The 40,944-nt window shown below is 65.2% G+C and carries 38 protein-coding genes and 1 riboswitch; of the genes, 13 read left to right on the forward strand and 25 right to left on the reverse strand.

The genetic code is table 11. The features are described 5' to 3' along the window. Nucleotides 1-89: 89 nt before the first annotated feature. The 4 genes from AC0Z2B_RS21895 to metH form a co-directional block, all read right to left on the reverse strand. Nucleotides 90-584: a DUF934 domain-containing protein gene (locus tag AC0Z2B_RS21895; protein WP_473003333.1), complete on the reverse strand. Its 495-nt coding sequence runs from the start codon at nt 582-584 to the stop codon at nt 90-92. Next, nucleotides 568-2,226, reverse strand: coding sequence for a nitrite/sulfite reductase (locus AC0Z2B_RS21900; RefSeq protein ID WP_476299368.1), 1,659 nt, complete (start codon nt 2,224-2,226; stop codon nt 568-570). Before AC0Z2B_RS21900 ends, AC0Z2B_RS21895 begins: the two co-directional genes overlap by 17 nt. A 412-nt stretch (nt 2,227-2,638) precedes the next feature. Further along, a complete protein-coding gene (locus AC0Z2B_RS21905; RefSeq protein ID WP_476299370.1) occupies nt 2,639-2,845 on the reverse strand; it encodes a DUF2970 domain-containing protein in 207 nt (68 codons plus the stop codon). A 126-nt stretch (nt 2,846-2,971) separates the two neighbouring features. Continuing rightward, the gene (metH, locus tag AC0Z2B_RS21910) at nt 2,972-6,664 is read right to left on the reverse strand and encodes a methionine synthase (RefSeq protein ID WP_476299371.1); all 3,693 of its coding nucleotides are present in this window, start codon (nt 6,662-6,664) and stop codon (nt 2,972-2,974) included. Between the two features lie 173 nt (nt 6,665-6,837). Here metH and AC0Z2B_RS21915 point away from each other — a divergent pair, with 173 nt between their 5' ends. The 3 genes from AC0Z2B_RS21915 to nfuA all read left to right on the forward strand — a co-directional run bounded on the left by AC0Z2B_RS21915 (nt 6,838) and on the right by nfuA (nt 11,009). Next, nucleotides 6,838-9,132 (forward strand): fatty acid cis/trans isomerase, encoded by a 2,295-nt coding sequence (locus tag AC0Z2B_RS21915; RefSeq protein ID WP_476299373.1) that lies wholly within the window; start codon nt 6,838-6,840, stop codon nt 9,130-9,132. A gap of 200 nt (nt 9,133-9,332) precedes the next feature. Further along, on the forward strand, nt 9,333-10,355 hold the full coding sequence (locus tag AC0Z2B_RS21920) for an acyltransferase family protein (protein WP_416425413.1): 1,023 nt from the start codon (nt 9,333-9,335) through the stop codon (nt 10,353-10,355). Nucleotides 10,356-10,424: 69 nt separating this feature from the next. Next, entirely contained in the window at nt 10,425-11,009 is a 585-nt protein-coding gene (gene nfuA / locus AC0Z2B_RS21925) for a Fe-S biogenesis protein NfuA (protein ID WP_416425412.1), read from the forward strand. Nucleotides 11,010-11,057: 48 nt separating this feature from the next. On the opposite strand, the gene AC0Z2B_RS21930 is transcribed toward nfuA, so the two are convergent. The 3 genes from AC0Z2B_RS21930 to AC0Z2B_RS21940 all read right to left on the reverse strand — a co-directional run bounded on the left by AC0Z2B_RS21930 (nt 11,058) and on the right by AC0Z2B_RS21940 (nt 13,344). Next, nucleotides 11,058-12,038: a GlxA family transcriptional regulator gene (locus AC0Z2B_RS21930; RefSeq protein ID WP_476299375.1), complete on the reverse strand. Its 981-nt coding sequence runs from the start codon at nt 12,036-12,038 to the stop codon at nt 11,058-11,060. 90 nt (nt 12,039-12,128) lie between these two features. Beyond that, a complete protein-coding gene (cobM, locus tag AC0Z2B_RS21935; protein ID WP_476299377.1) occupies nt 12,129-12,881 on the reverse strand; it encodes a precorrin-4 C(11)-methyltransferase in 753 nt (250 codons plus the stop codon). A gap of 58 nt (nt 12,882-12,939) precedes the next feature. Then, the gene (locus AC0Z2B_RS21940) at nt 12,940-13,344 is read right to left on the reverse strand and encodes a cobalamin biosynthesis protein (RefSeq protein ID WP_476299379.1); all 405 of its coding nucleotides are present in this window, start codon (nt 13,342-13,344) and stop codon (nt 12,940-12,942) included. Nucleotides 13,345-13,429: 85 nt separating this feature from the next. After that, a riboswitch (cobalamin riboswitch) is annotated at nt 13,430-13,621 on the forward strand. A 94-nt stretch (nt 13,622-13,715) separates the two neighbouring features. Here AC0Z2B_RS21940 and cobW point away from each other — a divergent pair. The 4 genes from cobW to AC0Z2B_RS21960 are packed head-to-tail and all read left to right on the forward strand — an operon-like array spanning nt 13,716 to nt 20,207. Then, a complete protein-coding gene (gene cobW, locus AC0Z2B_RS21945) occupies nt 13,716-14,783 on the forward strand; it encodes a cobalamin biosynthesis protein CobW (protein ID WP_416425408.1) in 1,068 nt (355 codons plus the stop codon). A 3-nt stretch (nt 14,784-14,786) separates the two neighbouring features. Then, complete coding sequence (gene cobN / locus AC0Z2B_RS21950; protein ID WP_476299381.1) at nt 14,787-18,545, forward strand: cobaltochelatase subunit CobN; 3,759 nt, start codon at nt 14,787-14,789, stop codon at nt 18,543-18,545. Between the two features lies 1 nt (nt 18,546). After that, entirely contained in the window at nt 18,547-19,548 is a 1,002-nt protein-coding gene (locus tag AC0Z2B_RS21955; RefSeq protein ID WP_476299383.1) for a magnesium chelatase ATPase subunit I, read from the forward strand. Further along, on the forward strand, nt 19,530-20,207 hold the full coding sequence (locus tag AC0Z2B_RS21960) for a vWA domain-containing protein (protein WP_476299415.1): 678 nt from the start codon (nt 19,530-19,532) through the stop codon (nt 20,205-20,207). The genes AC0Z2B_RS21955 and AC0Z2B_RS21960 overlap by 19 nt, the downstream gene beginning before the upstream one ends. 96 nt (nt 20,208-20,303) lie before the next feature. On the opposite strand, the gene AC0Z2B_RS21965 is transcribed toward AC0Z2B_RS21960, so the two are convergent. Continuing rightward, complete coding sequence (locus AC0Z2B_RS21965; RefSeq protein WP_416425405.1) at nt 20,304-20,573, reverse strand: hypothetical protein; 270 nt, start codon at nt 20,571-20,573, stop codon at nt 20,304-20,306. 326 nt (nt 20,574-20,899) lie between these two features. Between AC0Z2B_RS21965 and AC0Z2B_RS21970 the strand changes: the two genes are divergently transcribed. After that, nucleotides 20,900-22,225: a sigma-54 dependent transcriptional regulator gene (locus tag AC0Z2B_RS21970; RefSeq protein ID WP_476299385.1), complete on the forward strand. Its 1,326-nt coding sequence runs from the start codon at nt 20,900-20,902 to the stop codon at nt 22,223-22,225. A gap of 73 nt (nt 22,226-22,298) precedes the next feature. Here AC0Z2B_RS21970 and AC0Z2B_RS21975 read toward each other — a convergent pair whose 3' ends face one another. The 7 genes from AC0Z2B_RS21975 to AC0Z2B_RS22005 form a co-directional block, all read right to left on the reverse strand. Further along, the gene (locus AC0Z2B_RS21975) at nt 22,299-23,594 is read right to left on the reverse strand and encodes a coiled-coil domain-containing protein (protein ID WP_476299387.1); all 1,296 of its coding nucleotides are present in this window, start codon (nt 23,592-23,594) and stop codon (nt 22,299-22,301) included. 68 nt (nt 23,595-23,662) lie between these two features. Next, nucleotides 23,663-24,418, reverse strand: a complete 756-nt coding sequence (locus AC0Z2B_RS21980) for a hypothetical protein (protein ID WP_476299389.1) — start codon at nt 24,416-24,418, stop codon at nt 23,663-23,665. 33 nt (nt 24,419-24,451) lie between these two features. Then, entirely contained in the window at nt 24,452-25,132 is a 681-nt protein-coding gene (locus AC0Z2B_RS21985) for a C39 family peptidase (RefSeq protein WP_476299391.1), read from the reverse strand. 68 nt (nt 25,133-25,200) lie between these two features. Continuing rightward, nucleotides 25,201-26,223, reverse strand: coding sequence for a heme utilization protein (locus AC0Z2B_RS21990; RefSeq protein ID WP_476299393.1), 1,023 nt, complete (start codon nt 26,221-26,223; stop codon nt 25,201-25,203). A 55-nt stretch (nt 26,224-26,278) separates the two neighbouring features. Beyond that, complete coding sequence (locus AC0Z2B_RS21995; RefSeq protein WP_416425399.1) at nt 26,279-26,854, reverse strand: adhesin; 576 nt, start codon at nt 26,852-26,854, stop codon at nt 26,279-26,281. A 1-nt stretch (nt 26,855) separates the two neighbouring features. Beyond that, nucleotides 26,856-27,290 (reverse strand): hypothetical protein, encoded by a 435-nt coding sequence (locus AC0Z2B_RS22000; protein WP_416425398.1) that lies wholly within the window; start codon nt 27,288-27,290, stop codon nt 26,856-26,858. 309 nt (nt 27,291-27,599) lie between these two features. Then, entirely contained in the window at nt 27,600-28,124 is a 525-nt protein-coding gene (locus AC0Z2B_RS22005; protein WP_476299395.1) for an AAA family ATPase, read from the reverse strand. Between the two features lie 270 nt (nt 28,125-28,394). Between AC0Z2B_RS22005 and AC0Z2B_RS22010 the strand changes: the two genes are divergently transcribed. Both AC0Z2B_RS22010 and AC0Z2B_RS22015 read left to right on the forward strand, forming a co-directional pair. Beyond that, complete coding sequence (locus AC0Z2B_RS22010) at nt 28,395-29,225, forward strand: undecaprenyl-diphosphate phosphatase (protein ID WP_476299397.1); 831 nt, start codon at nt 28,395-28,397, stop codon at nt 29,223-29,225. Continuing rightward, nucleotides 29,212-29,631: a DUF1294 domain-containing protein gene (locus tag AC0Z2B_RS22015; RefSeq protein ID WP_476299399.1), complete on the forward strand. Its 420-nt coding sequence runs from the start codon at nt 29,212-29,214 to the stop codon at nt 29,629-29,631. Before AC0Z2B_RS22010 ends, AC0Z2B_RS22015 begins: the two co-directional genes overlap by 14 nt. A gap of 47 nt (nt 29,632-29,678) precedes the next feature. Here AC0Z2B_RS22015 and AC0Z2B_RS22020 read toward each other — a convergent pair whose 3' ends face one another. Next, entirely contained in the window at nt 29,679-30,029 is a 351-nt protein-coding gene (locus AC0Z2B_RS22020; protein ID WP_416427426.1) for an MmcQ/YjbR family DNA-binding protein, read from the reverse strand. Beyond that, nucleotides 30,029-30,937, reverse strand: coding sequence for a LysR substrate-binding domain-containing protein (locus AC0Z2B_RS22025; RefSeq protein WP_416425394.1), 909 nt, complete (start codon nt 30,935-30,937; stop codon nt 30,029-30,031). Before AC0Z2B_RS22025 ends, AC0Z2B_RS22020 begins: the two co-directional genes overlap by 1 nt. Before the next feature lie 131 nt (nt 30,938-31,068). On the opposite strand from AC0Z2B_RS22025, the gene AC0Z2B_RS22030 reads away from it, so the two are divergent. Next, entirely contained in the window at nt 31,069-31,632 is a 564-nt protein-coding gene (locus AC0Z2B_RS22030) for an FMN-dependent NADH-azoreductase (RefSeq protein WP_416425393.1), read from the forward strand. 216 nt (nt 31,633-31,848) lie between these two features. Continuing rightward, nucleotides 31,849-32,886 (forward strand): alpha/beta hydrolase family protein, encoded by a 1,038-nt coding sequence (locus AC0Z2B_RS22035; protein ID WP_416425392.1) that lies wholly within the window; start codon nt 31,849-31,851, stop codon nt 32,884-32,886. On the opposite strand, the gene AC0Z2B_RS22040 is transcribed toward AC0Z2B_RS22035, so the two are convergent. The 8 genes from AC0Z2B_RS22040 to dacB all read right to left on the reverse strand — a co-directional run bounded on the left by AC0Z2B_RS22040 (nt 32,880) and on the right by dacB (nt 40,193). Then, complete coding sequence (locus AC0Z2B_RS22040) at nt 32,880-34,073, reverse strand: MFS transporter (protein WP_476299401.1); 1,194 nt, start codon at nt 34,071-34,073, stop codon at nt 32,880-32,882. The genes AC0Z2B_RS22035 and AC0Z2B_RS22040 overlap by 7 nt on opposite strands. A gap of 146 nt (nt 34,074-34,219) precedes the next feature. Beyond that, entirely contained in the window at nt 34,220-35,806 is a 1,587-nt protein-coding gene (locus tag AC0Z2B_RS22045) for an ABC-F family ATPase (RefSeq protein ID WP_416425390.1), read from the reverse strand. 228 nt (nt 35,807-36,034) lie between these two features. Continuing rightward, the gene (locus tag AC0Z2B_RS22050; RefSeq protein ID WP_476299403.1) at nt 36,035-36,178 is read right to left on the reverse strand and encodes a hypothetical protein; all 144 of its coding nucleotides are present in this window, start codon (nt 36,176-36,178) and stop codon (nt 36,035-36,037) included. A 10-nt stretch (nt 36,179-36,188) separates the two neighbouring features. After that, nucleotides 36,189-36,629 carry a type II toxin-antitoxin system YafO family toxin gene (locus tag AC0Z2B_RS22055; RefSeq protein WP_476299405.1) on the reverse strand — a complete coding sequence of 147 codons (441 nt, stop codon included), beginning with the start codon at nt 36,627-36,629 and terminating at the stop codon, nt 36,189-36,191. Nucleotides 36,630-36,637: 8 nt separating this feature from the next. Further along, the gene (locus tag AC0Z2B_RS22060; RefSeq protein WP_476299407.1) at nt 36,638-37,153 is read right to left on the reverse strand and encodes a hypothetical protein; all 516 of its coding nucleotides are present in this window, start codon (nt 37,151-37,153) and stop codon (nt 36,638-36,640) included. A gap of 453 nt (nt 37,154-37,606) precedes the next feature. Then, on the reverse strand, nt 37,607-37,933 hold the full coding sequence (locus AC0Z2B_RS22065; protein ID WP_476299409.1) for a hypothetical protein: 327 nt from the start codon (nt 37,931-37,933) through the stop codon (nt 37,607-37,609). Nucleotides 37,934-37,973: 40 nt separating this feature from the next. Further along, nucleotides 37,974-38,675, reverse strand: coding sequence for an SOS response-associated peptidase (locus tag AC0Z2B_RS22070; RefSeq protein WP_476299411.1), 702 nt, complete (start codon nt 38,673-38,675; stop codon nt 37,974-37,976). Between the two features lie 54 nt (nt 38,676-38,729). After that, a complete protein-coding gene (gene dacB, locus AC0Z2B_RS22075; RefSeq protein WP_416425373.1) occupies nt 38,730-40,193 on the reverse strand; it encodes a D-alanyl-D-alanine carboxypeptidase/D-alanyl-D-alanine endopeptidase in 1,464 nt (487 codons plus the stop codon). A gap of 230 nt (nt 40,194-40,423) precedes the next feature. On the opposite strand from dacB, the gene AC0Z2B_RS22080 reads away from it, so the two are divergent. Continuing rightward, the gene (locus AC0Z2B_RS22080) at nt 40,424-40,768 is read left to right on the forward strand and encodes a 50S ribosome-binding protein YggL (protein ID WP_473003295.1); all 345 of its coding nucleotides are present in this window, start codon (nt 40,424-40,426) and stop codon (nt 40,766-40,768) included. Nucleotides 40,769-40,944: the final 176 nt, after the last annotated feature.

Raw genomic sequence — 40,944 nt, forward strand, 5'->3', positions numbered from 1 at the left:
TGGGGTGGGGGCGGGGCGGGGCGTGCGGGTCTGCGGCGGGCGGGGGCCGTCCCCGCCCCCCCCCCCGGCTCCTACCGGGGGTGTTGCGGTCAGCGGCGACGGAACAGCGGCAGCGGTTCGTCAGTGGCGGCCTGGTAGGTCACCGAGAAGTCTTTCAGGCTTTCCAGCGCCTCGTACGGGTCTTTGTCCGCGCGCAGGGCGAAGGCATCGAAGCCGCAACGGGCCAGGTAGAACAACTGGTCGCGCAGCACGTCGCCAATGGCGCGCAACTCGCCCTTGAACTGGTAGCGGTCACGCAGCAGGCGCGCGTTGGAGTAGTTGCGCCCGTCGGTGAAGGCCGGGAAGTTCAGGGCGATGACCTGGAACTGGTCGACGTCCTCGCCGATTTCCTCGGCTTCTTCATCGCTGTCCAGCCACACGCCCAGGCCGCCGTCGCGGGCCTTGAGGGCGTGAGCGTGCTCGCGCCACAGGGCCAGCGGCACGATCAGGTCGTCGCAGTTGCTGATGCCGTCCAGCGTCGCGTCCTTGGGCAGCAGGTGCCAGGTTTCGTCGACGACGGCGTTGTTCTTAATGATTCGCTGCATAGACGCGTTCCTTGAACAGATCGATACCGATGCGCTGGTAGGTGTCGATGAAGCGTTCATCTTCAGTGCGTTGTTCGATGTAGACGTCGATCAGCTTGCTGATCACGTCGGGCATGGCGTCCTGGGCGAACGAAGGGCCGAGGATCTTGCCCAGGCTGGCGTCGCGGCTGGCGCTGCCACCCAGGGACACCTGGTAGAACTCTTCGCCTTTCTTGTCCACGCCCAGGATGCCGATGTGGCCCACGTGGTGGTGGCCACAGGCGTTCATGCAGCCGGAGATGTTCAGGTCCAGCTCGCCGATGTCGAACAGGTAGTCCAGGTCGTCGAAGCGACGCTGGATGGATTCGGCGATCGGGATCGACTTGGCGTTGGCCAGCGAGCAGAAGTCGCCGCCCGGGCAGCAGATGATGTCGGTCAGCAGGCCGATGTTCGGCGTGGCGAAACCACCTTCGCGCAGTTCCAGCCACAGCGCGTGCAGACGGCTCTGCTCGACGTCGGCGAGGATGATGTTCTGCTCGTGGGAGGTGCGCAGCTGGCCGAAGCTGTAGCGGTCGGCCAGGTCGGCGACGGCGTCCAGCTGCTTGTCGGTCAGGTCGCCAGGGGCAACGCCGGTCGGCTTCAGCGACAGGGTCACGGCCACGTAGCCGGGCTTCTTGTGCGCCAGGGTGTTGCGTACGCGCCAGCGGGCAAAGCCTGGGTGCTCGGCGTCGAGGGCGCTCAGTTCGGCGGCGAAGTCAGGCAGGGCCTTGTATTCGGGGTCGACGAAGTGCTTGGCCACGCGTTGCAGCTCGGCTTCGGTCAGCGTGGTGCTGCCGCCGCGCAGGTGTTCCATTTCGGCGTCGACCTTCTGGGCAAACACCTCGGGGGTGAGGGCCTTGACCAGGATCTTGATGCGCGCCTTGTACTTGTTGTCCCGGCGGCCATAGCGGTTGTACACGCGCAGGATGGCGTCCAGGTAGCTGAGCAGGTCTTGCCACGGCAGGAATTCGTTGATGAACGAACCCACCACCGGGGTACGGCCCAGGCCGCCACCTACCAACACACGGAAGCCCAGTTCGCCGGCTTCGTTGTGCACCGGCTCAAGGCCGATGTCGTGCACTTCGATGGCGGCGCGGTCGCTGCTGGCGCCGTTGACGGCGATCTTGAACTTGCGCGGCAAGTAGGCGAATTCAGGGTGGAAGGTGGTCCACTGGCGGACGATTTCACACCATGGGCGCGGGTCGATCACCTCGTCCGCGGCGACGCCGGCGAACTGGTCGGTGGTGACGTTGCGCAGGCAGTTGCCGCTGGTCTGGATGGCGTGCATCTGCACGGTGGCCAGCTCGGCCAGGATGTCGGGGATGTCTTCCACCGCCGGCCAGTTGAACTGCACGTTCTGGCGAGTACTGATATGGGCGTAGCCCTTGTCGTAGTCGCGGGCGATCTTGGCCATCATGCGCGTCTGGCGCGAGGTCAGCTGGCCGTAAGGCACGGCCACCCGCAGCATGGGCGCGAAGCGTTGGATGTAGAGGCCATTTTGCAGGCGCAGCGGGCGGAACTCTTCTTCGCTGAGCTCCCCGGCCAGGTAGCGTCGGGTCTGGTCACGGAACTGCTTGACGCGGTCCTCGATGATCCGTTGATCGTACTCGTCGTAAACGTACATAGGTGTCCTGTTCTCAGGCTGCTTACAGCAAATCTGCGCGCACGGCCGCGCACTCCCAGCGGAGCCGACGAAAGATACCAGTTTCGGGTTATGCGCAAAAGTGATGTTTGAATATAAGGAAAGAACCAAAAGTACTAACCTTAGTACTTTAGTCTCAAGTCCTTACTTGCCGTGGGGGCAAGGCTGAACTTTACTGCACAGGCGTCCTGATAAAAATCATAAAGAGGCGAACGCACCATGAGCAACCCCGTGAAAAGCCGCAAACCCGATAGCAGCGTCGATGCTTGGGCGATTCTGTTTTTGATTATTCTCGTTGTTTCCGCCGCCGTGTTCTGGGTAAGCCACCAGTAACTTCCCCGTAGCAGCTGCCGCCAGGCGGCGTCAGGCCCCGGACGCGGCCTGGCGGCCGCTGCTACGTGGCCAGGTGGATTATCAGCTTTACCAGGCCGAACAACGCCAATGCGAACACCGCCGTGCAGACGATGCCCAGCGCAATGAAGTGCGCAGGCTTGCCGTGGGTAAAGTCGCGTTCGCGGTTCTTGTGGCTCTGCACGCCGAAGGCGGCAGCGATGATGCTGTGCAGCATCTGCCAGAGGGTAGGGGGCTTGGAGTCGGCCATGACGGGCATTCCCGGACGGATAAGCCCAAGCGTAGCAGCTGCCGCAGGCTGCGTCGGGCGCGCGCGGTGGGTCAGGTGTTCCACCGCGCGGTGGGACGCGGCCTGCGGCCGCTGCTACAGGGGGAGTTAGGCGTCGTAGCCCAGGTTCGGCGACAGCCAGCGTTCGCTGATGGTCAGGTCCTGGCGCTTGCGCGCGCTGTACGCCTGCACCTGGTCCTTGTCGACCTTGCCCACGGCGAAGTACTGCGCCTGCGGGTGGGCGAAGTACCAGCCGCTGACGGCCGCCGCCGGGAACATGGCGAAGTGCTCGGTGAGGGTCACGCCGCTCTGGCCGTTGTGGTCCAGCAGTTCGAACAGGGTGCCTTTCTCGGTGTGGTCAGGGCAGGCCGGGTAGCCCGGGGCCGGGCGGATACCCTTGTACTGCTCCTTGATCAACGCCTCGTTGTCCAGCGCCTCGTCCTTGTCGTAGCCCCAGTGCTCCTTGCGCACCTGCTGGTGCAGCCACTCGGCGCAGGCTTCGGCCAGGCGGTCGGCCAGGGCCTTGACCATGATCGAGTTGTAGTCGTCGCCCTTGTCCTGGTAGGCCTTGGCCACTTCCTCGGCGCCGATGCCGGCGGTGGTGATGAAGCCACCCACGTAGTCGGTCACGCCGCTGTCCTTGGGCGCGACGAAGTCAGCCAGGCTGAAGTTCGGCTTGCCGTCGGGCTTGATGGTCTGCTGGCGCAGGTGGTGCAGGCGCGCCAGCGGGCGGCCGTCGTCGGCATACACTTCGATGTCGTCGTGGTCCACCTGGCTGGCTGGCCAGAAGCCGAACACCGCGCGGGCGCTGATCAGTTTCTCGTCGATCAGCTTGCGCAGCATCACCTTGGCGTCCTCGTACAGGGCCGTGGCCGCTTCGCCCACCACCTCGTCGGTGAGGATGCGCGGGAACTTGCCGGCCAGGTCCCAGGAGATGAAGAACGGCGTCCAGTCGATGTACTCGGCCAGCACGTTCAGGTCGATGTCATCCAGCACCTTGGCACCGGTGAAGGTTGGCTTGACCGGCTGGTAGCTGGCCCAGTCGAAGGTGGCCTTGGCGGCGATGGCCTGTTCGTAGCTCAGGCGCTCGGTGCGGGCGCTGCGGTTGGCGGTGCGCTCGCGCACGTCCACGTAGTCCAGGCGGGTGCGCTCGACGAAGCCGGGCTTGAGTTCCTTGGACAGCAGCTGGGTGGCCACGCCCACGGCGCGCGAGGCGTCGGTGACGTAGACCACGGCGTCGTTGCTGTACTTGGGCTCGATCTTCACCGCCGTGTGCGCCTTGGAGGTGGTGGCGCCACCGATCATCAGCGGCAGGTGGAAGCCCTGGCGCTGCATCTCGCGGGCCACGTGGACCATCTCGTCCAGCGACGGCGTGATCAGCCCGGACAGGCCGATGATGTCGCACTTCTCTTCCTTGGCCACCTGCAGAATGCGCTCGGCCGGCACCATCACGCCCAGGTCGACGATGTCATAGCCGTTGCAACCCAGCACCACGCCGACGATGTTCTTGCCGATGTCGTGCACGTCGCCCTTCACCGTGGCCATCAGGATCTTGCCCTTGGCTTCGGGCTTGTCGCCCTTTTCCGCTTCGATGAACGGGATCAGGTGCGCCACCGCCTGTTTCATCACGCGGGCGGACTTGACCACTTGCGGCAGGAACATCTTGCCCGAGCCGAACAGGTCGCCAACGATGTTCATGCCCGACATCAGCGGGCCCTCGATCACCTCGATCGGGCGCTTGAACGACTGGCGCGACAGCTCGGTGTCTTCGACGATGTGGGTGGTGATGCCCTTGACCAGCGCGTGTTCCAGGCGCTTGTTGACGTCCCAGGTGCGCCACTCTTCGGTCTCGGCTTCCTTGACGCTGCCGTCGCCCTTGTACTTGTCGGCGATGGCCAGCAGGGCGTCGGTGCCTTCCGGGGTGCGGTTGAGCACCACGTCTTCCACGGCGTCGCGCAGTTCCTGGGGGATCTGGTCGTAGATTTCCAGCTGGCCGGCGTTGACGATACCCATGGTCAGGCCGTTGCGGATCGCGTACAGCAGGAACACCGAGTGAATCGCCTCACGCACCGGGTTGTTGCCGCGGAACGAGAACGACACGTTGGACACGCCGCCGCTGCTCAGGGCATAGGGCAGCTCGTCACGAATGAAGGCGCAGGCGTTGATGAAGTCGACGGCGTAGTTGTTGTGCTCCTCGATGCCGGTGGCCACCGCGAAGATGTTCGGGTCGAAGATGATGTCTTCCGGCGGGAAGCCCACCACGTCCACCAGGATGTCGTAGCTGCGCTTGCAGATCTCTTTCTTGCGCGCCTCGGTGTCGGCCTGGCCGGCTTCGTCGAAGGCCATCACCACCACGGCGGCGCCGTAGCGCTTGCACAGCTTGGCGTGATGAATGAAGGCCTCTTCGCCTTCCTTCATGCTGATGGAGTTGACGATGCCCTTGCCCTGGATGCACTTGAGGCCGGCTTCGATCACTTCCCACTTGGAGGAGTCGATCATGATCGGCACGCGGGAGATATCCGGCTCGCCGGCGATCATGTTGAGGAAGGTCACCATGGCCTTCTTCGAGTCCAGCATGCCCTCGTCCATGTTGATGTCGATCACCTGGGCGCCGGCCTCGACCTGTTGCAGGGCCACTTCCAGTGCCTCGGTGTAGTTCTCCTCGCGGATCAGGCGGGCGAACTTGGCGGAGCCGGTGATGTTGGTGCGCTCGCCGACGTTGACGAACAGCGAGTTGCGATCGATGGTGAACGGCTCCAGGCCCGACAGGCGGCAGGCCCGCGGAATCTCCGGAATGGCGCGTGGCTTGTGCTTGGCCACGGCCTCGGCGATGGCCTGGATGTGCCCCGGGGTGGTGCCGCAGCAACCGCCGATGATGTTCAGGAAGCCGCTGGCAGCGAACTCCTCGACCACCACGGCCATCTCGGCCGGGGTCTCGTCGTACTCGCCGAAGGCGTTCGGCAGGCCGGCGTTGGGGTGCGCGGAGACGTGGGTGCCGGCTTTGGTCGACAGCTCTTCCAGGTACGGACGCAGGTCCTTGGCGCCCAGGGCGCAGTTGAGGCCCACCGAAATCGGGTTGGCGTGGCGCACCGAGTTCCAGAAGGCTTCGGTGGTCTGGCCCGACAGGGTGCGGCCCGAGGCGTCGGTGATGGTGCCGGAGATCATGATCGGCAGTTCAAAGCCGATTTTCTCGAACACGCCCTGCACGGCGAAGATCGCCGCCTTGGCGTTGAGGGTGTCGAAGATGGTCTCGATCAGGATCAGGTCGGCGCCGCCCTCGATCAGGCCTTCGGTGGCCTCGGTGTAGTTTTCCACCAGCTCGTCGAAGGTGACGTTGCGGTAGCCGGGGTCATTCACGTCCGGGGAAATCGAGCAGGTGCGGCTGGTAGGGCCGAGCACGCCGGCGACGAAGCGCGGCTTGTGCGGGGTTTCCAGGGTCTTGGCGTCGGCCACTTCACGGGCGATGCGCGCGCCTTCCACGTTCAGCTCGTACACCAGCGACTCCATGCCGTAGTCGGCCTGGGACACCTGGGTGGCGTTGAAGGTGTTGGTCTCGAGGATGTCGGCGCCGGCGTCCAGGTAGGCCTTCTCAATGGCGGCGATCACGTCCGGGCGGCTCAGCAGCAGCAGGTCGTTGTTGCCCTTGACGTCGCTGGGCCAGTCGGCGAAGCGCGTACCACGATAGTCGGCTTCCTCCAGGCGGTAGCTTTGGATCATAGTGCCCATGCCGCCATCGAGAATCAGGATGCGCTCTTTGAGGGCTTGCTGAAGTGCTTGGAGACGAGCGCTGCGGTCAGACATAGGGCTACCTGTCAGGACAAAAACAAAAAGAAAGCGGATAGATAAGGTGCGAAATCATAACAAACCTGCGCGCTTTTAAACGCTTCTACCTTTTACATGAATTCGGCTCATGTTGAAGGGGCGCCGCCACAGGTAGAATTGCCACTGCTATTACACAATCAGGACACCGCCACATGGTGCATCGCCTCCTTGCCGCCGCAGTCATCTTTTTTGCCTGCCTGACTGCCCACGCGCAAGCCCCCGTCGCCAGCCCGGCGATTTCGTACACCCGTGACATCCAGCCTATCCTCACCGAAAAGTGCGTGGCCTGCCACGCCTGCAACGACGCCGCCTGCCAGCTCAACCTGGGCAGCGCCGAAGGGGCCACCCGTGGCGCCAGCAAGGTGCCGGTGTACCAGGGCGACCGCAGCACGGCCGTGGCGCCGTCGCGGATCTTCTATGACGCCCAGGGCGAGGCAGAGTGGCGCCGCAAGGGCTTCTATTCGGTGCTCGACGCCCAGGGCAGCCAGGCCGCGCTGATGGCGCGGATGCTGGAGCTAGGGCACAAGAACCCGCTGCCGGCCAATTCCAAGCTGCCGGACAACATCATGCTGGGCCTGAACCGCACCAACATGTGCCCCATGCCCGGCGAGTTCGACGCCTACGCCGCTGCCCACGTGCACGAAGGCATGCCGCTGGGCGTCACGGGCCTCACCGACGCCCAGTACGCCACCGTGCAGCGCTGGATCGCCGCCGGCGCGCCGGTCGACCAGCAGGCCGTGAAGGCCAGCCCGAAAGAGGCCGCGCAGATCGCCGAGTGGGAAGCGCTGCTCAACCGCCCCGGTTCCACCGAGGCCCTGGTGGCCCGCTGGCTGTATGAACACCTGTTCCTGGCGCACATCTATTTCGTTGGCGGCGAGCCTGGCCACTACTTCCAATGGGTGCGCTCGCGCACGCCCAGCGGCAAGCCCATCGACCTGATCGCCACCCGCCGCCCCGACGACGACCCCGGCGCCGTCTTCTATTACCGGCTGATGGCGGTGCAGGGCGTGATCGTGCACAAGACCCACATCACCTACCCCATGGGCCCGGCCAAGCTGGCGCGGGTCAAGCAGCTGTTCTACAGCGGCGACTGGCACGCCACCTCGTTGCCCGGCTACGGCCCGCGCCACCGCGCCAACCCGTTCGAGACCTTCCAGGCCATCCCGGCGGTGGCGCGCTACCAGTTCATGCTGGATAACGCTGAATACTTCGTGCGCACCTTCATTCGTGGCCCGGTGTGCCGCGGGCAGATTGCCACCGACGTGATCCGCGACCACTTCTGGGCGCTGTTCCAGGAGCCGGCCCACGACCGCTACGTCACCGACGCCGTGTACCGCGCCAAGGCCACGCCGTTGCTGGAGATGCCGGGCCAGGACGACAACGTCGGCAGCATCCTGTCGCTGTGGCTGGCCTACCGCGACAAGCGCAACGCCTATGAAGACCTGCGCCGCGACGCCTACGCCGACATGCCGCCGCCCAGCTGGTCGACCCTGTGGGCCGGCAACGACAACGCGCTGCTGACCATCTTCCGCCACTTCGACAGCGCCTCGGTGAACAAGGGCCTGATCGGCGACGTGCCGACCACCATGTGGCTGTTCGACTACCCGCTGCTGGAGCGCACCTATTACCAGTTGGCGGTGAACTTCGACGTCTACGGCAACGTCGCCCACCAGGCGCAGACCCGGCTGTACTTTGACTTGATCCGCAACGGCGCGGAAATCAATTTCCTGCGCCTGATGCCGGCCGACAAGCGCGGCAAGCTGCTGGACAGCTGGTACCAGAACAGCGGCAAGGTGAAGATGTGGCTCGATTACCAGAAGATCGACACCAGCACGCCCAGCGCCATGAAGCTCAGCGAGCACGACCCCAAGCGTGATTTCGGCCTCAAGCTGATCCAGCGCGCCGGCAGCCTCAACGCCAGCCCCGACCCGATCAACCGTTGCAGCGGCGCCTACTGCTCGCGCGATGGCATCAGCGAGGAGTTCAAGAACGTCGAGCAGTCGTTGAGCCGCCTGGTCTCGCGCCCCGAGGCCGGCCTGCCAGTGATCGAGCACATGCCCGAGGCGACCATGCTGCGCATCCAGGGCAAGAGCGGGCGCATGGTCTACAGCCTGCTGCGCAACCGCGCCCACACCAACGTGGCGTTCCTGCTGGGCGAGGCCTACCGCTACATCCCGGGGCTGGACACCCTGACCCTGTGGCCCGGCGTGCTGAGCAGCTACCCCAACTTCATGTTCAACGTGCCCGCCGACCAGGTGCCGGCGTTCGTCGATGCCATGCAGCAGTCCAGGGACCAGGCCAGCTTCGACAAGATCGTCGAGCGCTGGGGCGTGCGCCGCACCAACCCGCAGTTCTGGGACTTTTTCCATGACCTGACGCGCTACATCCAGGAGACCGAGCCGGTGGAGGCGGGGGTACTGGACATGAACCGCTACGAAAACCTGTAACCACAAGCTACCGGGCAATATCGCAATTCCGTAGCAGCTGCCGCAGGCTGCGTCCAAGGGCGACGCAGCCTTCGGCAGCTGCTACGGGAAAGTGGGCACCGCCCGTCAATCCGGATGACCTTTGCCCCTTTTTTGAAGTCCGACCCTTTGAGAGTGCACCGAAAGTGCGCACGGTCAGGTTCCAAAAAAGGCGGTAAACAATGCTGATTTCGCTTCAAGCCCTCCGGGCACTGGCAGCCTGGACGGTTGTCTGCCATCACTTCATGCAGATCTTCTTCGACTTCCATGCCAGCGGCCCCATCGGCCAATTCTTCGTTGATCGCGGCGCCGTGGGCGTGGACATTTTCTTCGTCATCAGCGGCCTGGTGATCTACCTCTCCACCCAGGACAAGGACATGCCCGCCGGGCGTTTCCTGCTCAACCGCGCCATCCGCATCGTGCCCGCGTACTGGTTCTACACCCTGCTGATGGGGCTGATGATCGTCGCCGTCGGCCAGCAAATGCCGCACCAGGTGGTGGACCTGCCGCATTTCATTCTGTCGCTGCTGTTCATCCCCTCGGAGAACCCTGGCGGCTATGGCCTGTACCCCACGCTGAACGTCGGCTGGACCCTGAACTACGAAATGTTCTTCTACCTGATGTTCTCGCTGGTGTTCGTGGTGCCCAAGCGGCATCGTCCTTTAGTCGTAGGCCTGGCGCTGTTCGCGGTGTGCGAAATGGTCAGCCACTATGGGGTGCTGAGCCGCTTCTATGCCAACAACATCATCTATGAATTCCTGCTCGGCATCGCCATCGGCTGGGCCTACCGTCGTGGCTGGATCGCGCAGGCGCTGTGGGTGCCGCTGCTGGTGATCGGCGCCTCGCTGGTGGCCATCTACAACCTGCCGGCCAGCGACCGGCTGTTGAACTGGGGCGTGCCCAGTGCCTTGATCGTGCTGGCCTGCGTGGCCATGGAGCCGTGGTTCAAGGGCAATCGCGTGCTCAAGACCCTGGGCGACTGCAGCTACTCGGTGTACCTGATTCACGTGATGGTGCTGTACACCGGCTGGTTCGCCAGCGAGCGCCTGAACATCAACCCGTACCTGGTTTTCGCCGTTTGCGTGCCGGTCATCGCCCTGGCTTCGTGGGCCAGTTACGTGTGGATCGAGACCCGCCTGTACCGCCGCATGAAGGGCTGGGCGGAGGCGCGCCTGGCGCCGGTGGAGCGCCCATCCATAACCTGACAAAAATACTGGGACTTTGTGCCGCGCCCGGTTTGGCGTAAACTGCCGGCAAGTCTGTGAGGAACTTACATGAGCGCCATAACGATTACCGACGCGGCACACGATTACCTGGCCGATCTGCTGGAAAAGCAGAACACCCCGGGTATCGGCATTCGCATTTTCATCACCCAGCCGGGCACCACCTACGCCGAGACTTGCATTGCCTACTGCAAGCCCGGCGAAGAGAAGCCGGAAGACACCGCCATCGGCCTGAAGAACTTCACCGCCTGGCTCGACGCGGTCAGCGTGCCGTTCCTGGAAGATGCCGTGGTGGACTACGCCACCGACCGCATGGGTGGCCAGCTGACCATCAAGGCGCCGAACGCCAAGGTGCCGATGGTCAATGAAGACAGCCCGATCAACGAGCGCATCAACTACTACCTGCAGACCGAGATCAACCCCGGCCTGGCCAGCCACGGCGGCCAGGTGACGCTGATCGAAGTGGTCGAGGACGGCATCGCCGTGCTGCAGTTCGGTGGCGGCTGCCAGGGCTGCGGCCAGGCCGACGTGACCCTGAAGGAAGGCATCGAGCGCACCCTGCTCGAGCGCATCCCGGAACTCAAGGGCGTGCGCGACGTGACCGACCACTCGCAGAAAGAAAACGCCTACTACTAAGGCGTACGCTGCGAACCCGAAAAACGGCGCCCCGTGAGCGCCGTTTTTTTATGCCTGCACGCCGAAGCGCTCGGCGTAATCCTGCGGGCTGACGCCCAGGGCCTTGTGAAAGCTGCGGCGCATGCTCTTGGGGTGCCCGAAGCCGCACAGCCGCGCCACGCTCTGCACCGAGGCCTGGCCGCCCTGCAGCAGGGCGCGGGCTGATTCCAGGCGCACCTGCTCGACGTAGCGCGCCGGGGTGACGCCCAGTTCGGCCATGAACACCCGGTACAGGGTGCGCGGGGCCATGCACGCCCGTGCCGCCAGGGCTTCCAGCGACAGGTCGCCGCCCAGTTGCCCGGGTATCCACTCCAGCAGCGCACCCAGGCGCGGCGCGCGGCAGGCTTGGGGCGCCAGGTGCGGGCTGAACTGCGCCTGGTCGCCGGGGCGCTTGAGGAACATCACCAGGCGCCGGGCCACGGCCAGGGCGATGGGCCGGCCGAGGTCGTCTTCCACCAGCGCCAGCGCCAGGTCGATGCCGGCCGTGACCCCCGCCGAGGTAAAGCGCTGGCGGCTGGCGCGGCTGTAGGTGTGCAGGCGTTCGCCCTGTACATCGATGGCCGGGAAGGCCTTGAGCGCTTCCACGTCGGCCCAATGGGTGGTGGCGCGGTGGCCGTCCAGCAGGCCGGCGTGGGCCAGGATCAGCGCGCCGGAGCACACCGAGCCCAGGCGTTGCACCTGCGTGGCGGCGCGGCTGAGCCAGGCCAGCAGCGGCGGGTTGGCGAATTGCGCCGCCTCGCCGCGCCCGCCGGGGACCAGCAGGGTGTCGAGGCTGGCGGGGTCGGTGTCGTGGTAGCGCTGCTCGGCATACAGGCTGAAGCCTGCCGAGGTCGCCACTGGGCCGGCCTGTTCACCCAGCATCAGCAGGGCGTAGGCGGGCGCCCGGCCCAGGCGCGCCAGCTCCTCGTTGGCCGAGGCGAACACCTGCATCGGCCCGGTGACGTCCAGGCTCATCACTTCGGGATAAATCAAACAGGCAATCCGGCGCATAAAAACTCCTGGCTATTCCCGTAGCGGCGGCCACCAGGCCGCGTCCGGGTCAACGCGGTGCACTTGGGGGGACGCGGCCTTCGGCCGCTGCTACAGGGGTTGTCTGTATAGGTGCGCGTGGCCGGCGCGGTACAGCGCCGACTCGCCGAAACAGTCCGTGTCCAGCACCCGCCCGACCAGGATCAGCGCCGTGCGGCGGAACCCCTTGGCCGCTACCTTGGCTTCAATATCCGCCAGGGTGCCGGTCACCCAATCCTGGTCCGGCCAGCTGGCCTTGTGGATCACGGCGATGGGGCAGTCGGCACCGTAGTGGGGCAGCAACTCCAGCACGATTTTCGACAAATGCTGCACGCCCAGGTGAATGGCCATGGTCGCGCCGTGACGCGCCAGGTCATGCAGGGCTTCGCCTTCAGGCATCGGCGACTTGTCGGCATAACGGGTCAGGATCACCGTCTGCGACACCCCCGGCAGCGTCAGCTCGGCGCCCAGCAGGGCTGCGCAGGCGGCAGTGGCGGTGACGCCAGGGATGATCTCGAAGGGGATGCCGCGTGCGCGTAGGCAACGGATCTGTTCGCCGATGGCGCCGTACAGGCTCGGGTCGCCCGAATGCACCCGCGCCACATCCTGGCCGCGGGCGTGGGCGGCGGCCAGCAGGTCGATGATCTGCTCCAGGTGCAGTTCGGCGCTGTTGACCACCTGTTCGGCCTGGTGGCCTTCGAGCACGGCGGCGGGCACCAGGGAGCCGGCGTAGATGATCACCGGGCACTGGCGGATCAGCCGCTGGCCCTTGACGGTGATCAGTTCCGGGTCGCCGGGGCCGGCGCCGATGAAGTAGACGGTCATGTGCAAATCCTGAAGAAAACGAATGCTGCTTGAGCGAAATTCAAGTGCGAGGCGGTGATTATCCGGGAATCGGGCCCGCTTGTGCCAATGCTAGGGTGGCCTTGGGGCTTTTTTGCCGGCTGACGCGCAACTGGCTGCCGGCCCCGGCCAGCGCCAGCGCGGCGCTTTCGGCCACGCCGTGGCAGCCGGTGTGGCTGAAGGCGACGGCGGAGCGGTGGGTTAGCCGGGGCTCGAAAGGCGCGAGCTGCGCTGCGCTGAAAAGCGTCAATGGCACGTCCAGCGCCTGCGCCAGTTCGAGCAGCCCGGCCTCGTCGGCCTTCAGGTCAATGCTCGCCACGCCCGTCACATCGCCGCGGCTCAGGCCGTGGTGGGCGAGGGTGGTGTCGAGCAGGTCGGCCAGCACGCTGGCGGGGCAGCCGCGCTGGCAGCCGAAGCCGGCGTAGAGGTCAGGCATGGGAGGCATCCACAAAATCTCAAGCCGCCACTATACCGTAGCCGCTGCTGCAGGCAGCGGCCAGGGGCGATGTTGACCTTCCCCCCCACACTGCGTAGCCTTGCACCTTCGAGGTTCTCCGCCACGCGGAGCCAAGATGGGAATGCGGTCCAAGCCGCAGCTGCCCCCGCAACTGTAAGCGGTGCGCGCCCCGGCAATGCCACTGCGTTCCACGCGGGAAGGCGCCAGGGTCGGCTTTCGAGCCCACGCCGCAAGCCAGGAGACCTGCCTCGACAGACTTCCACTACAACCGGGCGGGGTGATCCGGTGGCGAATGCACCCGCGTGCCCGGCACCCGCGGTTCTCGTCCCGTTTGCCCGCCATATTGCCAAGGGCATCCGATGAAAACACTGGCCAAGCTTCCCGTCACCATCGTCACCGGCTTCCTGGGCTCGGGCAAGACCACCTTGCTGCGCCACATGCTGGACAACGCCCAAGGCCGCCGCATCGCGGTCATCGTCAACGAATTCGGCGAGCTGGGCATCGACGGCGAAATCCTCAAGCAGTGCACCATCGGCTGCACCGAGGAAGAGGCCACCGGCCGCGTCTACGAACTGGCCAACGGCTGCCTGTGCTGCACCGTGCAGGAAGAATTCTTCCCGGTGATGCGCGAACTGGTGGCCCGCCGTGGCGACCTCGACCACATCCTCATCGAGACCAGCGGCCTGGCCTTGCCAAAACCGCTGGTGCAAGCCTTCCAGTGGCCGGAAATCCGCAGCGCCTGCACCGTCGACGCGGTGATCACCGTGGTCGACAGCCCGGCCGTGGCCGCCGGCACCTTCGCCGCCTTCCCGGACCAGGTCGACGCCCAGCGCAAGCTGGACCCCAACCTGGACCACGAATCGCCGCTGCACGAGCTGTTCGCCGACCAGCTGGCCAGCGCCGACCTGGTGATCCTCAACAAGGCCGACCTGATCGAGCCCGAGGCCCTGGCCGCCGTGCGCCGCGAAGTGGCCGAGGAACTGCCGCCGGCGGTCAAGGTCATCGAAGCCAGCAGCGGCCGCCTGCCGCTGGACGTGCTGCTGGGCCTGGGCGCCGAGTCGGAAGAACACATCGACGGCCGCCTGACCCACCACGATCATCACCACGACGACGATGATCACGACGACCACGACCACGACGCCTTCGACTCCATCTCCATCGAGCTGCCCGAAGCGCCGGAAGCCCAGCTGCTCGACGCCCTGACCACCCTGGTGGTCAAGCACGGCATCCTGCGGGTCAAGGGCTTCGCCGCCATTCCGGGCAAGCCTATGCGCCTGCTGATCCAGGGCGTGGGCACCCGTTTCGACAAGCACTTCGACCGCGCCTGGCGCGCCGAAGAAGCGCGCAGCACGCGCCTGGTGCTGATCGGCCAGGAGCTGGACGCAGCCCTGTTGGAAAGCCAGCTGCGCGCAGCCCTGAACGGTTAAGCCATGCACCTGCTGAGAACCCAGCCCGGCGGTTTCGTGCCGGACGACAGCATCGCCGACCTGGGCCAGACACCGGCCGAGCTGGTGATTCTCTGCAGCGGTGACTCGCACCTGGCGCTGCTGGCCGAGGCCGCCCGGCAGCTGCCGGACGACTTCCCAAGCCTGCGCCTGGCCAACCCCATGCAGGTACAGAACCACGCTTCCGTGGACCTGTACGTGGACGAGGTGTTGCGCCACGCCAAGGTCATCCTGATTTCCCTGCACGGCGGCATCGGCTACTGGCGCTACGGCGTCGAGCAGCTGGTGGCGCTGGCCGAACGCGGCGTGCAGCTGATCCTGGTGCCCGGCGACGACCGCCCCGACCCCGAGCTCAGTGACCTGGGCACCGTGGGTCGCGAGGTGGGCGAACGCCTGTGGCACTTCCTGCGCCAGGGCGGCATGGGCAACGCGTTGTCGTTGTTCAACTGCCTGGCCAGCCAGTTTCTCGGTCGCGACTACGCCTGGGCAGAGCCCCAGGCGCTGCCGCGCACCGCCATCTATCACCCGGCCCACCACGATGCCGGCCTGGCCCATTGGCAGGCCGACTGGCAACCCGGCCAGGCCGTGGTGCCGCTGATCTTCTACCGCTCGCACCTGCAGGCGGCCAACACCGGTTTCGTCGACGTGTTCTGCCAACGCCTGCTGGCGGCCGGCCTGAACCCGCTGCCCATGGCCGTGGCCAGCCTCAAGGAGGCCGGCTGCCTGAGCCAGGTGCAGGCCTGGATGGACGAAGTCGGCGCGGCGGTGATCCTCAACACCACCGGGTTTGCCCAGTCCAGCCCGGAAGCGCCGCACCTGCGGCCGTTCCGCCGCGACATCCCGGTGATCCAGGCCATCTGCGCCCAGGACAACCAGCCCGGCTGGGAAGCCAGCGAGCAGGGCCTGGGCCCGCGCGACCTGGCCATGCACATCGCCCTGCCGGAGCTGGACGGGCGCATCATCAGCCGCCCCATCAGCTTCAAGGACCTGGCCTGGCGCAGCGAGCGCAGCCAGTCCGACGTGGTCTGCTACCGCGCGCACCCCGAGCGCATGGATTTCGTCGCCGAACTGGCGCGGCGCTGGGCCGAGCTGGCGCGCCTGCCCAACGGCCAGAAGCGCATCGCACTGATTCTGGCCAACTACCCGACCCGCGACGGCCGCATCGGCAACGGCGTGGGCCTGGACACCCCGGCGGCGGCGCTGAACATCCTGCGCGCCCTGCACGCCGAGGGCTACCCGGTGCAGGGCCTACCCGCCAGCGGCACGGCGCTGATCCAGCAGTTGCTGGGCGGCGTCAGCAACGACCTTGACAGCCTTGACCTGCGCCCCTGCGCCCAGAGCATGGCCATGGACGACTACCTGGCGGCGTTCGCGCGCCTGCCGCTGGCCAACCAGCAGGCGGTGCGCGAGCGTTGGGGCGAGCCAAGCGCCGACCCCATGTGCCGCAGCGGCCGCATGATGGTCGCCGGCCTGCGCTTTGGCCTGACCTTCGTCGGCATCCAGCCGGCTCGTGGCTACCAGCTGGACCCCAGCGCCGTGTACCACGACCCCGACCTGGTCCCGCCCCACGGCTACCTGGCGTTCTATTTCTGGCTGCGCCACGCCTATGGCGCCGACGCCGTGGTGCACGTGGGCAAGCACGGCAACCTGGAATGGCTGCCGGGCAAGGGCGTGGGCCTGTCCGAGCGCTGCTGGCCGGACGCGCTGCTGGGGCCGATGCCCAACGTCTACCCGTTCATCGTCAACGACCCGGGCGAGGGCGCCCAGGCCAAGCGCCGCACCCAGGCGGTGATCATCGACCACCTGATGCCGCCGCTGACCCGCGCCGAAACCTATGGCCCGCTGCGCGACCTGGAGCGCCTGGCCGACGAATACTACGACGCCCAGCTGCTGGACCCGCGCCGCGCCCGCGAGCTGCAACGCGAGATCCTGGCGCTGGTGCGCGACGCGCAGATCGACCGCGAGCTGCAGCTGGACGCCGGCTGGGACAGTGACGCCGACGCCGCGCTGTGGCTGCCGCGCCTGGACACCTACCTGTGCGACCTGAAGGAATCGCAGATCCGCGACGGCCTGCACATTTTCGGCGAGTCGCCCACCGGGCGCCTGCGCATCGACACCCTGGCGTCGCTGTTGCGCATCCCGCGCGGCGATGGCCGCGGCGCCCACGCCAGTCTGATCCGCACCCTCGGGCGGGCGCTGCAGCTGGGCTTCGACCCGCTGGACTGCAACCTCGGCGACAGCTGGGAAGGCGCCCGCCCGGCCTGCCTGCAGGCGGTCAGCGCGGACAGCTGGCGCACCGCCGGCGACACCCGCGAGCGCCTGGAGCTGTATGCCGCGCAGCTGATCGAACAGGCGCTGCACACGCCTGCCGCCACCGGTTGGGCTGACGTCGACCTGATTCTCGACGGCCTGCGCGACACCGTCGCGCCACGCCTGGACGCGTGCGGCCCGGCCGAGATCGGCGGCCTGCTGGCGGCCCTGGGCGGGCGCTTCGTGCCTGCTGGCGCCAGCGGCGCGCCCAGCCGTGGGCGCCTGGACGTGCTGCCCACCGGCCGCAACTTCTTCTCGGTGGACGTGCGCAACCTGCCCACCACCACCGCCTGGCGCATCGGTTTTGCCTCGGCCAACCTGATCCTCGAACGCCACCTGCAAGACCACGGCGACCACCTGCGCCAACTGGGCCTGTCGGTGTGGGGCACGGCCACCATGCGCACCGGCGGCGACGACATTGCCCAGGCCATGGCGCTGATGGGCGTGCGCCCGGTGTGGGCCACCGGCAGCCAGCGCGTCGACGATTTCGAGATTCTGCCGCTGAGCCTGCTCGACCGTCCGCGGGTGGACGTGACCCTGCGGGTGTCGGGCTTCTTCCGCGACGCCTTCGCCAACCTGCTGCGCCTGTTCGACGCCGCCGTGCAGGCGGTGGCCGCGCTGGACGAGCCGGACGACCTCAACCCGCTGGCGGCCAAGGTACGCAGCGAGCAACAAGCCCTGCTGGCCCAGGGCATCGACGCCGAACAGGCGCGCCGCGAAGCCGGCTGGCGCATTTTCGGCGCCAAGCCCGGCAGCTACGGCGCCGGCGTCCAGGGCGCCATCGACGGCCGCCTGTGGCAGACCCGCCAGGACCTGGCCGAGGCTTACCTGAACTGGGGCGGCTACGCCTATGGCGGCACCGACGACGGCACGCCGGCGCGGGCGCAGTTCGCCCAGCGCCTGGGCCAGGTGCAGGCCGTGGTGCAGAACCAGGACAACCGCGAGCACGACCTGCTCGATTCCAACGACTACTACCAGTTCCAGGGTGGCATGCTTGCCGCGGCCGAAACCCTGGCTGGCAAGGCGGCCGCCAGCTACCACGGCGACCACAGCCAGCCCGACCTGCCGCGCATTCGCACCTTGAAGGAAGAACTCAACCGCGTGGTGCGCGCCCGTGCGGTGAACCCCAAATGGATCGACGGCGCCAAGCGCCACGGTTATAAAGGAGCGTTCGAGCTGGCCGCGACGGTCGACAACCTGTTCGCCTTCGACGCCACCACCCATTTGATCGACGACCACCAGTACGCGTTGCTCGCCGATGCCTACGTGCTGGACGCCGACACCCGAGGTTTCATGCAGCAGCACAATCCCCATGCCCTGCGCGACATCACCGAGCGCCTGCTCGAGGCCCAGCAACGCGGCCTGTGGGGCGAGCCGGGCGACTACCGCCAGGCCCTGGAGGAACTGCTGCTGGATATAGAAGAAGATGCCTGACATGCGCGATACCCCGCATTTTCCCCTGGCTGCCGTGGTTGGCGCCGACTCGCTGAAACTGGCCCTGTGCCTGAGCGCCATCGACCCGAAGATCGGCGGCGTGCTGATCGAAGGCCCGCGCGGCATGGCCAAGAGCACCCTGGCCCGTGGCCTGGCCGACCTGCTCGCCAGCGGTCAGTTCGTCACTTTGCCCTTGGGCACCTCCGAGGAACGCCTGGTGGGCACCCTGGACCTGGACGCGGCGCTGGGCGAGGGCCGCGCGCAGTTTTCCCCTGGCGTGCTGGCCAAGGCCGACGGTGGCGTGCTGTACGTGGACGAGGTCAACCTGCTGCCCGACCACCTGGTGGACCTGCTGCTGGACGTGGCCGCCAGCGGCGTCAACCGCGTGGAGCGCGACGGCATTTCCCATCGCCACAGCGCACGCTTCGTGCTGATCGGCACCATGAACCCGGAGGAGGGCGAACTGCGCCCGCAACTGCTCGACCGCTTCGGCCTCAACGTGGCCCTGGACGGCCAGCCGGCTCCCCAGGAGCGCAGCCAGATCATCCGGCGGCGCCTGGCGTTCGACGCCGACCCGTACGCATTCTGTGACGAGTGGGCCAGCCGCCAGGACGCCCTGCGCCAGCGCTGCCAACTGGCGCGGGAGGTATTGGAAGAGGTGCCGCTGGACGACCAGGCGCTGGCCGTCATCACCGAACGTTGTTTTGCCGCCGGCGTCGACGGCATGCGTGCTGACCTGGTGTGGTTGCGCGCGGCACGGGCCCATGCCGCCTGGCGCGGGGCCCTGGGTATCGAGGCCATGGATATCGATGCAGTGGCCGAGTTCGCCCTGCGCCATCGCCGTCGCCAGCCCCCCGAGGCGCCCCAGGGCGAGCAGCCGCCGCCTGCCGGCGCGCAAGCGCCCCAGGCCGCCAGCGGCGAAGGCCAGTGGGGCGGCCTGCCGCCCCAGGCCACGCCCATGGGCGCGCGGCGTGACGTGCCGAGCTGGCCAAAAAAGCCCTGAGCATTCGCCCGCGCCCCGGGGCGGGTGCCAGACCCCAGGCCGGGCAGCAGCAGGGGCGCCGTGGCGCCGCGCGGGCTGCGGCTTTCGGCCGGGTGGACTGGGCCGCCACGTTGTTGCAGGGGCGGCCACGCAAGGCTGTCGACCTGCGCTGGCAGCAGCGCCGGGCCAGCGCCCATGAGCTGTGGCTGGTGGTCGTCGACGCCTCGGCGTCCACCCGCAAGCACCAGGCCCTCGCCGACGCCAAGGGCCTGCTGGCCGAGCTGTTCGACCAGGCCTACCGCCGCCGCGCGCGCCTTGCCCTGCTCACCGCCAGCGGCGAGCAGCCGCACTGGCAACGCCATGGCCTGAAAGCTTCCCAGGCCCTGCAGCCCTGGTTGCAGGCCCTAGCCGCTGGCGGCGGCACGCCGCTGGTGGCCGCGCTGGCCCAGGCGGGCGAGTTCCTCGCGCGCCGGGCCAAGGCCTTCCCCCATGAGCAGCAGCGCTGCCTGGTGATCACTGATGGGCGTATCAAGCGCGCAGAGGGCATCGTGCCGCTGCCGTGCCCGGCGCTGCTGATCGATATGGAAAGGGGGGCGATTCGCCTGGGCCGTGCCGTTGAATTGGCGAAACAGCTAGGCGCGGAGTATCGACATATAGACAGTTTGCCAGGCACTTTATAAGTGCTGCGCTGTTATGCCGCAGGCAAGGCAACTCGGATTTTAATTAATTAGCCAGCTATCCGTAGTTGCCACTACTGCCACGGTGCAAAGTGCCACTTATTGTTGTGGCATGCTCCAGGGTTGCAGGTCGTAACCGTCCTGGCGCAGTTCGGCGCGTACTTCTTCGAGCAGGTGGGCCCATTGCGCAGGGTCCGAATAAGTGCTGCTCGGTACTTGCTTGCGACCAATGCTGTTGCGGGTGCGGTCTACCACGGTCAGGCTCAGTTCGCCGTTGCCATCCTGTGGGGCCCAGGCCACGCACTGGAAGGGTTCGAAGGCGTGGCCGGCAATCAGAAGTGCTTCGTTGACACGCAGTGGGGCGTTCATGGGGTCAGTCTCTCTAGTGTGCCCGAAAAAGTGTGCAGGGCGGCGGCAAGGTCATTACCGATTGCGTCTGCTTGTCTGTACTGATGCTGCCAACCGGGCAACAAGTCACACGCGGGCAGGAAAATGATCAAACTTTTTTTCTCATGGCCTTTTTAGCGTTCGTTTTGACGTTGAAAAATCAACGAAATTCCCGATCGTAAAAACGTGTAACAGTTTTGTAGACCAACGGTCCTTGGCACCGTCAAGTTAATTGCTACTGTTACAGACGGGGTCGCCAACTCGCTGTTTCTAATAACTTTTATATTATTGGCGCCAAGGAGCCGGTCATGCTCGATATGGCAAACACGCGACGCCTGCTAATTGTCGACCCTTGCGACGACTGCCATCAGTTGTTGCCCGGCCTGCGCACCGTGGGCTGGGAGGTGGACAGCTGCGAGCTTGACCAGGCCTGTGACCACCCTTGCGACGTGGGCCTGTTGCGCCTACAACCCTTTCACCTGGAGCGCCCGGAGGCGGTCAAGGAGCTGATCAGCCGCAGCAACACCGAGTGGATCGCGGTGCTCAACCAGGACGTGCTGCGCATGCAGAACGTCGGTGATTTCGTCTGCGAGTGGTTCTTCGACTTCCACACCTTGCCATTCGACGTGTCGCGGGTGCAGGTCACCCTGGGCCGCGCGTTCGGCATGGCGCGCCTGCGCGGGCAGGGGGCGGTGCACGTCAACCAGCCCGAGCACGAACTGCTGGGCGACAGCCGCCCGATCCGCGACCTGCGCAAGCTGCTGAGCAAGCTGGCGCCCACCGAGTCGCCGGTGTTGATCCGCGGGGAGAGCGGCACCGGCAAGGAGCTGGTGGCGCGCACCCTGCACCGCCAGTCCCAGCGCCATGCCAAGCCGTTCGTGGCGATTAACTGCGGGGCGATTCCCGAGCACCTGATTCAGTCGGAGCTGTTCGGCCACGAGAAGGGCGCGTTCACTGGTGCCCACCAGCGCAAGGTGGGGCGCATCGAGGCGGCCAACGGCGGCACGCTGTTCCTCGATGAAATCGGCGACCTGCCGCTGGAGCTGCAGGCGAATCTGCTGCGTTTCCTGCAGGAAAAACACATCGAACGGGTGGGCGGCAGCCAGCCCATCGCCGTGGACGTGCGGGTGCTGGCGGCGACCCACGTCAACCTGGAGTCGGCGATCAGCGCCGGGCGTTTCCGCGAAGACCTGTACTACCGTTTGAACGTGTTGCAGGTGGTGACCGCGCCGCTGCGCGAGCGCCATGGCGACCTGGCGATGCTGGCCAACCACTTCGCCCACTTCTACAGCCAGGAAACCGGCCGGCGGCCGCGCAGCTTCAGCGAGGACGCGCTGATTGCCATGGGCAAGCATGACTGGCCGGGCAATGTGCGCGAACTGGCCAACCGCGTGCGCCGTGGGCTGGTGCTGGCCGAAGGGCGGCAGATCGAGGCCCAGGACCTGGGGCTGACCAGCCAGACCGCGGTGGTGGTGCCCATGGGCACGCTGGAAGACTACAAGCACCGTGCCGAGCGGCAGGCCTTGTGCGACGTGCTGAACCGCCATTCCGACAACCTCAGCATTGCCGCGCGGGTGCTGGGCATCTCGCGGCCGACGTTTTACCGGTTGCTGCATAAACACCAGATTCGTTGAACGTGCGAGGACGCGGCCTGTGGCCGCTGCTACGGGGTTTCGTAGCAGCGGCCACAGGCCGCGTCCGTTACCATCAGAAGTAATACGGGAATTTCAGGCTGAAGGTGAAGTCCGGCGCGTCATCGGTCATGCCGATGGACAGGTTCGGCACGATGGTCAGCGCATCCGTGGCCGCGATGGTCATGCCGATGTTGAAGTACCCGGCGTTGGCGTCGCTGGAGGGCACGCCCTGCCAGTCGCCGCCGTCCTGCTTGATCTTGGCGCGACGCTGGATCAGGTCGGACAGCGAGAACGACATGCTCATCTTCTCGTTCAAGGCGAACGCCACGCCCATGCCCACCTGGAAGCTGTCGCCCAGGTCCACCTTGCCGCCGATGCTGGTGCCGACGTTGGGGTCGATGTCGCCGAAGCTGTTCACGAAGTTGTGGGTGTAGGAGAAACTGCCGAACAGCACGGCCGGGTCGAAGCTCTTGATCAGCGAGATGCCCGGGGTGACCGACCACATGCCGTTGCCGGTGGGCAGCGAGTCAGGCACGGCAAGGTTGTCGTTGTTCGGCGATTTTACCAGCTTGATGCCGTATGGGTCCTTGCCGGTAGGCGCTTTCACCCGCACGCTGAATACCGCGTCGGGGCGGTAGGGGCCCTCGTCCATGAATTTGTAGGCGACGCCGGCGTTGATGTCGCCGATGGTGGGGTCGCGGCTGACCGATTCCTGGGAGATGGCAGTGGTGGAACCGCCTGCACCAGCGGACTGGAAGGTGGAGTCGCGGTAGATGACCGGCACGTTGACGTCGAACTGCCAGCGGTTGTTGATGTTGTAGCGGCCGGTTACGTCCAGGGTCCAACTGTCGGCCTTGATGCGGTCGATGTTGATGTTGCCGAGGAAGATCGAGTCCAGGGCCAGGAAGCCGTTGAGCACCAGTTGCCGGGTGTCGTAGTGCGAATAGGTGATGCCGGTCTCGAGGCTGAACTTGCCGCCGCCGAAGAAGCCGGTGTTCTCATCGTACAGGTTGTTGACGCTCTGCGCCGGCGTGGAGTCGTCCTTGAGCGACTGGCCGTACGACGCGCCGCCTGCGGCACCCCCGCTGCTGGTGCCCGGGGCGCCGGTGGCGATGGTCTGGGCCTTGCTGGGCTCGGCTGGCGACTTGCTCAGGCGCTTGGGCGGTGGCGTGCCCGGGGTTTCCTCGACCTGCTTGACCCGTTGCTCCAGCACCATCAGTGCCTGTTGCTGTTGATCGTAACGTTGCTTGAGTTGCAGCAGTTCTGCCTTGAGTTCCTCGACCTGGGGGTCGGGGGCTGCCTGCAAAAGCGTTGCGGGAAGCAGAGCGCTTAAGCAGACAACCGCATTGAACGAAAACGATCGTTGCATGGTGAGCCGTCCCTGTTGACTGCATTATTTTGAGACGAAGCGTAGTCCAGATTTTCATGCAGCGTAGGTTAGTACCCCATGTTACGCAGGCCCCTGAGCTGGCTCAGGCCCGAGTCGATATTGCCGCTGGCGGGCACGTTGTTACGCATCACCACGTTGAGCTGGGTCAGGTTGCTGACTTGGTTGGAGCCCCCCAGCAGGGTAGTCAGTTGCGACAGGCCGCCCTGGCCCAGCGATTGGCTGGTGGTGCCCTGGTTGTTGTTGGCCTGGATCGACATCTGCACGCCGCTGCCATTGCTGGCCACGGTCAGGCTGCCCGCCCCATTGGTGCCGGTAATGGTGCTGCCCGGGGCCAGGACCTGCCCTTGCGGCGCCGCCGGGGTCGGGGCGGCGCTCGCTTGGGAGACGTTGATGTCGACGTTGTTGTAGGCGCTGTTGTTATCGCCTGCGGCGCGCACCGACTGGGTCACGCCCTGGGTGGTGGTCAGGCCGGCGCCCCCGGTGACAATGCCGGTGCCGGGGTTCTGCGCCAGGTCAGCGGTGCCGCTGCCCTTGCTATTGAAGGTTTGCACGTAGAACTGCGGGGTGATGGTGGTGGACTGCACCTGCATGTTCGCCCGCGCACCCAGCATGTCGCCGTTGGCGTTCTGCCAGGTGGTGGACATCACCACGCCGAAGCTGATGATGCGTCCGGGCATGACAAAGCGGCCGCGCAAGGTGGAAAGCTCGGAGTCCTTGACCTCTATCGGTTGGAATGCCGGCGCGGCGTGCACCGGCACACTGGCAGCCAGGCACACGGCCAGCAGCCACTGTTGAGTATTCATCGGGTGCTCCTGGAGCTTCATGCCCCTATTTATTTAGAAGAAATCACTCTGGATGAAGCCGAAGTCCATGAGATCCGCGTCTTGCACGGGCTTGAACTGATCCAGCTGGCCCTTGGCGGTCAGTGGCACGGGCGGGGTGAGCAAGGTGTTGGTCTTGTCGTAGCCCTGGCCAATGACGGCGAAAATGATCCCGTTCCAGCCTTTCACGAAGTCTTCACGGGCGTAGCGCTTGTGGCCCAGCACCGGGTCGCCGACATAGACCCAGTCGCGTTGCACGCGCTGCATCACAACGAAATGCTTGTAGCCACGAATGTCCATCAGCACCACGACGGGAATGTTGATCTTGTCCAGGCTGTCGGCGGGTATGCGGTAGCCACGGGCACGCATGCCGATGCTTTCCACATACTTCTTCATGTCCAGCATGGAGAAACCCTGCACCTTGACGGTGTCCTGGTCGGAATGGGCCAGCATGCCTTCGATCACCTGTTTCTCGTCGACGTCCAGCCAGTAGGCTTGGCGCAGGACCGTGGCCAGCGCGGCGGCGCCGCAACTGAAGTCGGTCTTCTGCTGGACCAGGTCGGAAAAGTGCCGCTCACGCATGCTCTGGATCGACTTGTGAATCACCGTACCGCCAGGCAGGGCGGGTATGGACATGTTCGAGGCCCAGGCAGGGCCAGCCAACAGCAGCAGTGTCAGGAGGGCAGAAGTGCGCATGGTCGAGTCGCCTTGCTTGGTGGAGCTGAAAAAGAGCCCCCTTGCGGGGGCCCTCGAGACCGTCGTGATTACATGCTGGTTTTGCCGGCAGCAATCGACAGCGAGTTGCTTTGTTGGTTGCCGATACCTGCCGAGACGTTGGCGCCGACGTTGCCGGACACGTTGTTCAGCGAGTTGTTCAGCGAAGCGGTGTTGGTCACAGGGTTGGCCCAGCCGCTTGGGGTCAGCACTTGATAGGAGGCTACGCCGCCCAGCTCGAAGCTGCCGCTTTCCTTGAACTGCAGAGGCTGGGTTGGGTCTTTGTGGCCGCCTTTGTCGCCACCCCAGCCGCTGTTGTTGCTGGCCAGGCTGTCATGACCGCCAGGTTGGCCGCCATGAGGGTCGCCACCGCCCACGGTGCCGGTGCCGGTGCCTTTGTAGGTGCCAGTGGCACGGAACGACGCGGTGAGGGTGTCTTTGGTGTAGGTGCGGTCGGCCACGTTGTTGACAGCGTTACCCGTCGAGGTCTGGTTGGCCGAGGCACTGGCGCCTGCTACACGGCCGCCCGAGACGGCAATGGCCAGGTTGTTTTTCTGTTGGTTGTAGTCGCCCGAGGTCACGTTGATGCCAATGTTGCCCGAGCTGCCGTTGGCGGTACCGTTGAGGCTGGTGTTGGTGCTGGTGGAGTAGTTGGCCACGGCGTTGCCGGTGTTGCTTTGAGTGGCCGAGGTTTGCGAGTAGGCGCTGCCGAAGATGAAGCTTTCGTCGGCGGTGGCGATGGCAGCGGCGTTGTCTTGTTGGTTGGCGTCGCCGCCAGCCACGTTGACGCCCAGGTTGCCGTTGGAGCTGCCAGCAGAGTTATTCACCGAGGCCGAGTTCTTGGTGCCTTCGTTGACTACGGCGTTGCCCGAGCTGGTTTGTGCGTCGGACACCACGGCGGCAGCACCAGCGGTCAGCTGGATTTGCAGCATGGGATCGGGTTGCTGCTGATGACCACCATGGTGCGGATCGCCATGCCCACCTTGGTTGCGATCGTCGCCCGCGTGAGCGGCGACGGCCATGACGGCAGCAAGGGCGAAGACCAGAGGCTTGAGGGCCATTGTAGGTTTCATGGTGTTTCTCCGTACTTATTTTATTTTAGTTAAGTGTTGTTTCTGTCTTGGAGGGTCAGTCAGCGACCCTTACGCTCAGGGTGTTGCCCATGCGGTTCCCCACCCCGGCGCTCTGGTTCAGCTGGATCAGTCCACGGCTTCCGGTGAAGGCCTGGTCATCGGTGTTGACCTGGCGGGAGCCGAGTGAACCTGCTGAGTCGGAGCCTCTTGCCAGCGCCACGTTCTGTTGTGACAGGGCGCTGTCGTCAACGCTGAGCGGCTGCGCACTGGTGGTCAGGCGCATGGCGTTGGCTTGCTGGTTGTTGGCGCCGGCGGTCTGGTTGATGCCCAGGGCGCCGTTGCCGTTGCTGAACGAGTTGCCTTGAATCGACGACCGGGCGTTCATCACCGGGTCGACCACGGCCTTGGAAACCTGCTTGATGTGCGTGGTGGCGCTGGCCTGGGTGCCGCTGGCGATGGCCCGGGCGTTGGCCTGTTGTTGCTGGTCGCCGGCGGCCTGGTTGACGGCCATGTTGCCGTTGTAGCCGACGCCGGCATTGCTGATCACGGCGTTGTTGACCACGGGCACGCTGCTGTCGGCGAAGGCGCTGGCGCAGCCCAGCAGGGCGATGAAGAGCAGGGTAGGTTTCATCTCACTTGCCTCCGGTCATCATCTGCAGCGGGGCCAGGCCCTGGCTGAGCGCCGAGTTCACGGTGTTGGAGATACCGCCGCCAGCGCCGCCGGAGTGGCCTGCGGAGACGCCCGGCAGGGCGCTGCCGGTGACTGCGCTGAGGCCGCGCAGGTTGCCATCGGGCATCATCAGGCGGGTGACGCTGCTGCCGGTGTTGATGCCAGCGATGTCGCCGTCGCTCAACTCGGTGTTGACCGCGGCGTTCACTTCGCGGGACATGTTGGTGTTGACGGTGACCGGGTTGGGGTCGGGGCGCATGGTCGGGCGTGTGGCGATGCGTGGCTGCACTTCGCGCTGGATGACGATGACGCCGTCGCCAGCGGCCTGGGCCGCCAGGTTGTAGCAGCACCCCAGCAGGAGCAGGCAGGCAATGCCTTGTTTGGTAGTCCCGATCATGGCCATCCCTCTTCTTGTGTGCGCCGGCCTTGTTGGCGTTGCGAGGAAGAGAGCAGGGCGTGTGCCAGTTTTGAGAACGGCTGTTAAATCAAGGAGTTGGCCTATCAAGCCGGCCGTGCCGGATTTTTGCTGTAACAGCGCTGAGACAGTTCCAAATGAAAAGCGGTCTCAGACAATGGCCAGTGGCCGTTGTTCCCCCCTAACCTGGGTGTAACGCTGGCCTAACAAGTGGGCTGGCGTTTCGCTGCAACCGCTGCCGGCGGGCCTTGCACCTACGGCATGTGTTTCAGAAATGGACACTTGTTGCCGTCAGCCCAGCAATCTTTCCACCTGGGCACTGGCGGCGGCCAGCCGTTGTGGCCAGTCTCCCTCGATGACGGCGTAGGGACGCTGGTGAGCGTCCAGCCACTGCTGGCAGTCGGCGAAAAACGCCAGGCGCTGCTCCAGGTCAGGCTGACAGCGCTGCCCATCATCCACCCAGGTGGCGCCCCGGGGCGACAGCAACAGGTGCAGGTGGTAGTCGCGCTCCAGCAGCGCGGGTTCGATCCAGGCCGGGCAAGCGCCGAACAGGGTGTGGCTCCACAGCAGGTTGCTGAGCAGGTGAGTGTCGAGAATCAGCAGCGACGGTTGCTGGGCACGGGCGGCATCCTCCCAGGCCAGCTGGCCACGGGCGATGGCGGTGATATCGGCCAGGCAGGTGTCGCGGCCGCCCTGGCTGTCGATGAAGTGGCGCACGTATTCGCCCACCACCAGGCCGCCGAACCTGGCCTGCAGGGCCTGGGCCAGCACGCTCTTGCCGGTGGATTCGGGGCCGGTCAGTACCAGGATTTTCATGGGCCGGCTGGCCGGCGCGGGCGCGGGGTGGGGAACATTTACCGATTCCGTGGGACAAACGTGGCGATTGTAACCGTGGCCGGGCTGCGTCGGCAGGCTTTGCTCGCACCTTGATACACGAAAGTGCGGCAATAGAGCGGTTTTCATCGATTTGTCAGCGGAGTGGGCTACTGTCTTCTGATAGCATTTCGCCGCTTTTTCGGCGTGTTGTTTCACTTATAAAGAAAATCAGGAACCTGCCCATGAGCAGGCTTCCACTTGGGGGAATTGATGGATTTATGGACCGCCGCACAGGCATTGATTCTAGGGATAGTCGAGGGGCTCACGGAGTTTTTGCCCATTTCCAGCACCGGGCACCAGATCATTGTCGCTGACCTGCTGAACTTTGGTGGTGAGCGGGCCATGGCCTTCAACATCATTATCCAGTTGGGTGCCATCCTGGCGGTGGTCTGGGAGTTTCGCCAGAAGATCATCGAGATCGTCACCGGCCTGCCCACCCGGCCCCAGGCGCGGCGCTTTACCGCCAACCTGCTGATTGCCTTCCTGCCGGCGGTGGTGCTGGGGGTGATCTTCGCCGACGCCATCCACCAGTACCTGTTCAACCCGGTGACCGTGGCGGTGGCCCTGGTGGCCGGCGGTATAGTCATGCTGTGGGCTGAAGAGCGCGAGCACGTGGTGCGGGTGGAGCACGTGGATGACATGCGCTGGCACGACGCGCTGAAAATTGGTTTCGCCCAGTGCCTGGCGATGATCCCCGGCACCTCGCGTTCCGGTTCCACCATCATCGGCGGCCTGGTGTTCGGCCTGTCGCGCAAGGCGGCCACCGAGTTTTCGTTCTTCCTGGCCATGCCCACCATGGTCGGTGCGGCGGTGTATTCGGGGTTCAAGTACCGCCACCTGTTCCAGGCCAGTGACCTGCCAGTGTTCGCCCTGGGCTTCGTCACTGCGTTCGTGTTCGCGATGGTCGCGGTGAAAGGCCTGTTGAAGTTCATCGCCAACCACACCTACGACCTGTTCGCCTGGTACCGCATCGGTTTTGGCATGCTGATCCTGGCCACCTGGTGGTTCGGCTGGATCGATTGGGACCATGTCCAGCCGTAGCGCCGGCGCCCAGCGGGCGTCGCAAGCGGTGAAGGGGGCTGGGGTGCGTTACCTCAAATTGAAGCTGCTGGCGCTGGTGGTGCTGTGCGCGTTGCCGGCCAGCGGCGTGGTGATGCAGTGGCTGCGCGGTGGCCGGCCGGTGGTGCTGTTGGTGTACCTGGTGATGAGCCTGGTGACCTTCGGCCTGTACTGGCGCGACAAGCACCAGGCCCGCCGCGAGGGCCAGCGCACCCCGGAGAAGCTGCTGCATGCCGCCGAGCTGCTGGGCGGCTGGCCCGGTGCGCTGCTGGCGCAGCAAGCGTTCCGGCACAAGACGCGCAAGGTCAGCTACCAGGTGGTGTTCTGGCTGATTGTACTGGCCCATGAGCTTGGCTGGTTGTACGTCTTCACCCAGCACGCCCTGTAACCCCGCCCGTAGCAGCGGCCGCAGGCCGCGTCCCAATCGCCGCCGCGTCACAGGTCCAACAACAACCCCACCTGCGTCTTCTTCGGCAACCGCCGCACCACCAGCTGGTGCGAGCGGCGCAGCAGCTCGCGCACCTCATCGTCGCTGACCACCAGCGGCAGCGCCAGGCTCACCCAATGGGCACGGGCCAGGTACGGCGCCGGGCGAAAGCCGGGGCGGTCGACGTAGCCCAGGAACAGCTCCTTGCCCACCTTCAACGACAGGCTGTCACCGGCCAGGCCGAACACCGCGAACATCTTGTTGCCGGCCACCGACAGCACGCGAATACCGCCCCACTTGTAGTCTTCCTGCGCGCCGGGCAGGCCCAGGCAATACGCGGCCAGCTGTTGCTCGTTCATCATATGAAGCGCTCCCCACATTCCTCGAGTGTCTTCACCAGGTGGTCAATCCACGCCCGCACTGCCGGCAGCACGCCGCGGCGGTGCGGGTACACCGCCTGCAGCCAGCCACCGCCCAGCGACCAGTCGGGCAGCAGTTGCACCAGCTCGCCGCTGGCCAGCTCCGCCTCGCAGTGCATCAGCGGCAGCATGGTAAAGCCCAGGCCGGCGATGGCGGTGGCCTTGCGCACCACGAAATCCTCGATGCCCAGCCGCGCTTCCAGCACCAGGTCACGCTTGTTGCCCTGTTCATCCAGCAGGCGCAAATGGACCATGCGGTCGGCCTCCAGCGCGCCCATCACCGGCAGCACCACCAGGTCGTCGGGGCTGGCGATGGTGTTGCCGGCCAGCAGCGCCGGGCTGGCCACCAGTATGGCGCGGGCCTCGCGCAGGCGCCGGGTGACCAGTCCCGGGTCTTCGTCCCACGGCTCGCGCACGCGCAGGGCCACGTCGATGCCCTCGGTGATCAGGTCGACCCGGCGGTTGAGCAGCACCATGTCCAGCTGCACGTGGGGGTATTCCTGCAGGAAGCTGCTGATCACCTTGGGCAGGAACTCGTGGGCCAGGCCCACCGGGCACGACACCCGCAGGCGGCCGCGCGGTTCGCTGGACAGGCTGGCCACCACCTCGTCGGCCATCTCCGCCTCCAGCAGCATGGCCTGGCAGTGGCGCAGGTAGCGCTCGCCCACGCTGGTGAGCTTGAGTTGCCGCGTGGTGCGTTGCAGCAGCCGCGCGCCCAGGCGCTCCTCCAGTTCGGCGATGCGCCGCGACAGGCGCGACTTGGGCACGCCCAGCTGGCGCCCGGCGGCGGCGAAACCGCCGGCCTCCACCACCTTGGCGAAGTAGTACAGGTCGTTGAGATCTTGCATGGGGCGTTTTCCCGACTGTCTCATTTGTGGGACAATCTAACGCATATCAATGGACTAATCATCTATTCCACTTCCCGGTAGGATGATCACCATTCCAGCTGCCCCGGCGGCTTCATAGACAGGAGATTTCCATGAAACTGTTGCACATCGATTCCAGCATTCTCGGCGACAATTCCGCTTCCCGTCAGCTGAGCCGCGCCGTGGTCCAGTCCTTCGAAGGCGCTGAAGTCACCTACCGTGACCTGGCTGCCGAAGCCCTGACTCACTTCTCGTCCGCCACCCTGGCTGGCGGCGAAGTGGAAGCCAAGCTGTCGGCTGACACCCTGGGCGAGTTCCTGGCTGCCGACGTGGTTGTGATCGGCGCGCCGATGTACAACTTCTCCATTCCTACCCAGCTGAAAGCCTGGATCGACCGCATCTGTGTGGCCGGCACTACTTTCCGTTACACCGAAGCCGGCCCTGAAGGCCTGTGCGGTGGCAAGAAAGTGGTGATCGTCTCCACGTCGGGCGGCATCCACGCTGGCCAGCCATCGGGCGTGGCCCACGAAGAGTTCCTGAAAGTGCTGCTGGGCTTCATCGGCATCACCGACATCGAAATCGTTCGCGCCGAAGGCCTGGCCTACGGTGACGAAGTTCGCACCAAGGCCCTGGCCGGTGCCCAGGCCAAGATCGATTCGAAATTGTTCGCTGCCTGATTACAACGAAACACGCTGAACCCCGGCGCCCGTGGCTGCTCAAAGCACCACGGGCGCTTTGTTTTGCGCGGCATTCGCGTATGATGCGCGGCTTTTGGCCCGGGTTATGCTTGTGCATAGCTGACTAACCTTTCATTCGGTGGCGGCCCAGACTGGACGTACACTGTGATCACTGCGAAAGGTTCCTATCAGGCGGGTAGCAAAGGTGGGCATCCCATGATGCGTCTTTGTGCAAATCTTCTCATGTGCCTGGCCATTGGCCTGGTTTCGGTGCAAGTGTCCGCGGCCCCTCCCGTGCATTGGAGCGTGGGCTTCCATCGCCTCACATTCCTCGACCCGCTGGACCACAAGCCCATGCAGGCGCTGGCCTTCTACCCGTCGAACCAGCGCGAGCAGGTCACGGCCATCGAGGGCTACAAGGTCGAGGCCACCGAGGATGCGCGCATCGCCATGGGGCGTTACCCGCTGCTGATGCTCTCCCATGGCAACGCCGGCACGCCGCTGGCGCTGCATGACCTGATCACCGCGCTGACCCGCAAGGGCTTCGTGGTGGTGGCCGTCTACCACCCCGGTGACAACTACAAGGACCACAGCCGCCTGGGCGCGGTGAGCAACCTGTACGGCCGGCCGCTGCAGATCTCCGAGGCCATCACCTCGGCGCTGTCGGCGCCGATGCTGTCGCCCTTCATCGACCCGGCCCAGATCGGCGTGATCGGCTACTCGGCGGGGGGCGAGACTGCGCTGATCCTCTCCGGTGCCCAGCCCAACCTCGACCGCCTGCGCAAATACTGCGCCGAATTCCCCAACGACGCCGATGCCTGCCAGACCCATGGCGAGTTGGTGGTGGACCGTGACGACCTGCACGCCGCCGCCGACCCGCGGGTGAAGGCACTGCTGCTGATGGCGCCGCTGGGCCTGATGTTCAACCGCCAGGCGCTGTCCCAGGTGCAGGTGCCCACGCTGATCTACAGCGGCGACAGCGACAAACTGCTGGCCCTGGACAAGAACGCCGCCGCCCTGGCGCGCAAGCTGCCCAAGGTGTCGGACTACAAGCTGTTGGCCGGGGCCGGGCATTTCGTCTTCATGGCGCCCTGCGATGACGAGCAGAAAGCGCGCATGCCGGGCCTGTGCAACGACGCCGAGGGCGTCAACCGCGTGGACATCCACCGCGACCTGGTGCGCCAGGCCGGGCAGTTCTTCAGCCAGACCCTGAACGAACCGAGCCACGCCGGCATGCAGACCGCCGATCAGTGAGCCGCTGAGCGGCGCGCCAGCAACAGCACCAGGCCCAGGCCGCCCAGCGACAGCAGCGCTGCGCAGCAGAAGATCCACGGGTAGCCCAGGTGCAGGGCGATCATGCCCATCAAGGGCCCGGCCAGCGCCAGGGCCAGGTCGAAGAACACCGCGAACGCGCTCAGCCCGGCGCCCCGGCTGGTGCTGGGCACCTGGCTGATGGCCAATACGCCCAGCGCCGGGTACACCAGCGACAGGCCGAACCCCGCCAGGCAAGCGCCCAGCAAGGTGACTGCCGTCGATGGCGCCAGCCACACCAGGGCCAGGCCCAGGGTCTCAATGGCCATGCAGGTGACCGCCACGGTAAACCCGCCCAGGCGGTTAATGGCGTTGATGAACACCAGCCGCGATACGATAAAGCTCAAGCCGAAGGCGCTCAGGCAATAGGCGGCGCCGGTCCAGCCGCGGTCCAGGTAGTACAGGGTGATGAAGGTGGTCAGGGTGCCGTAGCCGATGGACGCCAGGGTCAGGCTTACCCCATACGGCGCCACCCGGCCGAACGCTGCCCAGAACGGCAGGCGCTCGCCGCGCACTACTGGCACCGAGGGCTTGCGGCGGATGCACAGCAGGGCCAGCACCGCCAGCGCTGACAAGGCCACGCCCAACGTATTGAAACCGCCGGCGTCGACCATCCACACCCCCAGCGGCGCGCCCAGGGCGATGGCGCCGTAGGAGGCGATGCCGTTCCAGGAAATCACCCGCGCCGTCTGCTCGCTGCCCACCTGGCCGATGCCCCAGCTGATGGTGCCCACGCCAATCAGCCCCTGGGCAATGCCCAGCAGCACCCGCGCCAGCACCAGGATGCCGAGGCTGGCCAGGGGCAGGGCCTGCAACAGCGTCGACACCAGGGTCAGCAGCCCGCTGACGGCAATGCCGCCCAGCCCCAGCACGATGGCGCGCTTGGTGCCCAGGCCATCGGCAGCACGCCCGGCCATGGGCCGGCTAAGCAGGGTGGCCAGGTACTGCGAGCCAATGGTCAGGCCGGCCACCACGGCGCTGAAGCCCAGCTGGTCGTGGACATAGCCGGGCAGCACCGCGATCGGCAGGCCGATGCAGAGGAAGGCGATGAAGGTGTAGAACACGATCGAGACGATCTTGAGGGTGATGCTGAGGTTGCTGGCGGGCGGGAGCGGTTCGGCGGCAGTCATGGCAACTCGTTCGCGGGCGGGCGGTTGGAGAGTTGGCTCATGATGGCGGGGGTTGCGAGGAATTGGAAGGCTGCCGACGCGGCCTGGCCGCCGCTGCTACGCCTGTAGCAGCGGCCGCCAGGCCACGTCCGGCCCTCAGGCGCCTATCAGAAGGTCACGCCCTGGCTGCGCAGGTAGTCGTCGTAGGTGCCGCTGAAGTCCACCACGCCGCTGTCGCTCAGCTCGATGATACGGGTGGCCAGGGACGACACGAACTCGCGGTCGTGGCTGACGAAAATCAGCGTGCCCGGGTAGTTCTCCAGCGCCAGGTTCAGCGCCTCGATGGATTCCATGTCCAGGTGGTTGGTCGGTTCGTCCATGATCAGCACGTTCGGCTTCTGCAGGATCAGCTTGCCGAACAGCATACGGCCTTGCTCACCACCGGAGATCACCTTCACCGACTTCTGGATCTCGTCGTTGGAGAACAGCATGCGGCCCAGGGTGCCACGGATCATCTGCTCGCCCTGGGTCCACTGGCCCATCCAGTCGAACAGGGTGACGTCGGCTTCGAAGTCGTGGGCGTGGTCCTGGGCGTAGTAGCCCAGCTCCGCGCTTTCAGTCCATTTCACGGTGCCGGCGTCCGGGGCCAGCTCGCCCACCAGGGTACGCAGCAGGGTGGTCTTGCCGATGCCGTTCGGGCCGATGATGGCCACGCGCTCGCCGGCTTCGACGGTGAAGCTGAAGTTCTTGAACAGGGTCTTGCCGTCGAAGCCCTTGGACACGTGTTCCAGGGTCACGGCCTGGCGGTGCAGCTTCTTGGTCTGCTCGAAGCGGATGAACGGGCTCACGCGGCTCGATGGCTTGACCTCGGCCAGCTGGATCTTGTCGATCTGCTTGGCGCGGGAGGTGGCCTGCTTGGCTTTCGAGGCGTTGGCCGAGAAGCGGCTGACGAAGGTCTGCAGCTCGGAGATCTGCGCCTTCTTCTTGGCGTTGTCGGCCAGCAGCTGTTCGCGCGACTGGGTGGCCGCGGTCATGTATTCGTCGTAGTTGCCCGGGAACAGGCGCAGCTCACCGTAGTCCAGGTCAGCCATGTGGGTGCACACGCTGTTGAGGAAGTGACGGTCGTGGGAAATGATGATCATGGTGCTGTTGCGCGCCGTGAGGATCGTTTCCAGCCAGCGGATGGTGTTGATGTCCAGGTGGTTGGTCGGTTCGTCGAGCAGCAGCACTTCCGGGTCCGAGAACAGCGCCTGGGCCAGCAGCACGCGCAGCTTCCAGCCTGGCGCCACTTCGGTCATCGGGCCGAAATGCTGTTCCAGGGGAATGCCCAGGCCCAGCAGCAGTTCACCGGCGCGGGATTCGGCGGTGTAGCCGTCCATTTCGGCGAACTCGGTTTCCAGCTCGGCCACGGCCATGCCGTCTTCTTCGCTCATTTCCGGCAGCGAGTAGATGCGATCGCGCTCGGCCTTGACCTTCCACAGCTCCTCGTGGCCCATGATCACGGTGTCGATCACGGTGAATTGCTCGTAGGCGAACTGGTCCTGGCGCAGTTTACCCAAGCGCACGTTCGGCTCCAGCATCACCTGGCCAGCCGACGGCTCCAGGTCGCCACCGAGGATTTTCATGAAGGTCGACTTGCCGCACCCGTTGGCGCCGATCAGGCCGTAGCGGTTGCCGTTGTTGAATTTGACCGAGACGTTCTCGAACAGCGGCTTGGCGCCGAACTGCATGGTGATGTTGGCTGTGGAGATCAAAAGACTTACCTATCAATAACTTGGGGCGCAAACGTCAACAGCAGCATCAAGCCGTGGGGCCGAGCTGCGGGAAGAGGAGTGCGGGAGTCATACCGGACGTTGCAGCCATTGTCTCACAGCTGGGACCTTGGGCGAAACGCAATCGCGCGGTGGCCGTGACGCGGCCTGGCGGCCGCTGCTACAAAGAACCGGGAGCAGCGGCCGCAGGCCGCGGCCGGCACACAGGCCTCAGACGAACGGCTGGGCGTTCGCGCTGCCGCGCGGCAGGCGGCAGGTGTTGGGCAGGGCGGTCAGGCGCTGGCGCCAGTTGGCGTGGAAGCAGAAGCCAGGCTTGGGCCGGCCCTCGTCGGTCCAGGTGCGCGGCGGAGACAAACAGTCGATTTTAGTTTTCGTCTCTCCAGTCCGAAGCCAGCTGAGATAAATATCGCATTACAGTTAAGCTTCGAGCGCTGCCATGTGCATCTGGATGGAAGAATGCCATCAAAAGGTACTCGTGCTCCTCTAGCTCACCTTGAACGTAGACCAGAGCAGCATCTTGGTCGGGACGCCCACGTGCACAGGTGCGGTCATACTGGCAAATGTCCTGACGGAATTCACCTGGGGGAAGCTTGATATGAATATGAGAGAGGTGGGCCTTCAGGACGAAGTGGGGTTCGGTGTAGGGCGCATCTCGACCGAAATACCGAGGGACTAGGTCACGTCCAGAATTGATGTAACTCTGGAAGTCGGCCAGCAGCCGGCTGGAAAGCCCCGGAAATTGGAGATCAACCGGCTTAAAATATTGTTCAAAGGTCGCAGGATGAAACGCAACTCTGCACGACATCGGCTTCCTTAGGCGGGTCCCGCCATGCGTTCCGATGTCATCTCGGCCAGCATTTTCAATCCATTGAAATCGATTTCAGTGTCAATATAGCTCGGAACTGTAGTCGCTTGCTTGTGAAGACTTTCAAGCTGAGTCAGCCTTCCGCGCAAGCTTGCAACTGTTCGGCGCAGAGCCATGTGGTCTGCGGCGAGTTCTGTAGGCGGCGTAGCGGCTTTCATGGACGCTTCCACTCCGCGGAGGACATGTAAAAGCTGCGTAGTCCTGGCGAATTCTTGATGGCGAACGGTGTCTCGCTTGAGCACCACACGTAAAAGCTTGGCGTAGTCGCCATCAAGTTCCTTGAAACCTTGGGTCAGCATGGCAAGATCCTTCTTGATGCTAGCTATCTCATCGTAATTCGCGCTTGTCTGATAGCACGAAGCATACCCGACAGAGGTCTGGGCATGGGCTTGAGCTTCGCCATAGCAACCAATCAGAGCCATAGCCGAGAACACCAGCTGCATAGCGTGATTGCGATTTTCCATGGTTGATTGCTCCAATCGTAGGTCCACATTCTGCGAGCGCTTCTCAGCGTGTTCACGCAGCTAAGAGTTTAGACTCCATCAGCGGGCCGAATTCATACCAATATTAAGCTAAAAGTAATCTCGTGTGGATGGCTTTGGGCGTCGTATTTGTCTACGTGGCATGTAGGAGAAGGCTTACATCGAGCGTAGGGTGGGATGGCCATAGTGACGCGCTGGGATGTCTCGGTGAATCCCGGCAAGGGCTTGCTCTATCTGGCTTGACGATTTTGAAAGGTAGCAGTCGGCCGAGCTGCGGGGAGAGGAGTGCGGGAGTCATACCGGACGTTGCGGCCATTGTCTCACAGCTGGGACCTTGGGCGAAACGCAATCGCGCGGTGGCCGTGACGCGGCCTGGCGGCCGCTGCTACAAAGAACCTGTAGCAGCGGCCGCAGGCCGCGTCCGGCACGCAGGCCTCAGACGAACGGCTGGGCGTTCGCGCTGCCGCGCGGCAGGCGGCAGGTGTTGGGCAGGGCGGTCAGGCGCTGGCGCCAGTTGGCGTGGAAGCAGAAGCCGGCCTTGGGCTGTGCCTTGGCGGCGGCCTGGGCCTGCATGCGCTGCTGGCGGATCTCGGCCAGCGAGGGGGTGGTGTTCTTCGCCGCCTTGGGCGCTGCATCGGTCTTGCCCAGGGATTTCAGGCAGGATTTGCAGGAAACTTCCTCAGGGTTCGCGCAGCTGACGACGTTGGGGGTGTTGCGGCCACAGGCGATGTCGCTGCCGTTCGGTGAGTAGTGTGTAACCAAACCGTGTTTCTCCAAGCATTTGAAATCAATGCTGATTTTCTCACAGAAAGAGGTCGCCTGCCGAGTCGGGCGTGCTCAACGGTGCAATCAGCCCGGGGCCTTCGTTGCGCACGTTGCCTACCTCGCGGCCCACGCGGTACCACTGGAAGTCAGCCACGGGGCGGCCTTCGTGGCGCACCAGAGCCTCGGCCTGGGCGGCGTCGAGCCCGGGGTCGAGCCAGGCGCGGGCGGCGTCGGGGGCCAGCACCACGGGGCGGCGGTCGTGGATGTCGACCATGCCCTGGTCGCTGGCGTCGGTGATGATGACGAAGCCGTCATGGTCGCCGTCCACCTGCGCAAGGCCGGCGAAAAACAGTGGCGCACCGTTGTTCAGGCGGATGAACAAGGGTTGCTTGAGCTTGGGTTGCGCCGGGTTTTTCACCCATTCGTACCAGCCGTCGGCGGGCACCAGCACGCGGCCGGATGGCCACAGGGCCTTGAAGAAGCGGCTGCTCGCGACGGTCTCGACGCGGGCATTGATAGGGGCGGGGCGCTTGTCGGCTGCCCAGGCCGGGGACCAGCCCCAGCGGGCAGTATCGATGTGCAGCCCTTGCCCGTCGGCGCGCAGCAGTGGCACCCGGGTGGTGGGCGCCACGTTGTAGCGCGCCGTGGCCGGCGGGTCGCCGTGCACGGCGCGGGTGATGAATTCCAGTTCCAGCAGGTACTGGTCCATCCGTGCTGCCTGTGAGAAACGTCCGCACATCGCCTGGGCCTCCTTTATGGAGTCAAGCGTAGCAGTGCGGCGCGTCGTTCACGCTCAGGGGTTCAGCGAGACACCCTGGCTGGCGCCCTTGGGCTGGCGATACAGGTCCAGCAGCGCCTGGTCCAGCACCGAGGAGGCGCCCCAGGGCTTAGGGTCATTGAGGATGGCGACGACTGCCCAGGTGTTGCCGTTGTCGTCGCGGCTGAAGCCGGCGATGGCGCGCACGGTGTTCAGGGTGCCGGTCTTGACGTGGCCTTCGCCGGCCAGCGCGGTGGTTTTCAGGCGCTTGCGCATGGTGCCGTCGGTGCCGATGATCGGCAGCGAGCTCATGAACTCGGCGGCGTAGGGGCTTTTCCAGGCCACTTGCAGCATGGTCGCCAGCTCGCGGGCGCTGACGCGCTCGCCACGGGACAGGCCCGAGCCGTTCTCCATCACCAGGTGGCTGGCGGGGATGCCCTTGCGCGCCATCCAGGCGCGGATCACGCGTTGGGCGGCCTTGGCGTCGTCAGCGTCGGCATCGGTGCGGTAGCGCGCGCCGATGGTCAGGAACAGCTGCTGGGCCATGGTGTTGTTGCTGTATTTGTTGATGTCGCGAATGATCTCCGCAAGGTCCGGCGAGAACGCCCGGGCGAGCAGCTTGGCGTCCTTGGGCACCACGGCTTCGCGGTCGCGGCCGGCGATGCTGCCGCCCAGCTCGTTCCAGATTGCGCGCACGGCGCCGGCGGTGTAGGTGGGGTGGTCGAGCAGCGACAGGTAGGTCTGCGAGCTGCAGCCTTCGCCCAGGTTGCCGCTGACCACCACGCTGATGCCGTCCGGCGCGGTCACCGGGTTGTAGCGTACGTCGCCGCCGCAGTCCTTGCTGGCCAGGGCCTTGACCTGGTTGTCGACGTGGATGCTGGCGATCGGCGGTTCCACCGACACCGACACCTTGCCGCCGTCGTTGCGGGCCACGAAGCGCAAGGCCTTGAGGTTGACCATCAGCGCGTCCGGGCGCACCAGGAACGGCGCGTTCTCGTCGCCGCCGTCGTCGTCGAACACCGGCAGGGTCGGCTGGATGAAGTAGCTGCGGTCCAGCACCAGGTCGCCGGTGACCTGCTGCACGCCGTTGGCGCGCAGGTCACGCATCAGCAGCCAGAGCTTTTCCATGTTCAGCTTGGGGTCGCCGCCGCCCTTGAGGTACAGGTTGCCGTGCAGCACGCCGTTGCTCAGGGTGCCGTCGGTGTAGAACTCGGTCTTCCACTGGTAGTTGGGGCCCAGCAGTTCCAGGGCGGCGAAGGTGGTGATGGTCTTCATCGTGGAGGCCGGGTTCACCGACACGTCGGCGTTGAACACCGTGGGGGTGCCGGGGCCGTTGAGCGGCACCATCACCAGCGACAGCGAGTTGTCGCCGATCTTGCTGGTCTTCAACGCCTGGGCCACCTTGGGCGGCAGGGTGGTGTTGAGCGCGGCGGCGTGGGCGGGCAGGGCCAGGGGCAGCATGAGACCTGCGAGCAGAAGGGGGCGGAACGATTTGATCATGACGAAAAAGACCCTGCGGGCGAGGGGTGAAAAAATGAGGGCACGAAAAGATGAAGGCCCCCGGACATAAAAGTGTCGGCATTATGCCCCAAGCTTTTAGTGCGTTGGCCCGGGCTGACCGCTAATTCATGTTTTTTTCGACGCTTGGGCGCGTTTGGCCGCAGGAAACGGGGCAGGCGGCCGCCGAAACTGGTAAAGTGCCGCGCGTTAATACTCAAGAGGATTGTTTCATGGCCACTAACCGTTCCCGCCGTCTGCGCAAAAAACTCTGCGTGGATGAATTCCAGGAGCTGGGTTTCGAACTGAACCTGGGCTTCAAGGAAGACCTGGACGACCAGGCAATCGACGCTTTCCTCGACGCCTTCCTGGCTGAAGCCATGGACGCCAACGGCCTGGACTACGTCGGTACCGATGACGTGGGCCTGGTGTGCACCGTTCAGCGTGGCTCGGTCAACGAAGAGCAACGCGCTGCCGTTGAAGCCTGGCTCAAGGGCCGCGACGAGCTGACCACCATTGAAGTCAGCCCGCTGCTGGACGCCTGGTACCCGGAAAAGCCGATCAACCCGGTCGCCTGATCCGAGTCAACGAAAAAGCCGCTGCCAGCCAGCGGCTTTTTTGTGCCTGGTGTCCCGTCCTGAATAAGGTTTACACCTTCTGACCAATCCTCAGGAGGAATCAATGGATTCAGGCAAAAGGCGGAGTCAGCGCGATTACACGCTAGCCTTTAAATTGTCGGTCGTAGACCAGGTCG

The organism is Pseudomonas sp. GYB4201 (genome assembly GCF_056312595.1).

What these genes read in the sequence shown, in the direction of transcription:
- cobW (WP_416425408.1), top strand. Translation starts at nt 13,716, where the DNA reads ATGAAAACACTGGCCAAGCTTCCCGTCACCATCGTCACCGGCTTCCTG.
- AC0Z2B_RS22060 (WP_476299407.1), bottom strand. Translation starts at nt 37,153, where the DNA reads ATGGAAAATCGCAATCACGCTATGCAGCTGGTGTTCTCGGCTATGGCT.
- AC0Z2B_RS22055 (WP_476299405.1), bottom strand. Translation starts at nt 36,629, where the DNA reads ATGTCGTGCAGAGTTGCGTTTCATCCTGCGACCTTTGAACAATATTTT.
- AC0Z2B_RS21995 (WP_416425399.1), bottom strand. Translation starts at nt 26,854, where the DNA reads ATGAAACCTACCCTGCTCTTCATCGCCCTGCTGGGCTGCGCCAGCGCC.
- AC0Z2B_RS22010 (WP_476299397.1), top strand. Translation starts at nt 28,395, where the DNA reads ATGGATTTATGGACCGCCGCACAGGCATTGATTCTAGGGATAGTCGAG.
- AC0Z2B_RS22020 (WP_416427426.1), bottom strand. Translation starts at nt 30,029, where the DNA reads ATGAACGAGCAACAGCTGGCCGCGTATTGCCTGGGCCTGCCCGGCGCG.
- AC0Z2B_RS22070 (WP_476299411.1), bottom strand. Translation starts at nt 38,675, where the DNA reads ATGTGCGGACGTTTCTCACAGGCAGCACGGATGGACCAGTACCTGCTG.
- AC0Z2B_RS22015 (WP_476299399.1), top strand. Translation starts at nt 29,212, where the DNA reads ATGTCCAGCCGTAGCGCCGGCGCCCAGCGGGCGTCGCAAGCGGTGAAG.
- AC0Z2B_RS22035 (WP_416425392.1), top strand. Translation starts at nt 31,849, where the DNA reads ATGATGCGTCTTTGTGCAAATCTTCTCATGTGCCTGGCCATTGGCCTG.
- AC0Z2B_RS22040 (WP_476299401.1), bottom strand. Translation starts at nt 34,073, where the DNA reads ATGACTGCCGCCGAACCGCTCCCGCCCGCCAGCAACCTCAGCATCACC.
- AC0Z2B_RS21920 (WP_416425413.1), top strand. Translation starts at nt 9,333, where the DNA reads ATGCTGATTTCGCTTCAAGCCCTCCGGGCACTGGCAGCCTGGACGGTT.
- AC0Z2B_RS21990 (WP_476299393.1), bottom strand. Translation starts at nt 26,223, where the DNA reads ATGAAACCTACAATGGCCCTCAAGCCTCTGGTCTTCGCCCTTGCTGCC.
- AC0Z2B_RS21905 (WP_476299370.1), bottom strand. Translation starts at nt 2,845, where the DNA reads ATGGCCGACTCCAAGCCCCCTACCCTCTGGCAGATGCTGCACAGCATC.
- AC0Z2B_RS21940 (WP_476299379.1), bottom strand. Translation starts at nt 13,344, where the DNA reads ATGCCTCCCATGCCTGACCTCTACGCCGGCTTCGGCTGCCAGCGCGGC.
- AC0Z2B_RS21985 (WP_476299391.1), bottom strand. Translation starts at nt 25,132, where the DNA reads ATGCGCACTTCTGCCCTCCTGACACTGCTGCTGTTGGCTGGCCCTGCC.
- dacB (WP_416425373.1), bottom strand. Translation starts at nt 40,193, where the DNA reads ATGATCAAATCGTTCCGCCCCCTTCTGCTCGCAGGTCTCATGCTGCCC.
- cobN (WP_476299381.1), top strand. Translation starts at nt 14,787, where the DNA reads ATGCACCTGCTGAGAACCCAGCCCGGCGGTTTCGTGCCGGACGACAGC.
- metH (WP_476299371.1), bottom strand. Translation starts at nt 6,664, where the DNA reads ATGTCTGACCGCAGCGCTCGTCTCCAAGCACTTCAGCAAGCCCTCAAA.
- AC0Z2B_RS21915 (WP_476299373.1), top strand. Translation starts at nt 6,838, where the DNA reads ATGGTGCATCGCCTCCTTGCCGCCGCAGTCATCTTTTTTGCCTGCCTG.
- AC0Z2B_RS21900 (WP_476299368.1), bottom strand. Translation starts at nt 2,226, where the DNA reads ATGTACGTTTACGACGAGTACGATCAACGGATCATCGAGGACCGCGTC.
- AC0Z2B_RS21965 (WP_416425405.1), bottom strand. Translation starts at nt 20,573, where the DNA reads ATGAACGCCCCACTGCGTGTCAACGAAGCACTTCTGATTGCCGGCCAC.
- AC0Z2B_RS21955 (WP_476299383.1), top strand. Translation starts at nt 18,547, where the DNA reads ATGCGCGATACCCCGCATTTTCCCCTGGCTGCCGTGGTTGGCGCCGAC.
- AC0Z2B_RS21895 (WP_473003333.1), bottom strand. Translation starts at nt 584, where the DNA reads ATGCAGCGAATCATTAAGAACAACGCCGTCGTCGACGAAACCTGGCAC.
- AC0Z2B_RS22030 (WP_416425393.1), top strand. Translation starts at nt 31,069, where the DNA reads ATGAAACTGTTGCACATCGATTCCAGCATTCTCGGCGACAATTCCGCT.
- AC0Z2B_RS21930 (WP_476299375.1), bottom strand. Translation starts at nt 12,038, where the DNA reads ATGCGCCGGATTGCCTGTTTGATTTATCCCGAAGTGATGAGCCTGGAC.
- AC0Z2B_RS21980 (WP_476299389.1), bottom strand. Translation starts at nt 24,418, where the DNA reads ATGAATACTCAACAGTGGCTGCTGGCCGTGTGCCTGGCTGCCAGTGTG.
- AC0Z2B_RS22080 (WP_473003295.1), top strand. Translation starts at nt 40,424, where the DNA reads ATGGCCACTAACCGTTCCCGCCGTCTGCGCAAAAAACTCTGCGTGGAT.
- AC0Z2B_RS21970 (WP_476299385.1), top strand. Translation starts at nt 20,900, where the DNA reads ATGCTCGATATGGCAAACACGCGACGCCTGCTAATTGTCGACCCTTGC.
- cobM (WP_476299377.1), bottom strand. Translation starts at nt 12,881, where the DNA reads ATGACCGTCTACTTCATCGGCGCCGGCCCCGGCGACCCGGAACTGATC.
- AC0Z2B_RS22025 (WP_416425394.1), bottom strand. Translation starts at nt 30,937, where the DNA reads ATGCAAGATCTCAACGACCTGTACTACTTCGCCAAGGTGGTGGAGGCC.
- nfuA (WP_416425412.1), top strand. Translation starts at nt 10,425, where the DNA reads ATGAGCGCCATAACGATTACCGACGCGGCACACGATTACCTGGCCGAT.
- AC0Z2B_RS22000 (WP_416425398.1), bottom strand. Translation starts at nt 27,290, where the DNA reads ATGATCGGGACTACCAAACAAGGCATTGCCTGCCTGCTCCTGCTGGGG.
- AC0Z2B_RS21975 (WP_476299387.1), bottom strand. Translation starts at nt 23,594, where the DNA reads ATGCAACGATCGTTTTCGTTCAATGCGGTTGTCTGCTTAAGCGCTCTG.
- AC0Z2B_RS22005 (WP_476299395.1), bottom strand. Translation starts at nt 28,124, where the DNA reads ATGAAAATCCTGGTACTGACCGGCCCCGAATCCACCGGCAAGAGCGTG.